Raw genomic sequence first — 57474 nt, forward strand, 5'->3', positions numbered from 1 at the left:
CCGCCCACCCCCGTACGCGGCCATGCGGCCAACGCCTTCGAGATCACCGGCGGCCGCCGCTACACCCACCTCCGCCTCTGTCAGCACCCCGACGGCGGCATAGCCCGCCTCCGCGTGCACGGCGAGGTCGTCCCGGACCCGGCCTGGATCGCGGCGCTCTCCACGGTCGACCTGATCTCGGTGCTCAACGGCGGTACGTACGAGGACGCCTCCGACCGCTTCTACTCCTCGCCCACCCAGATCATCCTGCCGGGCACCTCCCGCAAGATGGACGACGGCTGGGAGAACCGCCGCCGCCGGGTCCGCGACACCAACGACTGGGTCCGCTTCCGCCTCCCCGCCCAGGGCGCCGTCCGCGCGGTCGAGATCGACACCGCCTACCTCAAGGGCAACTCCGCCGGCTGGATCGCCCTCCAGGGCCGTAACGGCGACACCGGCGAGTGGTTCGAGATCGTCCCGCGCACCCGCCTCCAGCCCGACACCCCGCACCGCTTCGTGCTCCGCGCCCAGGCCGTCGTCACCCACGTCCGCCTGGACGCCTTCCCCGACGGCGGGGTGGCCCGGATGCGGCTGCACGGCAGCTTCACGGAGTCCGGCACGGCCGCGCTCGCCCGCCGCTACGAGGAGTCGGGCGCGTAACCCCCCGTAGCCCCCGTAAAGCACCGCCCCCCAGTTCCCGCCCGGCGGACGGCTGCGCTCCTGCGCCCGCCCGCCGGGCGGATTCCAACGGCCCCTCGGCTCAGGCGGCGTACGCGGAGAACCGCAGCGTCTGCGCCAGCACCCGCCAGGTCACCCAGGCGAACGCGCTGTTCACGGTGGTGCAGAACGCCTCGTCCGTGCAGTCGGTGGGCCGGTCCTGCCAGGCGCGGACGGTCAGGGTGTGGAATCCGAGGGTCCGCGAGAACGCGAAGCGGATGTGCATGCCCCGGCCCAGCTGGTGCCCCGGCAACGTGTTGATCTGGAAGAAGTCGTTCCCGATGTACTCGACCTCGACCGGGTTCCCGCCCAGCAGCTCGCAGCGCGCCCCGGCCCGGATCCGGCTCGGGCAGGCGCCGCTGACCGGGAAGAGCCAGAAGTGGTCCGTCAGCTGCTTCCGGACCGCGTGCGCGCCGGTGAACGGGTGCAGCCCGAGGCTGTATCCGTACGTATAGAGGCCGTAGCAGTCCGCCGGACCGGCCCGGCAGTCCGGCCGCCCGGCCTCCGGGGCGGCCGGACCCGCCAGCAGCCCCGCGCAGAGAGCCAGCGCGGCCGGCACAGCGGCGAAGCCGGGCATCGACCCTCCCGTGGCCTGCGACCGAAGCATCCTGCGACGACCCTTCGGACGCTAGGCCACGGGAGACCACCCCGCGCGGGGGCGTACGGCAAACGCGCGGGCGTAGGACAAACGCGGGCGTACGCCAAGGGGGCGCCCCCGCCGCCGCAGCGGAGAGGACGCCCCCGGGTGGTGCGTTACGCGGTGGCCGCCGCCGCGTCCGCCGCCTGGGCCTTCAGGGCGCGCTCCACGCCCGCCCGCGACTCCGACATCAGCCGGCGCAGAGCCGCGCTCGGCTCGGCCGAGTCCAGCCACGCGTCCGTGGCGTCCAGCGTCTCCTGGGAGACGTGGAACGTCGGGTACAGGCCCACGATGATCTGCTGGGCCATCTCGTGGCTGCGCGAGTCCGAGACGCCCTTCACCGAGGCGAAGTACTTCTCCACGTACGGCGCCAGCAGCTCACGCTGGTCGGGCTGGACGAAGCCGCTGATGACCGCTTCCTGGAGCGCGTTGGGCAGGTTGCCCGACTCCACTACCGAGGCCCACGCCTCCGCCTTGGCCTCCTCCGAGGGCTGCGCGGCCCGCGCGACGGCCGCGTGGCGCTCGCCCGCCGCCGTCCTGTCACGCTCGTACTCGGCGGCGATCTCCTCCTCGTCCAGCAGACCGACCGCGGCCAGCCGCTGCACGAACGTCCAGCGCAGCTCGGTGTCGACGGTCAGGCCCTCGATCGACTCCGTACCGTCCAGCAGCGACTGGAGCAGGTCCAGCTGCTGCGGGTTGCGGGCCGTCGCCGCGAAGGCGCGGGCCCACGCCAGCTGGTGGTCGCTGCCCGGCTCCGCCGCCCGCAGGTGCGCCAGCGTGGCGTCCGTCCACTGGTTGAGCGCGGCCTCACGGGTCTGCGGGGCCGCGTACAGGTCCAGGGCCAGCTTCAGCTGGCGGTGCAGCGACTGGACGACGCCGATGTCCGACTCCTTGCCGATGCCCGAGAGCACCAGCGACAGGTAGTCCCGGGTCGGCAGCTCGCCGTCGCGGGTCATGTCCCAGGCGGAGGCCCAGCACAGGGCGCGCGGCAGCGACTCGGTGAAGTCGCCCAGGTGCTCGGTGACGACCCGCAGCGACTCCTCGTCCAGGCGGACCTTCGCGTACGAGAGGTCGTCGTCGTTCAGGAGGATGACGGCCGGGCGGGCGGTGTTCTCCGGGAACGGCACGGTGGTGCGCTCGCCGTCGACGTCCAGCTCGATCCGGTCCGTCCGGACGAGCTTGCCGTCCGCGTTCAGGTCGTAGCAGCCGACCGCGATCCGGTGCGGGCGCAGCGTCGGCTCGCCCTTGGCGCCGGCGGGCAGCGCCGGGGCCTCCTGGAGGACGGTGAAGGAGGTGACGTGACCGTTCCCGTCGGTCTCGATCTCCGGGCGCAGGATGTTGATGCCGGCCGTCTCCAGCCACGCCTTCGACCAGGTCTTCAGGTCACGGCCGGAGGTCTTCTCCAGCGCGCCCAGCAGGTCGGAGAGGCGGGTGTTGCCGAAGGCGTGCGCCTTGAAGTACGCCTGCACGCCCTGGAAGAACGCGTCCTTGCCGACGTACGCCACGAGCTGCTTGAGCACCGAGGCGCCCTTCGCGTACGTGATCCCGTCGAAGTTGACGAGGACGTCCTCCAGGTCCCCGATGTCCGCCATGATCGGGTGCGTGGAGGGCAGCTGGTCCTGCCGGTACGCCCAGGTCTTCATGGAGTTGGCGAACGTGGTCCAGGAGTGCGGCCACTTCGAGCCCTCGGCGTCCGCCTGGCAGGCGATCGAGGTGTAGGTGGCGAACGACTCGTTCAGCCAGAGGTCGTTCCACCACTCCATCGTCACGAGGTCGCCGAACCACATGTGGGCCAGCTCGTGCAGAATCGTCTCGGCCCGCACCTCGTACGCCGCGTCCGTCACCTTGGAGCGGAAGACGTACTGGTCGCGGATGGTGACCGCGCCCGCGTTCTCCATCGCGCCCGCGTTGAACTCCGGGACGAAGAGCTGGTCGTACTTGGCGAACGGGTAAGCGTAGTCGAACTTCTCCTGGAACCACTCGAAGCCCTGCCGGGTGACGGCGAAGATGTCGTCCGAGTCCAGGTACTCCGCGAGCGAGGGGCGGCAGTAGATGCCGAGCGGGACGGACTGGCCGTCCTTCTCGTAGCTGCTGTGCACCGAGTGGTACGGGCCGACGATGAGGGCCGTGATGTACGTGGAGATGCGCGGCGTCGGCTCGAACGTCCAGACGTCGTCCTTCGGCTCCGGCGTCGGCGAGTTCGAGATGACCGTCCAGCCGGCGGGGGCCTGCACGGTGAACTGGAACGTGGCCTTCAGGTCCGGCTGCTCGAAGGAGGCGAAGACGCGGCGGGCGTCCGGCACCTCGAACTGGGTGTACAGATAGGCCTGCTCGTCGACCGGGTCGACGAACCGGTGCAGGCCCTCACCGGTGTTGGTGTACGCGCAGTCCGCGACGACCTTCAGCTCGTTCGCGCCCTCGCGCAGGCCGGCCAGGGCGATCCGGGAGTCACGGAACACGGCGGCGACGTCCAGCGCCTCACCGTTGAGCACGGCCTCGTGGACGGCCGGGGCGACCAGGTCGATGAAGGTCTCCGCACCGGCCTCCGCGGAGTCGAAGCGCACGGTGGTCACGGACCTGTAGGTGCCGCCCTCCTGCGCTCCGGAGAGGTCGAGATCGATCTCGTACGCGTCCACGGTCAGCAGGCGCGCCCGCTCCTGTGCCTCTTCGCGGGTCAGATTCGTGCCAGGCACGCGGTCATCTCCTAGGTGTGCGACTTGATATGCGGCGTTTCCGTCATCCTTCCACGTGCCGCGCTCTCAATGCGATGTCCGTTTTCCGCCGGACGCGGACGGCTCCGGGGAACAGGCTCGAACCATGACCGGATACGAGCCCCGCCCCATCGCCCTCGCCGCCCTCGCCGAACTCCGCGCCACCGACGACGCGGGCCGCCCCTGCGCCCCGTACACGGAGACGGGGACCGGCGCCCCCCTCCGCTGCTGCCTGCGCGGCAGCGAGCCGGGGGAGCGCATCGCCCTGGTCTCCTACGCCCCGCTGCGTCGCTGGGCGGCCGAGACGGGGGCGGCCCCGGGGGCGTACGACGAGCAGGGCCCTGTCTTCATCCACGCCGAGGAGTGCGCGGGCCCGGCCCCGGCGCACCAGGGCTACCCGTTCTCGCGCCCCGGCGCACTGCGCACGGTGCGCCGCTACGACGCGCGCGGGCACATCACCGGCGGCCGGCTGCTGGAGATCCCGGCCGAGGCGGAGAAGGGCTTCGACGCGGCGTTCGACGAGGCGTTCGCGGACCCGGAGGTGGCGTTGGTGCACGTACGGGCGGTGGAGTACGGCTGCTTCCACTTCGAGGTGCGGCGGCCCTGAGGCAGGCACGCGGAAGGGGCGGCCACCGGACTCCGGTGGCCGCCCCTTCCCGTACGCGTACAAGGGTCGCGCGTCAGCCCTTCAGCTCGGCCGCCACCAGCTCCGCGATCTGGACGGCGTTCAGCGCCGCGCCCTTGCGGAGGTTGTCGTTGGAGACGAAGAGCGCGAGGCCGTTGTCGACGGTCTCGTCGACCCGGATGCGGCCCACGAAGGAGGCGTCCTTGCCCGCCGCCTGGAGCGGGGTCGGGATCTCGGAGAGCTCGACGCCCTCGGCGTCCTTCAGCAGCTCGTAGGCGCGCTCGACGCCGATGGGGCGGGCGAAGCGGGCGTTGATCTGGAGCGAGTGGCCGGAGAAGACCGGGACCCGGACGCAGGTGCCGGAGACCTTCAGCCCGGGGATCTCAAGGATCTTGCGGGACTCGTTGCGGAGCTTCTGCTCCTCGTCCGTCTCGAACGAACCGTCGTCCACGATCGAGCCCGCCAGCGGCAGCACGTTGAAGGCGATGGGGCGCTTGTAGACGGCCGGCTCGGGGAAGTCCACGGCCTCGCCGTCGTGGGCCAGCTTCTCGGCCTCGGCGACGACCTTGGAGGCCTGGCCGTGCAGCTCGGCGACGCCGGCCACCCCGGAACCGGAGACGGCCTGGTAGGTGGCGACGGTCAGCGCTTCGAGACCGGCCTCGGCGTGCAGCGGGCGCAGCACGGGCATCGCGGCCATCGTGGTGCAGTTCGGGTTGGCGATGATCCCCTTGGGCCGGACGCGGGCCGCGTGCGGGTTGACCTCGGAGACGACGAGGGGGACCTCGGGGTCCTTGCGCCAGGCGGAGGAGTTGTCGATCACCACGGCGCCCTGGGCGGCGACCTTCTCGGCCAGCGCCTTCGAGGTCGCGCCGCCGGCGGAGAAGAGCACGATGTCCAGGCCGGTGTAGTCGGCCGCGGAGGCGTCCTCGACGGTGACGCCGGAGCCCTTCCAGTCGATCGTGGAGCCTGCGGACCGGGCGGAGGCGAACAGCCGCAGCTCGTCGACCGGGAAGTCCCGCTCGGCCAGGATCCTGAGCATGACTGTGCCGACCTGACCGGTGGCGCCGACGATTCCGACCTTCACTGGGACTCCTCTGTACGTGAGCTGTACGTGCGTGCGGCCCGTTTGCCGCTCCATGATGCGTATGGCCGGGCCCGGCTTGTCCAATCCATTGTCCGACCTGCGGACTCATCGCGCGAGGACCGCAGAATCTGCATCGGCCGTGCGTGCCAAGGAGAACATCTGCGGCGGCTCCGCACCGGGTGTGACGATGAACACGCACGGTGGACGCACGACAGCGGGGCGGGAGCTCGTGATGAGCGCCCGCCCCGCTGCCGGTCAGGATGGATCAGGACCGGTCATGGAGCAGGACCGGCCAGGGTCCCTCAGGAGCGATCCGTTACGGCGTGACCTTCTCGATCACGACGCTGCCGGTGCCCGCGGCGGTGCCGCGCGCGTTGACCAGCTGGACCTCACCGAAGAACTGCCGGCCCTCGGGAGCCGCACCGGCGACCACGACCTCGGCGCCGACCTGCGCCGAAGCGCCGTTCGCCAGGTTGTAGGACTTCGACGCGTCGACCTTCAGGGTGCCGAGCGAGGCCGAGTAGTACACGTCGCGGTAGTCGTAGGTGGTCGACCCGGACGGAACCGAGTAGCCGTCGACGATGACCGTGTACGTACCGGCGGCCGGGTTGACCAGGCTGACCTTCTCCTCGGAGCCGGCGGTGGTCCCGCTGCCGACCTGGGCCGCGCCCCGGAAGACGTACAGGTCGAGGTCGGCGTTGGCGTCCGACGTACCGCCGATGGCGAAGTCGAGCTTCTCGACGCCCGCACCGATGGTGACCGTGGTCTGCTGGGACTGGCCCGTGGAGATCGACGGCTTGGCCACCTTGGCCGAGCCGAGCGAGCCGCCCTTGAGCTTGCCCTCAAGAGCCGCCGCGCCGTTGGTGACCTTCCAGTTCACCGCGGCGGGGGTGCCGATCTTCGCCTCGGCGATGGTCTGCACCGCCGGGTCGAAGGTGGCACCGAGCAGCGAGACGTCCAGCTTGAACGGGTTGTCCAGCAGCGGCGACGTACGGCGCGACTCGACCTCGATCTCCCACACGCCGGGCTGCGGGTCCTTGTAGGACCGCGTGTCCGGGCGGCAGGTGTTGGCCGGGTTCTCGTAGTTCGGGTAGCAGTTGACCGTGGAGGTCGGGTCGACCGGCGTCCCGTACGGGTGCAGGGCAATGAACCGGGTCTGGCTGCCCGAGCGGAGCGCGCTGAGCGCGACCTCAAGGGTCTTGGCGCCCTCCGGCACGTTCACGAAGTACGAGGTGGTGCCGTTGCGCTGCACCGAACCCGACGACTTGAACGCGTAGGTGGGCTGGTTCAGCTGGTGCGCGACGACGACCGTGGAGAGGACCTGGTGGTCGATCCCCTTGGTCTTGCTGTCGTCCAGCTCCAGGATGGCGCTGTGCACGCCCGCGGTCTTGGCCTTCGCCGTGACCTTCAGCTTCACCGGGGTGTCGAGCGGCAGCGAGACGTACTCGGGGCTGCTCAGCTTGAAGGTCTTGTCGTTGTTCTTCCACGACAGCTTGTGCTGGACGCTGCGGTCCGGGCCCGTGGTGCGGGTGACGGTGATCTCGTAGACCTTCGTCTCGCCGACCTTGAGGCCGCCCTCACGGTCGTAGAGGCCGGTGCCGAAGCCCGGGTCCTTGAGCGCGAAGTCGATCGCGGTGTCGACCGGGGCCTTCACCTTGTACTCGTGCGCCGGGTTGCCCTTCTTGGTGATGAGCTTCCAGGCGCCGACGATGTCGATCAGACCGGAACCCTGGGCGTGCGCCGGCACGTCCTTGATGTGGGTCGCCGAGCTGGTGAGCGCGACCCGCAGGTCGGCCGGGGGCAGCTCCAGGTCCTTCTGCTTCGCGGCGGAGAGCAGCAGGGCCGCCGCACCGGCGGCCTGCGGCGAGGCCATCGAGGTGCCCTGCAGCATCGAGTAGCCGGGCGGCAGGGCGTAGCCCGCCTCCTTGACCGGACCGCCGTCGAACCAGGTCTGGGTGGTGTTGATCGCCGCACCCGGGGCCGAGATGGTCGGCGTGAAGCCGCCGTCCTCACGCGGACCGCGCGAGGAGAAGGGGAGCAGGTCGTACTTCTTGGTGACGCTGGAGCCGTAGTTCGCGGCCCACGTCTCCTTGGAGATCGACGCGCCCACCGAGATGACGTGGTCGGCCAGGGCCGGGTCACCGATGGTGTTGAGGCCCGGGCCGCTGTTGCCGGCCGAGATCACGAGCTGGACGCCGTAGATGTCGACGAGGCGCTTGTAGAGCTCGGCGCGGGCGTTGTTGCCGTCGTTCAGCGGCGGCAGGCCGCCGATCGACATGTTGACGATGTCGACACCACGGTTGACGACGAGGTCGATCATGCCCTCGGTCAGCGCGATGTTGGTGCAGCCGCCGGACCAGGTGCAGGCGCGCGAGGAGACGACCTTGGCGCCGGGCGCCGCGCCGTTCATCTTGCCGCCGAACAGGCCGTTGGCCGCGGTGATGCCCGCGACGTGCGTGCCGTGCGAGCCCTCGATCACGCCGATGTTGACGTAGTCGGCCTTGGCGCCCGCCGCGTTGTAGACCACGTTCTTACGGGTCTCGACGACGAACGGGATGCGCTCGACGATCTTGGTGGCCGGGTCGTCCTCACCGAAGTACGCGACCTGGAACTTGTCCTTGTACGGCTTGAGGGCCGTGTCGTCGGAGAAGTCCGCGTTCGCGTTCAGGTCCACCCGGATGGTGCCCTTGACCGCGTCGTACAGCACGCCCCAGACGTCGGTGGTGTCACCGTCGCGGTTGAGGTCGCCCGCCATGTCGCCGCCGGTGGTGGCCGACTCGGCGAAGGTGGCGAACTTGTAGCTGCCCGCCGGCGCCGAGTAGGTCTTGCCGCCGGACGTGAACGTCGGGCCGGTGACGGTCGCGGACATCTGCAGCCAGGTGCCGTCGCCGTCGTTCACCGGGTCGGTCGCGGTGACCCAGTCGACGATCTTGCGCTCGCCTGTGGTGGTCTTCTTCAGCGCCGGGTGGCCGAGGTCGACACCGGAGTCCAGGACACCGATGGTGATCCCGCGGCCGTCGGCCGTCGGGTTCTTCTCGACGAACTCGACCGCACCCGTCTCGAAGGAGGGGTTGTACGGGTTGGTGGCCGGGGTGTTCTTGCCCGGCGCCGGGTAACTGCCCGAGGCCTTCAGCTGCTTGGCCCCCGTGGCCCGGTCGCCCGAGGGCGTCGGGTCGTCCAGCTTGATCTCCTGCTTGAGATCGATGCCGAGGACGGACTTCAGCTTGGAGGCTGCCGCGATGGTGGTCTCGGCGGTGCTGGTCGGCACGGTCGCCCGTACGTAGCCGAGCTTGTCGTAGGTCTGGCCGAGCACGGAGCCCTTGACGGCGTCCAGCTGCTCGGTGACCTGCTCGGTCGCCCCCGGGGTGGTGGCGATCATCATCGTGACGTTCTTCTCGCCCTTGGCCTCGGCCTTGGCCAGAACCTCGGCGTCTGCCGTGCCGAGCTTGTCGCCGCGGTCGCTCGTGGCGGCCGGTTTGACGGGTGCCGGTGCCGGGTCGCCGGCGGCGAACACCGGCGAGGCGCTGGAGGCCGCGAGTGCGACCGCGAGGCCGGCAGCGGCCGCGATGCGAGCGGCGCGTCTCGCCCCGGGTATGGAGCTGGGGGATTCCTTGGTCATCAGCATCCCTGTAATTGAAAGAGAGAGTCCGGAATTCGGTACCGGATGACCGCTCAGCCTGTCGTAAATGACAGGGGTTTGTGGAGAGTTGACGGAGACGAGACAGGTGCATGGCATAGATCCGCCACTGGGGGCGATGCGTCATGAGGGATGAATGAGGCGAAAGCGTACGCCGGAGAGCCGGTCCAGAGCCTGTGGTCCGGACCAGTGGCACCAGCGGACGCTACGGCTCCGGCTCAGCGCGGCAGCACCACCAGATACGCGGCCGGCTCCCGGTCGTCCGCCGCCATCAGCGCAGTCCGCACCACCGTGGCCTGCTGGTCCATCGCCTCTCGCAGCTTCCTCGGGGTGAGGTGGACGACCGTGACCCCCAGCCGCTCCAGATGGTCCCGCTTGGCGGCGTACGCGGACCACTGCGGCTCCTCCGGGTGCGCCGGGGCCCGGTTCCCGTACCGCCGCCCCTCGTCCGGCGCACCGAACCGGGGCGCCCGGGTGTCCAGCTCGACGGCAACGGCCTGATCCGGCCAGTACGCGTCGACCCCGCCCAGCTCCGGTCCGCCCGGCAGCCGCAGGCCGACGTTCCACAGGGGCTCCGGCAGCCCGTGCTCGCGCACCATCGCGTACAGCCGCGCCTCCGCCACCGCCCGCCCCTCGGCCAGCAGCGCCTCCACCGCGCCCACCACCGAAGGCCGCCCCAGCAGCTTGGCCACGCTCAGCTCCCGCACCACGGCGGCCGGCTCGCTGTGCCCGGCCCGCACGGCCTCGGTCAGCAGCCGGCGCACGTCCTCCGGGTCGCCCAGCCCCGCCACCGCGTCCGCCAGCGCCCGTTCCACCGGGGCGACGGGCACCCCGGCCAGCCGCACCGGTGCGGGCGGCGCGGCGGCCCGCACCACCTCCACGAAGCGGGTCGAGCGCAGCCGCCGGGTGCGCGGCACCAGGACGTCGATGCGGTGCAGCGCCGCCAGGTCCGGCGCCGAGGCGAAGCCGTACAGGGCGAGCGCCGCCAGGCCGGTCACCATCGCCTCGCCGAACCCCGCGTCCGACGGCTCCGGGGGAGTGCGCCGGGAGGAGACCGGCGGGCGTCCCGCGTACAACAGCGCGCCGCGCAGCCGCTCCTGGTCGCTGGGGGGCTCCGGGTGCAGCAGATAGACCCCCGGCAGCAGGTGCTGCCAGGAGCCGCCGGGCAGGCACTGGGCGGACGTCTGCGCGGCGGAGACGCCCCGCGCCCGGAGCTGGGCGGCGGACAGGACGCGATGCGTCACGTCCTGGAGGTGATGCAGGGGGCGCGGGAACAGAGGAGACAGGGGGGAGAGCGGGGTGTTCTGGGTCATGGCCGATGATTTCCCGCCAACCGAGGGTCCCCTAACCCCTGTTACACGCCCGTCGACAATTCCGGACAACGCCGCCCTAAAGTACGGTTGTTCGAGGACCGAAAAGGGCTGTCGCGCGGGAATTGAGAAGGGGGCGCATCGGGCAGGTGTGCGAGCGCCGCTTTCGCGCCGCGCACACACCGAACCCGTGCGCCCCCTGGACCCGCCCGCCTACGCCCGCGGGCCTTCCGGGCCCGTCCGTCCACGCCCGCGAGCTATTCGGGTCCGTCCGTCTACGCCCGCGCGTCGCACTCCTGGCCGCGCAGCACCCGCGCCAGGTCGTCCCGGGCCTCGAGGACCAGCCGGCGCAGCGCCGGAGCGGCGTCCGCGTGGCCGTTCAGCCAGGCGTCGGTCGCCGCGAGCGTCTCCGGGCTGTCCTGGAGGGCGGGGAAGAGCCCCTTCACCACGTGCATGCCGATCTGGATGGACCGCTCCGCCCAGACCCGCTCGATCACCTCGAAGTAGCGGTCCGCGTACGGGGCCAGCAGCTCCCGCTGCGAGGGCTGCTCGAAGCCGGCGATCGTCGCCTCCACCAGGGCGTTGGACAGCTTGTCCGACTCCACGACCGCTGCCCACGCCTGCGCCTTGACCGCCTCCGAGGGGCGCGAGGCCAGGCACCGTACGTGGTGGCGCTTGCCGGACGCGGTGTCGTCGCGGGCCAGTTCGGCGTCGATCGCCGCCTCGTTCGCCGCACCGTGCGAGGCGAGCGGGGAGAGGAAGGCCCAGCGCAGCTCCTGGTCGACCGCCAGGCCGTCGACCCCGGCCGTGCCCTCCAACAGCCCGCCCAACAGCTGGAAGTCCGCCTCGGAGCCCGCGACGGCCGCGAAGAAGCGGGCCCACGTCAGCTGGTGCTGGCTGCCCGGCTCGGCCTGCCGCAGCTCGCGCAGCGCGCCCTCGGCCAGTGCCCGGCCGCCCTCCTCGCGCCAGGCGGGGGCGGCGTAGTTCACCAGCGCCGACTGCGCCCAGGCGTGCAGCATCTGCAGGACACCGATGTCGCTCTCGCGCCCGGCGTGCGCCAGCACCAGCGCGACGAAGTCGCGGGCGGGCAGAGCCGCGTCCCGGGTCAGGTTCCACAGGGCAGACCAGCACAGGGCACGGGCCAGCGGGTCGGTGATGGAGCCCAGGTGGTCGCGGAGGGTCGCCAGGGACCCCTCGTCGAAGCGGACCTTGCAGTACGTGAGGTCGTCGTCGTTGACCAGGACCAGGTCGGGCCGCTCCGCCCCGGCCAGCTCCTTCACCACCGTGCGCTCCCCGGCCACGTCCACCTCGGCACGGGCGTAACGCGTCAGCTCACCCTGGGGGGTGAGCCGGTACAGGCCGACCGCGACCCGGTGCGGGCGCAGCTCCGGGTGGGAGGCGGCGGCCTCCTGGACGACGGCCAGTTCGGTCAGGGTCCCGGCCTCGTCGTACGTCGCCACAGGGGTGAGCACGTTGACCCCGGCGGTCTGCAGCCAGGCGCGCGACCAGGCCGTCATATCGCGGCCGGAGGTCTCGGCGAGCACCGAAAGAAGGTCGCCCAGACGCGTGTTGCCGTACGCGTGGCTCTTGAAGTAGCGCCGCGCGCCCTCAAGGAAGGCGTCGCGTCCCACGTACGCCACCAGCTGCTTCAGTACGGACGCGCCCTTGGCGTACGTGATCCCGTCGAAGTTCAGCTTGGCGTCCTCCAGGTCACGGATGTCGGCCGTGATCGGGTGCGTGGAGGGCAGCTGGTCGGCGCGGTAGGCCCACGCCTTGCGGTTGTTGGCGAAGGTGATCCAGCCGTTGGTGAAGCGGGTCGCCTCGACCATCGAGAAGGAGCCCATGAAGTCCGCGAAGGACTCCTTCAGCCACAGGTCGTCCCACCACTCCATGGTGACCAGGTCGCCGAACCACATGTGCGCCATCTCGTGCAGGATGACGTTGGCGCGCCGCTCGTAGGCCGCCGAGGTGACCTTGCCGCGGAAGATGTACTCCTCGCGGAACGTGACCATGCCCGGGTTCTCCATCGCCCCGAGGTTGTACTCCGGCACGAACGCCTGGTCGTACTTCCCGAAGGGGTACGGATAGTCGAAGTTGTCGTGGAAGAAGTCCAGGCCCTGCTTGGTGACCAGGAAGACGTCGTCCGCGTCGAAGTGCTTGGCGAGCCCCTTGCGGCACATCGCGCCGAGCGGGATCTCCAGCGTCGAGCCGTCGTCCAGGGAGCGGCTGTAGTGGTCGGTCACATAGTGGTACGGACCGGCGACGACGGCCGTGATGTAGGTGGAGATCGGCTTGGTCTCCGCGAACCGCCACACCCCGCCCTCGTGCGACTCCTCGGCCCCGTTGGACCAGACCCGCCAGCCGTCGGGGGCGGTCACCTGGAAGCGGTAGGGGGCCTTCAGGTCCGGCTGTTCGAAGTTGGCGAAGACCCGGCGGGCGTCGGCCGGCTCGTACTGCGTGTACAGGTAGACCTCGCCGTCCTCCGGGTCGACGAAGCGGTGCATGCCCTCGCCGGTCCTGCTGTACGCGCACCGGGCGTCGACCACGAGGACGTTCTCGCCCTCCAGGAGCCCGTCCAGCGCCACCCGGACCCCGTCGAACACGACGGCCGGGTCGAGCGGGCTGCCGTTCAGCGTCACCGCGTCCACACCCGGCGCCACCAGGTCGGCGAAGGTCGAGGCGCCCGCGCGGGCGGAGCGGAACCGGATCGTGGTCAGCGACCGGAACGTCCGCGGACCGGCGTCCCCGTCGCCCCCGTCGGCCCCCTCGGGCTCGCCGACGGCGGAACGCAGGTCGAGCTCGACCTCGTAACCGTCGACGGTCAGCAGCTCGGCCCTCTTCTGGGCCTCGTCGCGGGACAGGTTTTCACCGGGCACGGGCACTCCTTCGTGACGCGCGTCATGTGTCGTGTTCGAACCCATTGATCCTTGCACGCGGTCGCGGGCGGTGGCAGGCGGGGAATGACAGACCCTCCGGCGGCGTTCTCGCCAACGGTTGGAACAGGCCCTTCTGAGGAGAGACATGCCCGAGAACACCCCGGCGAACGGCAAGACCCCGGCCGATTTCTGGTTCGACCCGCTCTGCCCGTGGGCGTGGATGACCTCCCGCTGGATCCTCGAGGTGGAGAAGGTCCGCGACATCGAGGTCCGCTGGCATGTGATGAGCCTCGCCGTCCTGAACGAGGACAAGCTGGACGACCTGCCCGAGGAGTACCGCGACCTGCTGGAGAACAAGGCGTGGGGCCCGGTCCGGGTCGTCATCGCCGCCCAGCAGCTCCACGGCGACGAGGTCGTCGGCCCCCTCTACACGGCGCTCGGCACCCGCTTCCACAACAACGGCGAGGGCCCCACCCGCGAGGCCGTCGCCGGTGCCCTGAAGGACGTCGGCCTGCCCGCCGAGCTCGCGGAGTACGCCGACAAGGACACGTATGACACCGAGCTGCGCGCCTCCCACAAGGAGGGCATCGACAAGGTCGGCCAGGAGGTCGGCACCCCGGTCATCGCGGTGCCCGGCGCGGACGGCGAGCAGGTCGCCTTCTTCGGCCCCGTCGTCACCCCCGCCCCCAAGGGCGAGGACGCGGCGAAGCTCTGGGACGGCACGCTGCTGGTCGCCTCCATCCCCGGCTTCTACGAGATCAAGCGGACGCGAACGCAGGGCCCTATCTTCGACTGACGCCTTTTCTTTTCGCCCTGCGGGCCGGGAGCACGCGCGTGCTCCCGGCCCGTTGTCAGTGCCGGGTCGTACGGTGATGGGCATGCGAATCTCACCGGAGATGATCACCATCGACTGCCCCGACCCCCAGACGCTGGCCGCCTGGTGGGCCACGGCGCTCGGAGTGGAAGGGACGCAGGACTACGGCGAGTTCGTCATCGTCCCCGCCACCCCCCTGGTCCTCGGCTTCCAGCGGGTGCCCGAGCCCAAGTCCGTCAAGAACCGGGTGCACATCGACTTCGCGTCCCCCGACCGCCCGGCGGACGTGGAGCGCCTGGTCGGCCTGGGGGCGACCGTGATCGGCGAGCACTCGATGCACGGTCTGTCCTGGAACGTCCTGCAGGACCCCCAGGGCAACGAGTTCTGCCTCGCCGACGAGGGCACCCAGTGACTCGCCGACGAGGGCAGCCACTGACTGGCTGACGAGGGCAGCCGCCGGCCGACACCACCCCGGCCCACCCCTTGCCGTGCGGTCGAACTCTCGTTCATGATCTGGCCCATGCCGACCGAGAGCCGCCGCGACAGCGGTACGGAGCGGAGTCCGGGCCCGCCCCTCCCGCGCCGGGTGCGGATCGGTTACGGCCTCGGCTCGCTCTGCACCGGCACCTTCGCCACCGTGCCCGGCCTGATCCTGCTGTACTACCTGACCAATGTGCTGGCCGTCTCCCCGGCCCTCGCCGGGGCGGCGGTCTTCCTGCCCAAGGCCTGGGATGTCCTGATCAACCCGCTCGTCGGCGCGCTCTCCGACCGCAGCCGGCTGCGCGGCGGTCCACGCCGGCCGTTCCTCCTCATCGGCGCCTGCACCCTGCCGCCCCTCTTCGCGCTGATCTTCGCCGCACCCCCTGTGCGCGGCACGGCGGCCGCCGCCTATGTCGCCGCCCTCTTCCTGCTCGCCGCGACCGCCTACGCGGTCTTCCAGGTCCCGTATGTGACGATGCCCGCCGAGATCACCGACGACCCGGCCGAACGCCGCCGGGTGCTGAGCTGGCGAGTGGCGTTCCTCGGGGCCGCGATCCTCCTCTCCGGCGCGCTCGCCCCGGCCATCGCCCATGCGGACGGTGGCACTCCGGCGAGCTACCGGCTGATGGGCGTCGCCGTCGCCGTCCTCCTCGCGGTGGGCATGTTCGGCGCCTGGTTCACCACCCGGTGGGCCCCCGCCGTGGCCCGCTCCACCGCCGAACCCTCCCTCCGCGCCCAACTGGCCGTGGCCCGCACGAACCGGCCCTTCCTCTTCCTGTCGGGGATGTGGTTCCTCCAGGCGCTGGCGGTCGGCGTGATGCTGGCGGGCGTCCAGTACTTCGCCACGTACACCCTCGGCTCCCCGGGCGCGGTCACCCCGCTCTTCGCCTGCCTGATCGGCCCGTTGGTCCTGGTCATGCCCCTGTGGACCCGGCTGGCCCGGCTGCGCGGCGCGAAGTACGCGCAGGGCTGCGCCACCGTCCTGTACGTCGCCGGGGCGGCGGCCCTCACCCTCACCGGCCAGGTCGGCAGCGCCCTCGGATACGCCGCCGTCGCGGTCATCGGCATCGCCTACGCGGGCCTCCAACTGCTGCCGCTCACCCTCCTCGCGGACACCCTGGCCGCCGACACCGCCCGCACCGGCAAGCGCCGCGCCGCCACGTTCACCGGCCTGTGGACGGCGGCCGAGACGCTGGCGTTCGCGCTGGGGGCGGGCGTCTTCGCGCTGGTCCTCACGGTGACCGGTTTCCGCTCCTCGGACGCCGACCACGAGGTCGCCCAGCCCGCCGCCGCGCTGACCGGCATCACGGCGGGTATGAGCCTGCTGCCCGCACTCCTCGCCGCCGCGAGCCTGTGGCTGCTCCACCGCTACCGCGAGGACCCCGCCGACGCCCCGAAGGACGCCACCCGTGCAGCCTGACCCCACCGCAAGCGCCCAAGAGCCCCCCGCGCTCCCCGCCGGCCGCCCGGCGGCCGAGATCCTCACCGAACTCAAGGCGCTGCGCACGGCCGACGCCCCCACCCGGGGCGGCCGGACCTTCGCCTACGTCTACGACGCCGGACGCGAGGGCCTGGACGAGCTGGCCGCCGAGGCCTATACCGCGTACGCCACCGTCAACGGGCTCGACCCCACGGTCTTCCCGAGCGTGGCGCGCCTGGAGAACGACCTGGTCGGCGCGGCGGCGGCCCTCCTCGGTGCCCCGCCCGGCGCCCAGGGCACCTTCACCAGCGGCGGCACCGAATCGATCCTGCTCGCGGTCAAGACGGCCCGGGACCACGCCCGTTCGACCCGTGGGGTGACCGACCCGCAGCTGGTGCTCCCCTCCACCGCGCACGCCGCGTTCCACAAGGCCGCCGCCTACCTGGGCCTGGAACCGGTCGTGGTCCCGGTGGACCCGGTGACGTACAAGGCCAACCCCACCGCGATGGCCGCCGCGATCACTCCCCGTACCGCCCTGGTCGTCGCCTCGGCCCCCTCGTACGCGCACGGGGTCATCGACCCGGTGGCGAGGATCGCGGAGGCGGCGGCCGAGCACGAGGTGCTGTGCCATGTGGACGCCTGCATCGGGGGCTGGCTGCTGCCGTACCTGCGCCGGGCGGGCCGCACGGTCGAACCGTTCGACTTCTCCCTCCCCGGCGTAACGTCCATCTCGGTGGACCTGCACAAGTACGGCTACGCGGACAAGGGCGCCTCCGTGGTCCTCTACCGGAACGCCGAACTCCGCCGCCACCAGTACTTCGCCCACGCGGGCTGGCCCGGCTACCCGGTGGTCAACCCGACGGTCCAGGGCACCAAGTCGGCGGGCCTGCTGGCCCAGGCGTGGGCGGTGCTCCAGCACATCGGCGAGGACGGCTACACAGCGCTGGCCGCACGCGTGGCGGAAGCCTCCGACCACCTCCTGGAGAGCCTGCGCACCACCCCGGACATCCACATCCTCGGCGAACCGGAGGCAGGCCTGGTCGCGTTCACGGTCCTCACCTCAGCCACACCGGACCGGCCCTCCGGCACACCAGACCTGAGCCTGCTGCTGCACCTGGCCGACGAGATGCGCGTACGCGGCTGGTACCTCCAGCCCCAGCTCTCCTTCGACGGCCTCCCGCCCAACCTCCACCTCACCCTGACCCCCGCCACGGTCGACCGCGTGGACGCCCTCCTCGCCGACCTGACGGCAGCCCTGACCACAGCCCGCACCCTCCCCCCGGTCACCGTCGACCCCGCCCTCACCGACCTGGCGGCGACCCTGGACCCCGACACCCTCACCCCGGAGGACGTGGCGGGCATCCTGGCCTTCGCGGGCCTGGGGGAGGGATCCGACGGGTCCGGAGGCCTCCCGGAGCGGATGGCCCCGGTGCTGTTCCTGCTGGACGCGCTGCCGCGCAGGCTGAAGGAGCGGCTGCTGACGGAGTTCGTGGGGTCGGTGTTCCGGCTGGGCTGAGGGGTACGGCGACCGGGCAGGAGTGGCTCAGGGGCGGTCGGGGTTGGGGGAGTCGCCCTCGGATATGTGCGGCTGAAGCCGTGGTGCCCCCAATGACCCAGCGGTAGTCTCGCGGCCCCAGCAAGCCTGTACGACCCGGAGGTCCGCATGGCTGATCAGCTGCTCAAGGCTCACTTCGTCGCCGATCCGATCGAGCTTCCCGACGGCCGCAGGGTCCGCGTCAGCGCCTACCCCGACGGCAGCATCCGGTTCCGGGTGGACGGGCTGCCGTACGTCCTCACCGAGGCGTACCTCAGCGGTAACCCCGAGAAGGACAAGGCGATCCTGAAGATCTCGCCCGGCAAGCAGGGGAGCAACGCCTCCCACAACTACGCCGAGTTGCTGGAGAGCAGGAACAAGGACAAGGGCTGAACGACCCCGAGCGCCCCCGGCTTCCCTCACGGAGGCCGGGGGCGCTTCGCGTATCAGTCCCGGGGAGCCGCCGCCTCCAGCTCCGCCACCGTGCCCGACATCACCGTACGGATGTGGTGCGTCAGGTGGTCCGCCGGCCAGTCCCACCAGGCCACCGCCAGCAGGCGCGCGATGTCCGCCTCCTCGTAGCGGGTGCGGATCAGGCGGGCCGGGTTGCCGCCGACGATGCCGTAATCCGGGACGTCCGAGACGACCACGGACCGGGAGCTGATGATCGCGCCGTGCCCGATGCGGACGCCCGGCATGATGACCGCCTCGTAGCCGATCCACACGTCGTTGCCGATCACCGTGTCGCCCCGGTTGGGCAGACCCGTCAGTAGGTCGAAGTGGTCGGCCCACGAGCCGCCGAGCGTCGGGAACGGGAACGTGGACGGGCCGTCCATACGGTGGTTGGAGCCGTTCATGAGGAACCGCACCCCCGTCCCCAGCGCGCAGAACTTGCCGATCACCAGGCGCTCCGGCCCGTAGTGGTAGAGCACGTTCCGGGTCTCGAACTCCGTGGCGTGCTCCGGGTCGTCGTAGTACGAGTACGCCCCCACCTCGATCAGCTCCGAGGTGACCAGCGGCTTCAGCTGCACCACGCGCGGCTGGCCCGGCATCGGGTGCAGGACGGTGGGGTCGGCCGGGACGGGCGTGGGGTCAGAGCTCATGGGGTCGCTTCCGGGGGAGGTGTACGGGCGGGTGCCATCGTGGCAGCCCTGCCCGGTGGTGCGCGGGGATTTTCTACGCCACCCCCGTCCCGCACCCCACCCGGAACGGCTCCCCCTGCGACCAGTCGGCCGCCACGCCCCGCATCACCAGCGCGCTGTCCAGCACCGCGCTGCCCGGCGGAAAGCGGTCCAGGTCCTCGAAGAACGAGGAGCGCACGGTACGGGGCCGGCCCGCCGTCACCTTCCAGGCGGCCGTGGACAGTTCGAGGACGTCCAGGTGGGTGCCCCCGGCGTTGGGGGAGAGGCCCCGGTTTCCGAGGCGGAAGAACTCCGACGCCTCCGCCAGGTCCGTGAACAGCCCGCTCCCGTGCAGCTCCTCGGCCGGCTCCACCGTCGCGTCGACCTCCACCTCGCCGTCCCGGGTCGCGAACGCCACCCGTACCGCGTCGGCCTCCTCCCGCACCGTGAAGTCCGCGCGGCCGTGCTCGCCCGGGTAGATCCGGCCGCCCGCGAAGGCGTTGAGGCGGGAGGCGGTGTCGCGGCGCGGGATGTAGACGCCGCACTCGACGCCGTCCGGGCCGTCCCACTCGACGGAGATCCGGTGCGCCGCGTTCTCGCTGGTCAGCCCGGTCGCCGCCGGGGCCCAGCCGGGGCGGACGCCGCCGATCCGGAGCAGGCAGATCCCCGCCACCGCCTGGCCGCGCACCAGTTGGGGCCGCAGCGGTGCGGGCAGCAGGGCCGCCGCCACATACGGGTCCACCCGGTAGTTCACCAGGAGACGGCGTTCGATGGTGCTGGAGAGCCGGGGCCGGATCATGAGGCGTCGCCTTCCGGGGCAGGGCGCCACTTCGTGTGGCGGAGCACGATCTGTTCGGGGCACACGGCGCTCAGGAAGCGGCCCACGCACATGGCGAGGCGCTCCTCGGCGAGCGAGTAGAGGATGCGGTTGGCGTCGCGGCGCTCGGTGACGAGCCCGGCCCCCTTGAGCACGCCCAGGTGGCGCGAGATGGACGGGGCGCTGATCGAGAACCGGCTCGCGATCTCCCCGGCGGCCAGCTCACCCCCGCGCAGATCCTCCAGGATCTGGCGGCGGGTGGGGTCGGCCAGCGCACGGAAGGCGCTCGCCTCGTCATCGGAATCAGAGGGCGAGGGAGAAGCGGTGGAGGGTGGTCCCATGCGCCATGTTTAGCATATGAGCTAAATAGCTAACAACCCAGTTCAGGGCATGGGAAAGCCCCCGCGAGTCATGTCCTCGCGAGGGCTCTCCGTTCATCCGCCTGCCGAAGTGAAGGTTGAGAAGACGATCACGAGGCAGGACGTGCTGTCCGCCGGAGCGGAATCAGGGGGCGAGCAGCAGTACGTCCGCGCGCTCCTTGGCGGCTGCGTAACGCTTGGCCACGTCCTGCCAGTTGACGACCTGCCACATCGCCTCGATGAAGTCCACCTTCTGGTTCTTGTACTGAAGGTAGAAGGCGTGCTCCCAGGCGTCGAAGACCAGGATCGGGACCGAGCCCTGACCGACGTTGCCCTGGTGGTCGTAGACCTGCTCGACGATCAGCTTGCCGCTGAGGGGCTCGTACGCGAGGACGCCCCAGCCGGAACCCTGGGTGGTGGCGGAGGCCTTCGTCAGCTGGGCCTTGAAGCCCGCGTAGGAGCCGAAGGACTCGGTGATCGCGTCGGCCAGGTCGCCCACGCCGTCCGCCGCGAGGGGTTCGCCGCCGCCGTCGCCGGTCATGTTGTGCCAGTAGATCGAGTGCAGGATGTGGCCGGAGAGGTGGAAAGCGAGGTTCTTCTGGAGGCCGTTGATCGCGCCCCAGGCCTCCTTGTCGCGGGCCTCTTCCAACTGCTCCAGGGTGTCGTTCGCACCCTTGACGTATGCGGCGTGGTGCTTGTCGTGGTGCAGCTCGACGATCTGCGGGTTGATGACCGGTTCGAGCGCCGCGTAGTCGTACGGGAGTTCCGGGAGCGTGTACGTGGCCATGATGCGAGCCCTCCGACTGCTGGGAATGCCGTCCAGTTGTTATTGCAATCTATATGCAAGAGCAGGCTAACAGCAGGAAGGTTCGCGAAGTGATCAGCCCTTGGGCCTAGGACCTGGGGCGCAGGGGGGGGCAGGGGGTGGCGGCGCGGGCGTGGCGTGACGGGGCGCGCAGGTGCGGCTGGCCCGTTCGATGGGGTGAACGGGCCCGCCGGGCGGGTCGGGGTGGATCAGTGGGTGGGGTCGCTGCCCTTCCGCTCCTGCGGGTCGACACCCGTATGGGCGGACGCGTCCTTCTTGCCGCTGGGGCGCCGGGACCTGCCCCGGCGGCCGGTCCCGTGCATGTCGGAGTCCCCGCCGCGGTCCTCCCCGCGGCTCGTCGAACTCTCCGTCGTGGTGCCTTCCAGGGAGGCGCGCTTCTCCTCCTCGGTCGGCTTCTTGCGGGGTCGGTCCGGCTCCGGGGCGTACGTGTCCGGGTTGAACGAGCGGTGCGCGCTGGGATTGGCCTTCTGTGTCGTTTCATCGACATCGGGGGCCCAGCCGTGCTGTCCCTCGCCCTCGAACCTGCTCGGCCCCTTGCCGTGCCGGGGTGGTTTCTTCGACATGGTGGGCCTCTCGCTCTCGTCGGGTGTCCTATTATCCTCCCTTTTCTTGTTATAAAGGCGGTCTGTCTTCTCGCCTGCCTCTCTTCCCGCGAGCACCCATGTTTGGGCGCCGCTTCCGGGGGGACCCGGCCAAGCAGCCGGGCGGCTCGGGGCCGGGGACCGCAGGTGCGCCGCTCGCCGCCCGCCCCACCGACCAGGAGGACTTGATGGCACCCCCCAACGCCCCCCAGGGATCCGGCGCCCACCCCCGCGACCCGAAGCTGGCCCTGCCGGTCGCGGACGCGGCGGGCTGGGGCCCGCTCGACGTCCGGGCCGTCGACACGGTCCGGCTGCTGGCCGCCGACGCGGTGCAGAAGGCGGGCCACGGCCACCCGGGCACCGCGATGAGCCTCGCGCCACTGGCGTACCTGCTCTTCCAGCAGGTCATGCGCCACGACCCGGCCGACGACCAGTGGCTCGGCCGCGACCGCTTCGTGCTCTCCTGCGGGCACTCCAGCCTCACCCTCTACATCCAGCTGTACCTGAGCGGTTACGGCATGGAGCTGTCCGACCTGGAGGCGCTGAGGACGTGGGGCTCCAGCACCCCCGGCCACCCGGAGTACCGCCACACCCGGGGCGTCGAGATCACCACCGGGCCGCTCGGGCAGGGGCTGGCCTCCGCCGTCGGCATGGCCATGGCGGCCCGCCGGGAGCGCGGCCTGCTCGACCCCGAGGCGGCGGCCGGCACCAGCCCCTTCGACCACCACGTGTACGTCGTCGCCTCCGACGGCGACCTGATGGAAGGCGTGACGTCCGAGGCCAGTTCACTGGCCGGACACCAGGAGCTCGGCAACCTCGTCGTCTTCTACGACTCCAACCACATCTCCATCGAGGACGACACCGACATCGCCTTCAGCGAGGACGTGACCGCCCGCTACGCCGCGTACGGCTGGCACGTCCAGACCGTCGACTTCACCCGCACCGACGACTACGTGGAGGACGTCGACGCCCTCCTCGCCGCCGTCGAAGCGGCGAAGAACGAGAGCGGCCGCCCCTCCCTGATCCTGCTGCGCACGATCATCGGCTGGCCCGCGCCAACCAAGCAGAACACCGGCAAGGCCCACGGCTCCGCGCTCGGCGACGACGAGGTCGCCGCCACCAAGAAGCTGCTCGGCTTCGACCCGCACGCCGACTTCACCGTCGAGGACGACGTACTGACCCACGCCCGTGCGGTCCGCGAGCGTGGGGCCGAGGCCCACCGCGCCTGGGAGCCCCGCTACCAGGAGTGGCGCTCCGCCCACCCCGAGCGCGCCGCACTCCTCGACCGGCTGCTGAAGCAGGAGTTCCCCGACGGCTGGACCGACAGCCTCCCCGTCTTCGACGCCGACCCCAAAGGCATCGCCACCCGCAAGGCCTCCGGCGATGTGCTGACCGCGCTGGCGCCGGTGCTGCCCGAGCTGTGGGGCGGCTCGGCAGACCTCGCGGGCAGCAACAACACCACCATGGAGGGCGAGCCGTCCTTCGTCCCGGCGTCCAAGCAGACCGGCGAGTTCCCGGGCAACCCCTACGGCCGTACGCTCCACTTCGGGATCCGCGAGCACGCCATGGGCGCGATCCTCAACGGCATCGCGCTCCAGAGCCTCACCCGCCCCTACGGCGGTACGTTCCTGATCTTCAGCGACTACATGCGCCCGGCCGTCCGCCTCGCCGCCCTGATGAAGCTGCCGGTCACCTACGTCTGGACCCACGACTCCATCGGCCTGGGCGAGGACGGCCCCACCCACCAGCCCGTCGAGCAGCTGGCCGCACTCCGCGCGATCCCCGGCCTCGACGTCGTACGGCCCGCCGACGCGAACGAGACCTCCGTCTGCTGGCGCACCGTGCTGCAGCACCACGACCGGCCCGCCGGCCTCGCCCTCACCCGGCAGCCGCTGCCCGTCCTGGAGCGGGGGGAGGGTGCGTACGCGCCCGCCTCGGGGGCCGCCCGGGGCGGCTACGTACTCGCCGACAGCCGGGGCGGCACCCCGGACGTGATCCTCGTCGGCACCGGGTCGGAGGTCCACATCGCCCTGGCGGCGCGCGAGCTCCTGGCCGCCGAGGGGCACGACGCGCGGGTGGTCTCCATGCCCTGCCGCGAGTGGTTCGCCGACCAGCCGTACGCGTACCAGGACGAGGTCCTGCCGCCCGGCGTACGGGCCAGGGTCAGCGTCGAGGCCGCCGTCGCCCAGGGCTGGCGGGACATCGTGGGCGACGCGGGCCGCATGGTCAGCCTGGAGCACTTCGGCGCCTCGGCCGACTACCAGCGCCTGTACGAGGAGTTCGGCATCACGCCCCGCGCGGTCGCCGACGCCGCCCTGGCGAGCATCCACGCGGCCGCCGCAGGCTCCGTCCGGCCCGGCGGCGAGCGCCCCGGCGCCACCCCGACCCAGGGCGGCACCGGCGACGCCGGTTAGACCTCCGCCTCCCGAAAAGCCACCACTGCCGACGTCTCTACGAAGAGGAGCCCCATGTCCCCCGCACGCACCCCCCGTTACACCGTCCCCGGCCTCGGCGTCGACGAGGGCCGCCAGGTCATCGACCTCCTGACCCTGCGTCTGCACGCGCTCAACGACCTCGCCCTGACCCTCAAGCACATCCACTGGAACGTGGTCGGACCGCACTTCATCGCCGTCCACGAGATGCTCGACCCGCAGACCGACGCCGTACGGGACATGGCCGACGCGGCCGCCGAACGCATCTCGGCCCTGGGCGGCGAGCCGCAGGGCACGCCGGGAATCCTGGTCAAGGAGCGCACCTGGGACGACTACAGCGTCGGCCGCGCCGACGCCATCGCCCACCTCGGCGCCCTGGACCTCGTCTACACCGGAATCATCGAGGCCCACCGCGAGGCGGTCGAGAAGGCGGGCGAGCTGGACCCGGTCACCGAGGACCTGCTCATCGAGCACCTCCGCGGCCTGGAGCAGTTCCAGTGGTTCGTGCGCGCGCACCTGGAGAGCGGCTCCGGCACCCTGTCGAACGCCGGTGCCGACACCGAGGAGGCCGCGGCCGCCGCCGCCGCGTCCCCGAAGCGGGCGACGGCCAAGCGCACCCCGGCGAAGAAGACGGCGCTGCCCGCCCCCGCCAAGAAGACGGCGGCACCGGCGGCCAAGAAGACGGCGAGCAAGCGCACCACCCGCTGAGGCCAGGAAGAAGACGGCGAGCGAGCGCCACCCGCTGAGAACCTGCGCCCGGGGCGGGTCCGGCCAAGACCCGCCCTAGCGCCGCAGTCCCTCCCGCGCCTGCACCGCGATGTCCGGGAAGTCCGTCACCACCGCGTCCACGCCCTGCCCGTAGTGGAAGGCGTACTCGGCGAACGCGTCGCCGAAGTCGTTCGGCGCGGTGGACCGGCGGTAGCCGGCCGGGAGGTACTGGTTCTCCGCGCGGAAGGTGTACGCACCGACCTTCAGGCCCGCCGCATGCGCGTCCGCGAGGAGCGTGTGCGGCGGGACGAGGGAGGACTTGTCCGGGCCGATCCACTGCGCGTACGAGGCGATCTCCCGCAGCCCGGCCGGGCTCATCATGTCCTTATAGGTGACCGCGTGACCATAAGGGGAGCCGCTCGTGCCCAGCGCCTGCCAGAGGGGCAGGCCGAGACGGGCGGCGGCGATCCGGTGCAGGCTGGACGGTTCGAAGGACTGGACGACGCACTCCCGGGCGGTCAGCCGGTTGCGGCGGATCACCCGGATCAGCTCCTCCTCCAGCGGCAGCCCGATCGAGCGGAAGTACGTCGGGTGCTTGGTCTCCGGGAAGACCGCGATCCGCCGGCCCGACTCCCCGGACAGCCGCCGGGCCAGGTCGATCACCTCCTGGAAGGTCATCACCCGCCCCCGTCCGTCGAAGACCGTGTTCCGGTTGCGGACCAGCGGCAGCCGCTCCACCGTGCGCAGCGTCCTCAGCTCGCGGAGCGTGAAGTCCTCGGTGAACCAGCCGGTCACCGCCCGGCCGTCCACCGTCCTCGTGGTGCGGCGGTCGGCGAACTCCGTCCGTCCGGCGACATCCGTCGTCCCGCCGATCTCGTTCTCGTGCCGCACGACCAGGACATGGTCCTTCGTCGGTACGAGGTCCGGCTCGATCCAGTCGGCCCCGGCCCGTACCGCGTAGGTGTACGCGTCGGCGGTGTGCTCGGGGCGCCAGCCCGCCGCCCCGCGGTGGCCGATGACCAGCGGGCCGGGAGCGCGGTGCCGGACCGGTGTGGCCGCGCCGGCCGGGGCGGTGGCGGCGGCCGTGACGGCCGCGGTGGCCAGGAGGACCGAACGACGCCTCGGTGCAGGGGACATGACAGCTCCTCGGGTGGCGGAGCCTCCACGGAAGCGAGGGCGGATGACATCCCGGCGTACGGCGCCCGACCCTGCCGTGTCCGGTGGCCCACGTGTTCGCGGGCCGCGCCGAGCACCCGTACCGGAACCGCGAACCCCGGGCCCCCGCCCCGTACCCGCACATCGCCGCTGGCCATAATGCGCTGGTGAACAGACCCCCCGTGCCGCTGCCCGCCGAACACATACCCCCCGGCACCGCCGACTGGCGGACCCCGGACGCCGCGCGCTGGCTCGCCGCGGTGCCCGCCCGGTGGGCACACCCGCTCTGGGCGGTGCTGGCGCTGGTCGCCACGGCGTTCTGGTACATGGACGGGGCTCCCCTCGCCCCCTGTACGTCCGCCGAGCCGTGCGGCACCGACTGGTCGGGCCTCGGGATGATGGCCGTGCTGGTGCTGACCCCGTACTGGGTGTGGCGGCAGCCCCGGCTCGCCCTCGCCGGGCTGGCGGTCGCCCTCGTGGGGTTCGCCGAGGACGGCGGGTTCACCGAGTCGTTCGGCGAACCGTACGCGCTCGGCTACCCCGTGGCCGCCGCCTTCACCACCGCCGGGATCGTCCACCGGCTGGCCCTCGCCGGCCGGCAGCGGACGCTGGCCCTGGAGGCGGCCGGGCCGGTCGCCCAGCCGCTGCCCGCCGCCGCGCGGACGTTCCGCCGGGGCCGGTTCTCCTTCGCCCTGGCCGCCCTGCTGCTCGCCGTCGCCGGGTTCGGCTCCTGGCAGGCCCAGCAGGTCGCCGACGCGTACGAGGAGCGGGCCGCGAGCGCCACACAGCTGTCCGGACGCGTCGCGGCCCTGGAGCAGGACGACGACGTCGACGTCCTGAAGGTGGAGGCCGACGAGCGGACCCATCGCTTCGAGACGGCCTTCCCCGAGGACTTCCCCGTGGACAGCCAGGTCGACATCGTGGTGGACGGCGACTGGGCGGCGCTGGTCGCGGAGCCGTACGACGCCTTCGGCTGGGAGCTGCTGGTGCTGGCCGGCTCCGTCGCGGCACTGGCGCTGTTCGCGAACGGAGTGGACGGACGGACACGTTCGGTACGGCTGAGGCGCGGGGCCCTGCCGGTGCTGAAAGTGCTGGTGCGCGAGGACCACGAGGACGGCCGCACCTGGGTGTTCGCGGCCGACGACCCGGAGACCTTCCGGCCGATCCTGCACTTCCACTCGTTGCACGCCTTCGAAGAGGAGGAGGACGAGGACGAGGGGGCGGCGGGCGGGGGAGAGGCCGACGACGACGAAGCGGAAGCCGTCGACCTCACCAAGGTCAGGGCGATCCTCACCGGCGACGACCCGCCCCCGCCGCTGCGCGAGGCACTCCTGTACGGCGCCCCCTACGCCGGCGCCGAAGTCGCCCTCGCCGCACGCCTCGACGCGGACGAGACCGAGGTGGTGGTCGAGTGCAGCGTCACCGCCGTGAAGCCGGCCGCCCCCGGGCTGGTGACGCGCGGACCGAAGCACCGCGAGCGGAACAGCGAGCAGCGGCCCGTCGAGGAGATCGCCGCCTCCATGACGCCCGCCACCGGCCTGCGGGTGTGGAAGGCGCACGGCTTCTCGCGCGCGGTGGGCCTCGGCCTGCTGGTGGTGCAGGGCGGCGGTATCTGGGCCATGGTCGACGACGGGCCGTCGTGGCACTGGCTGTGGCTGCCCCTCGCCCTGCCGTGGCTGGTATCGGCCGTGTCGACGGCCCTCACCTGGCGGATCACCGCCGACCGTGACGGGCTCTGGGTGACCGGGGCGTGGCGCGTGCGGCAGCTCCCGTGGGACGCGATCACCGCCGTACGCCACTCCGAGGACGGCATCCGCGTCGGCACGGGCAAGGGCCACCCCGACGTCGAGCTGTCCCCCACCGGCTGGGCGTGGCTGGAGCGCCGCCTGGGCCGCGAGCCGTACGCGGTGCTCGCAGCCGAGGAGGTACGGGCGCTGCTGCTCCGCCCGGAGCTGCGGCCGGCCGAGGAGGCGCCGACGGCACGGCAGGGCATGCCGGTCGGGCCGCCCCTGGTGGCCGTTTCGCTGCTGTGGGGCGCGGCGGTACTGCTCCTGCAGTGACAGGCCGGAGCAGGGAGACCGCCCCTGCGGTGACCGGCCGGAGCGGGTGTTCCCCGGCCGGTCACCGCAGAGGGCGCCCCGGCCGGTCACCGCGGAGGACGCCTACTTCCGCTGCGCGGGGATCCCGGCAGCGCCGTCGTTCCCCCGACGCCGCTGACGTACGACACCGATGCCGATCAGCACCGCCGTCAGCGCACCCGTGGCCAGCAGCTGGTCGCGGGTGTCCGGCTGGCGCAGCATCAGCAGGAAGATGCCCACCATGCCCGCCAGGGCGACGATCGTGAGGACCGGGAAGAGCCACATCCGTACGACGAGCTTCTCGGGCTCCTCGCGCTCGGTGCGCTTGCGCAGGATCAGCTGGGAGACGGCGATGAAGATCCACACCACCAGGATCACCGCGCCGATCATGTTCAGCAGCCACGGGAAGACGTCGTCCGGCCGCCAGTAGCTGAGCAGCACGCACAGGAAGCCGAACACCGAGGAGAACAGCACCGCGTTGCGCGGCACCCCGGAGGAGATCCTGCCGAGTACGGCCGGCCCCTGGCCCCGGGCGACCAGGGACCGGGCCATCCGCGAAGCGCCGTAGATGTTGGCGTTCATCGCGGAGAGCAGGGCGATGAGGATGACCACGTTCATGATCTGCGCGGCGCCGCCGATGCCGAGGTGGTCGAGCATCGCGTAGAAGGGGCCGACCTCGGCGACCTTCGGGTTGTCCCAGGGAACCAGGGTGACGATGACGGCCATCGAGCCGATGTAGAAGACCGCGATGCGCCACATCGCCGTACGGACCGCCTTCGCGACGCCCTGCACCGGGTTCTCGGACTCGGCCGCGGCGATGGTGACGGTCTCCAGACCGCCGTACGCGAAGACGGAGGCGAGGAGCCCGATGATGAAGCCGTCCATGCCCTTCGGCAGGAATCCCCCGTCGCCGGTGAGGTTGGTCAGGCCGGGCGCGTCCGTGTCCGGGAGCACGCCGAGGATCGCCAGCAGGCCGAGCACCAGGAACAAGGTGATCGCGATGACCTTCAGGGCGGCGAACCAGAACTCGAACTCGCCGAAGTTCTTCACGGCGGCCAGGTTCGTCCCCAGGAAGATCACCATGAACAGGGCGACCCAGGCCCACTCCGGCGTCCCGGGCAGCCAGCCGCTGACGATCTGGGCCGCGCCGATGCCCTCCAGGCCGACGGCGACGCAGAGCAGGAACCAGAAGGACCAGCCCGCGGTGAATCCGGCCCAGGGACCGATCGCCCGTTCGGCGTGCACGGAGAAGGAGCCGGAGGCCGGGTTGGCGGCGGACATCTCGCCGAGCATGCGCATCACCATCATGACGAGCAGCCCGGAGATCGCGTACGCGACGACGATCGAGGGCCCGGCGGCGGCGATCCCGGCCCCGGAGCCCACGAAGAGCCCGGCGCCGATCACCCCGCCGAGGGCGATCATCGAGAGGTGGCGCTGTTTGAGACCGTGGGTGAGCGCGGAGTCGGCCGTCGCCGTCGCGGGAGTCGCGGGGGCTGCGGAGTCAGCGGTGGGGGGAGACGCGGAGGTCCGATCCATGGACGAGCTCTGTTCGGTAGGTGAGACGGGGGACGAACCCACAGTCTGAGCATCTTCACCGCTCACACGGAACAGGTGTCCGCTATACGGGCACGAGGCTCACACAAGGTGCACACGCGCCTACCGGTCGGTAGGAGCCGGGTTCCCGCGCTCCCGCCACTGACGTCCCACCGCCACCAGCAGCACCAGCGCGGTCGCCCCCGCCGACCACAGGACCTGCGGCCGCGCCGCGTCGTCGGTCAGCATCAGCACCAGCACCCCGAACAGTCCGGCCAGCGTCAGCCAGGTCAGATACGGGAAGCACCACATCCGCAGCGCGAGCGCCCCCGGCGCCTCCTGCTCCAGCCGGGCGCGCAGCCGCAGTTGGGAGGCGGCGATCAGCGCCCAGACGAACAGGAGCACCGCGCCGACCGAGTTGAGCATGTAGAGGAACACGGTGTCCGGCCAGACCAGGTTGAGCAGTACGGAGACGAATCCGAAGGCCACCGAGGCCAGCACCGCTCGCCGGGGGACCCCGCCCGCCTTCCCTTCAGAGCCGCCCGACACCTTCAGCAGCCCCCGGGGCGCCTCCCCGCGCTCCGCCAGCGAGAACACCATCCGCGACGATCCGTACAGATTGGCGTTGAGCGCCGAGAGCAGCGCCACGAACACCACGATGTTCATGATCTGCGCGGCGGACGGCACCCCGATCGTGTCCAGCACCTTCACATACGGGCTCAGCCCGGCCTGCTGGGCGGTCCACGGCAGCACGGTCACGATGACCAGCATCGAGCCGACGTAGAAGAAGAGGATCCGCACCACCGCGCTGCGCACCGCACGCCCCACCGCGCGGGCCGGGTCGTCGGTCTCGGCGGCGGCGATGGTGACGACCTCCAGCCCGCCGAAGGCGAAGACCACCGTCAGGACGCCGGAGACGACCCCGCCCCAGCCGTTCGGCAGGAAGCCCCCCTGCCCGGTCAGGTTGGTCATCCCGACCGGGTCGGTGTCCGGGAGCCACCCGAGGACGGCCAGCACCCCGAGCCCCAGGAAGACGACGATCGCGCCGACCTTCAAGGAGGCGAACCAGAACTCGAACTCGCCGAAGTTCTTCACCGCCGTCAGGTTGGCCGCGGTGAACACCACCATGAACAGCAGCACCCACACCCACGGTTCGACCGCCGGCACCCACCCGTGGGCGATCTGCGCGGCGGCCGTCGCCTCCACGGCCAGGACCACCACCAGCAGGAACCAGTACAGCCAGCCGACGCTGAACCCGGCCCACCGCCCCAGCGCCCGCTCCGCGTGCACGGAGAAGGAGCCGGACGCGGGCATCGCGGCGGACATCTCGCCGAGCATCCGCATCACCAGCATCGCGAGGGTCCCCGCGATCAGATACGAGACGACGATGGCGGGCCCCGCCACCGCGATCCCGGCGCCCGAGCCGACGAACAGCCCGGCCCCGATCACCCCGCCGAGCCCGAGCATCGTGAGATGACGCTGCTTCAGCCCGTGTTCGAGGGGCTCTGCGGGGGTCGTGGGAGCCCCGGACGGGGTGGGGGGAGCCTCGTGCATGGTGTGCGGGTCACTCTCGGATCATTTATGGGGAACCTACAGTCTGCGGCTGCGGTCCCCCTCCCGCCAAAACGGACCACCTGCCGCCCCACCTCCGTGACGAGCATCACGCCCAGCGGAGATTGCGAGGCGACCTTTGTGCGAACCCCACCAACCTGTCAACCGCCGCTTTGTGGGCGGCTGATGGTGATCGGTCGTTCACTGCTGGGCTAACGTCGGCAGCAGTCCCACCCCACCTGCCTGGCGGAGCCGTCCCAGCCTGCCTGCCCTCACCCGCGGAGTCCCGATGAGCACTGCTGCCGCCCCCGTCCCTTCCGGAGCGGTCCTCGCCGACCTGCTGCCCGCAGCCCGGCACCGCTACGCCGTCGACGCGGCCCTCGTGCTGGGCGGCGCCGCCCTCACCGGCATCGCGGCCCAGATCTCCGTACCGGTCCCCGGCTCCCCGGTCCCCGTCACCGGCCAGACCTTCGCCGCGCTCCTCATCGGCACCGCGCTCGGCGCCCGCCGCGGCTTCCTCGCCCTCGCGCTGTACGCGGTCGTCGGCATGGCCGGCATGCCGTGGTTCGCGGAGGGCACCTCGGGCTACGCGATGCCGTCCCTCGGCTACATCCTCGGGATGCTGCTCGCCGCCACCGTCGTCGGCGCCCTCGCGCGCCGCGGCGGCGACCGCTCGGTGCTCCGCACGGCGGGCACGATGGTCATCGGCTCCGCGATCATCTACGCCGTCGGCGTGCCCTACCTGGCGCTCGCCACCGGCATGTCCCTGAGCGCCGCCGTCGCGGCCGGGCTCACCCCGTTCCTGATCGGCGACGCCCTGAAGGCGGCCCTGGCGATGGGCGCCCTGCCCGCCTCCTGGAAGCTCCTCGGCCGCCGCGGCTGACCGGCCCCGAAGAGCCACGAAGAGCCACGAAGAGGGCCCCGCCGGACCGTCACGGTCCGGCGGGGCCCCTCTTCGTGCGGCCTTGAGGCGTCAGCGGCTGCGGATCACTTCGCGACGGCCTTGCGGCCGCGCGCCTCGCGGAACAGCGAGATCCCCACCACCAGCGCCGCGACCAGCAGCGACAGCACGACCTGCTCGCGGGCGGTGTCGTCGGTCAGCATGTAGACCAGGACGAAGGAGATCATCGCGATCGTCGCCCAGGTCAGATACGGGAAGAGCCACATCCGTACAACCAGCTTGCCCGGGGTCTCACGCAGGATGATCCCGCGCATCCGCAGCTGGGTGAAGCAGATGACCAGCCAGACGAAGAGCGCCACCGCGCCCGAGGAGTTCAGCAGGAACTGGAACACCGTGTCGGGCCACTGGTAGTTGAAGAACACCGCCACGAAGCCGAAGACGACCGAGGACAGGATCGCCGCCTGCGGCACACCACGCTTGTTGACCTTGGCGAAGGACTTCGGGGCGTCGCCCCGCTCACCGAGCGAGAACGCCATCCGGGAAGCGGTGTAGAGGCCGGAGTTGAGACAGGACAGCACGGCCGTCAGCACGATGAAGTCCATGACCTGGCCGGCGTGAGGGATCCCGATCACATCGAGGGCGGCGACGTAGCTGCCCTTCTCGATGATCGACGGGTCGTTCCACGGCAGCAGCGTCAGCACGACGAAGATCGATCCGAGGTAGAAGACGGCGATACGCCAGATCACGCTGTTGGTGGCCTTCGACACGGCCCGCTGCGGGTCCGACGACTCACCGGCCGCCAGGGTCACGATCTCGCTGCCCATGAACGAGAAGACCACCATCAGCACACCGGTGAGGATGGCCCCCGGCCCTTCGGGGAAGAACCCGCCGGAGTCCGTCAGATGCGCGAGACCGGAGCCGCCGTTGTCCGAACCGGGCAGGAACCCGAACACGGCGAGCATGCCGACGATCACGAACGCGGCGATCGCCACGACCTTGATCCCGGCGAACCAGAACTCGAACTCGCCGTAACTGCCCACCGAGACCAGGTTGGTGGCGGTCAGCACGACCATCACGATCAGAGCCCAGGCCCACTGCGGGACACCGGGGATCCAGCTCTCCAGGATCTTGGCGCCGGCCGTGGCCTCGACGGCGAGTACGACGACCCAGAAGAACCAGTAGAGCCAGCCGATGGAGAAACCGGCCCAACGGCCCAGCGCCTGGTCGGCGTAGGCGGAGAAGGAGCCGGAGCTGGGGCGGGCGGCGGCCATCTCGCCGAGCATCCGCATCACGAGGACGACCATCAGGCCGACCATCGCGTACGACAGCAGAATCGCCGGACCCGCGGCCGCGATGCCTGCGCTCGATCCCACGAAGAGCCCGGCGCCGATCACGCCGCCGATCGCGATCATCGAGAGGTGGCGGTTCTTCAGGCCTGCCTGAAGCCCGCCCGACGAGTCCGGCCGGTCCGGCTCACCGGGCTCCTGGCCCGGCTTCGCCAGCGTCGTCTGCGACGTCATGGGGGGATTCCTTACCTTTTCGAGCATGAGGGTGTGCCCTGCTCCGCCGTGGGTCGTGCCCGTGGGGTGTGCGAAGACAAGGCCACGCATTCAAGCCCGATACAAGGCGGAAGGGGAACCCCCTCTTTCGGATCGTTTGCCGGATCGTTGCCCGAGTGGTGTTCGCCACACGAAATCGGGCTCGAACCTGCGAATCATCGAATGAGGACGTGTGACCCCGCTGACGGCTACCCCGCGAAGTTCGTGCCACACTTCGCACCATGCGCGTGTACCTCGGATCCGACCATGCCGGTTACGAACTCAAGAACCACCTCGTCGAGTGGCTCGGTGCCCACGGCCACGAGGCCGTCGACTGCGGCCCCCACATCTACGACGCCCAGGACGACTATCCGCCGTTCTGCCTGCGTGCCGCCGAGAAGACGGCCGCGGACCCGGACAGCCTTGGCATCGTGATCGGCGGCTCCGGCAACGGCGAGCAGATCGCCGCCAACAAGGTCAAGGGCGTCCGCGCCGCACTGGCCTGGAGCGAGCAGACCGCCGCCCTCGGCCGCGAGCACAACAACGCCAACGTCGTCGCGATCGGCGGCCGGATGCACACGGTTGAGGAGTCCACGAAGTTCGTCGAGATCTTCCTCTCCACGCCGTACTCGGGCGAGGAGCGCCACACGCGCCGCATCGAGATGCTCTCGGCGTACGAGAACACCGGCGAGCTCCCCCCGATCCCGGCCCACCACCCCCAGCAGGGCTGACCCCGCTCCCACCCCTTGCGTGCCGCCCCCCCCCCCCCCCCCCCCCCGGCGGCCCCCCCCCCCCCCCCCCGGGGGCGGCGGGGCGCCCCCCCCCCCCCCCCCCACGGCCATGCCCACCCCCGTACCCCCGCAGGGAGCAGCCCGCCGTGCCCGAGGGACACACGATCCACCGCCTCGCCCAGGACCACGCCGAACGGTTCGCGGGTGCCCCGGTGCGGGTGAGCAGCCCGCAGGGCAAGTTCTCCGACAGCGCGGCCCTGCTCGACGGGCACACCCTCACCACCACCGACGCCCACGGCAAGCACCTCTTCCTCGGCTTCGGTGACACCGGCTGGGTCCACATCCACCTCGGCCTCTTCGGCAAGCTCGGCTTCGGCACGGCCCCGCCCCCGCCGCCCACCGACACCGTCCGCCTCCGCCTGGTCAACGCGGACCACCACGCCGATCTCCGCGGGCCCACGACCTGCGCCCTGATCACCGACCCCGAGAAGCGCGCGATACACGAGCGCCTAGGCCCGGACCCGCTCCGCGGTGACGAGGACGGGGAGCGCGCCTGGCAGCGGATCTCCCGCAGCCGGACCACGGTCGCCGCCCTCCTGATGGACCAGAAGGTCATCGCGGGCGTCGGCAACGTCTACCGGGCCGAGGTCCTCTTCCGCCACGGCATCGACCCGTACCGCGCGGGCAAGGACCTCACCCACGCCGAGTGGGACGCGATCTGGGCGGACCTCGTGGAGCTGATGCGTGAGGGCGTCCGGCACAACCGGATCGACACCGTCCGCCCCGAACACCTCCCCGAGGCCATGGGCCGCCCGCCCCGGGTGGACGACCACGGCGGCGAGGTCTACGTCTACCGCCGGGCCAACCTGCCCTGCCACATCTGCGCGAGCGAGATCCGGACGGCGGACCTCGCCGCCCGCAACCTCTTCTGGTGCCCGCGCTGCCAGAACCCGGGTCCGGCACCCGGCACCTGACACCTCACCGGCACCCCGTACCCGGTCGTCTCAGAAGCCGTGCGGCAGCCACGGCTCCACATGCCACGAGAACGCCGACGAGACCTCCGCCACCGCTCCCGGCCGCACCTCCCGCACCCGCCCCGCCGCCGCGAGCGAGGTGAACGACACCCCGCCCAGATAGGCGGCGCCCAACTCCCGCACCGACAGCTCCAGATCCGGCGCGCGATCCGGCGCACGCCTGCACGAGGCGCCGCCCTTCGCGTCCGCCACCAGATGCCAGCGCCCCGCGTTCCACGGGCAGAAGGCGTCCTCCACCTCCAGCACCACATCCACCGGCGTGCGGTACGCCCGCGCCTCCAGCGCCGCCCCCACCTCCACCAGCCGTACGTAGAGCGAGTCCTGCACCCGCGCCTGGCACCGCCGCACATCCGAGACCAGATGCATCAGCGGCTCGTCCACCGGCCGCCCGCCCGCCTCCACGGTCGACGTCAGGTCGATGCCGAACAGGAACCGCCACAGCGCCGCGTACGACGCCGCGTCCAGCGCCCCGAGGTCCCGCAGTGCCACCGTCCCCTTCGGCCCCGCCCGGTCCCAGTCGGGCCGCACCCGGAACGTGGCGTACCCCAGCACCTCCCCGTCCCGCTCGGCCAGCACGCACTGCAACGGCGAGGCGCCCGCCCGGTCCTTCTCCGTGTCGATCACCGCGGCCTGCTCCCACTTCGGCTGCCGCACCGGCGTGCCCGGACGCTCCGCGGCGAGCCGCCCGTACACCTCCTCGCAGGCGGGCAGGGCCGCCACCGGATCCGTGTACCGCACCCGCACCTCGTCGGTGCCCGGCGGCAGTTCGAGCTGTACGCGGGCGGTGTCGACGTCCAGGCTCATGGCCCGGGTCGCGGCCCCGTACCCGAAGCGGCCGTAGATGGCCGGCTCCGACGCCGTCAGCACGGCGAGCGGCTCGCCCCAGGAACGTACGTCGTCCAACTGGCGCCGCATCATCGTCCGCAGCAGCCCGCGCCGCCGGTGCGTACCGGCCACGCTCACCGCCGTCACCCCCGCCGCCGGCACCACCGCACCGCCGGGCACCGTCAGCCGGAAGCTGTACGCCCCCGCCGTACCGACGCACGCCTCCCCGTCCCAGAGGCCGATGTTCCGGTCGTACTCGGTCAGCTCATGCCAGAGCGCAAGCGACTCCGGAGCGCTCAGCGCACCCCCGAACGCACGCTCCAGACAGGCGAACCAGGGGTTCCATTCGGCAGGTCGCAGCACACGGAGTTCTGAAGTCATACGCCATCCCTACCAGGGCGGGCCGAAGCGGACGACCCGATTTCGCGCGCATTGTCACGGGGCCCCCTGCACCGGAGGCGTCCGGGTGGATAGGGTCCCGGCAATGGCCCGTCGCGGAGGAGTGGACGACTTCTGGGCCCGGTGGCGCAGATCGATGCACCGGGCCCGCATCGGGCTGCGCAAATCCGGGGTGGACTACTTCCGGGGCGACGGCTCCGACTGGATCGCGCTGGCCGGTCTGCTGCTGACGATTCCGGCCATCACGTTCGCCACCATCACCAGCCCGGTCTGGATCGACCCGGCCGCCCTCGCCCTCCCCATCGTCGCGGGCGGCCTCCTGCTGCGCCCCGCCAGCCTGCTGGGCCTGTACGCCACGGCGGCCGGCGCCCTGATCGTGGAGGCGCTCACCCTCGGCCCGTACCTGGACGGCCCCGCCCGGGTCACCCCGGGCACCGTGCTCGTGGTCGCCGCCTGCGGGTTCTTCGGGCTGATCCTCGCCCAGTTCCGGGCCCGGGTCGGCGTGCCCTGGCGGCGCGGCGGCACCATGCTCTTCGACCTGCGCGAACGTATCCGGGTCCAGAGCGCCCTGCCCCGGCTGCCCCAGGGCTGGCACCGGGAGATGGCCCTGCGCCCGGCCGGCGGCCAGTCCTTCTCCGGGGACTTCGTCGTCGCGGCCCGCACCAACGGCGGCCGGACCCTGGAGGCCGTGCTCACCGACGTCTCCGGCAAGGGCATGGACGCCGGATCCCGCGCCCTGCTGCTCTCCGGGGCCTTCGGCGGGCTGCTCGGCTCGCTGCCGCCGCACGGCTTCCTCGCCGCCGCCAACGGCTATCTGCTGCGGCAGGACTGGGACGAGGGGTTCGCGACCTCGATCCACCTGGTGCTGGACCTGGACTCCGGCGACTACGAGATCTTCTCGGCCGGCCATCCGCCCGCCCTCCAGCTCCACGCGGGCAGCGGACACTGGGAGGAGAAGTCCGGGGAAGGCCCGCTGCTCGGCGTCTACGACGGAGCAGAGTTCGACGCGGTCAAGGGATCGCTTGCGCCGGGGGACGTGCTGATGCTCTTCACGGACGGCCTGGTGGAGGCGTCCGACCGGGACATCGCCGAGGGCATCGACCGGCTGACGGGTGAGGCCGACCGCTATGTCTCCACCGGCTTCGAGGGCGCGGCCTGGCATCTGATCGAGGCCTGCGCCAAGGACGTCAACGACGACCGGGCGCTCCTGCTGCTCTCGCGCAGGCACTGAGAAACCCGGTCACCGGATCTTTCCCACGGCCTCTCGTCAACGGAGAGGCGCCCGTCACCCACGAGTGATCATGTGGTGATCGTCACTCGCGGGTGCGGCCCGAGGGCACTTCTCCGCTTCCGTCCGGACCGGCCCCGGCTCCGTCCCCGCCGGCACCGGGTTCCGTTCAGACCGACACCGGGATCTGTTCCTGATCCTTGTCGCTGTCCTTGCCGCGTCCTCCGGGGAGGATCTTGGCGAGCCAGTGCGAGCGTCCGGCAGCCAGGGGTGCGAGGACGGCGAGCAGCAGCACATAGCCGGCGATGAAGGGCGAGAGCCGCTTGTCCAGTCCGGCGCCCGCCGCCATCGTGGCCAGGATGAGCGCGAACTCGCCCCGGGCCACCAGCGTGGTGGCGATGTTGGCCGTGGCCTGCGCGCCGAAGCTGTAGACCTTGGCGGCCGCGAGGCCGGCGGCCACGTTCATGGCGAGCGTCACGACGACGGCCGCCAGCACCGGCCAGAAGACGCTCAGGAGGTCGCCCGGGTCTATGGAGAGACCGAAGGCGAAGAAGAAGATCGCGCCGAACGCGTCCCGCAGCGGGTGGACCAGCTTGAGGATGCGCTCGCCGGACGTGGTCGAGCCGAGCATCAGACCGACCATGAAGGCACCGATCGCGTCGGCGACACCGAACATCTCGGAGACTCCGGCGACGAAGACCGCGGCACCGAGGAAGGAGATGACGAGGAGCTCGTCGTCCTTGGTGTTCATCAGCTTGCCGATGACCTTCGTCCCGAACCGGGCGGCCAGGGCGAGCAGCAGCAGGAAGCCGAAGGCCTTGCCGCCGTCGATGAGCATCGCCGTGAGGCTGTCCGCACCGGAGAGGATGGGCTGCAGCGCGGCGAGGTAGAGGGCGAGGAAGACGTCCTCGACGACGATGATACCGAGGATCGGCCGGGTCTCCGGGTTACCGATGCGCCCCAGGTCCACCAGGATCTTGGTGACGATGGCGGACGAGGATATGCCGAGCACACCGGCGAGGACCAGCGCCTCCGATGTGCCCCAGCCCAGCGCGAATCCGAAGCCGAGACCGGCGCCCACGTTCAGGACCAGATAGGTCCCGCCCGCGATGGCCATCTTCCGGCCGCCCGTCTTGAGGTCGTCCATGTGGAACTCGAGCCCCAGGTAGAAGAGCAGGAGGACGAGTCCCAGCGCGGAGAGCATCTCCAGGTCGTGCGGGTTGGAGAGAAGCGTGTAACCGGGGGTGTGGGGGCCGAGGAGGATCCCGGCCAGGATGAACAGGGGGATCGTCGGCAGCCCGATGCGGCCGCCGAGGCGGGCGAGGACGGCAGCGGCCAGGAAGGCGCCGCCCATGGCGAGGAGGGTGTCTGCGTGTCCGATGAGCCTGTTCCTTCGGGTAGGTCAAGAGGGCGTCAAGAGAGTGTCAACAAACCATCAGTAATTAGTTTACCGAACGATTGACTCTGCAACTGTGAATCCGTCAGATTGTCAGCTTTTGTCTGTTTGGGAAACGGGACTCGTTTCCGTCAACACGCCAGGTGCGGAAGGGTGTTGACCAGCGGCAATAGAGTCGGTCCATGACCGGCAACCATCTGAACCTGACCCAGGTCGAGGCCTTTGCCCGCCAGGCCCATGCGACACAGACCGACAAGGCGGGCCGCCCGTACACGGAGCACCTGGCGGCGGTGGCCGAGGGCGTACGGGTGCGTGGCGGCAGTGACCGGCAGATCGCCGCGGCCTGGCTGCACGACGCGATCGAGGACGACGCGCTCTCCGTGCGATGGCTGGCGGAGGCCGCACTGCCGCAGGAGGTCAAGGACATGGTCCTCGCCGTCACCAAACGGCCGGGCGAGGAGCTGTCCGCGTACGCCGCGCGGATCCTCGCCACCCCGGGCGCGCTGCTCATCAAGGAGGCGGATCTGGCACACAACGCGGATCCGGCGCGCCTCGCGGTCCTGGACGAACCGACGCGTACCCGGCTGACCGCGAAGTATGCGCAGGTGCGGGCGCTGTTGGGGCTGGCCGGTGGGGAATCACCCGCTGACCGAAAGGATTCGGCCAACCCGTGAACGCACTGATCCACCCGAGACGCTCGTCACGGGTGGATCGGGGGAGCCGCGCGGAGGCGGCTTCAGCGCTTCGCGGGATCCTTCCGGAACGCCCACTTCATGTCCGGCTCGGTGGCGAACTTCAGGGCCCGGCCCACCGGCGGGGAGCACATCAGCGTCACCGCGGCCGCGGCCACGACCGAGACGACGACCAGTCCGACGGGGCCGGAGAGCCAGGTGTGCCGGTCGAACAGGCCCGTGTACACGGCCCCCTTGATCAGGAAGCCGTGGAGCAGATAGCCGCAGATCGTCCCGGCGCCCAGTGCCGTGAACCACATGTTCCTGCGCGGCACCCAGGCCAGGAAGCCGATGGTCAGTGCCAGGGCGCAGCCGAACATGGCCAGCGACATCACGGCGCCGGACCACCACGGAGCGTCCATCTCCTGGGCGCTGTTGGCGCGGTAGAGCCAGCCGAGCTGCATGCGCGGGGCGATCCAGTAGGCGAACAGCAGGGCGCCCACGAACAGCGGCAGCGAGAGCAGCCGCACCTCGCGGCGCCGGACCAGCTGGAAGTGCTCGGGCTTCATCAGCAGGCCGAGGACGAAGAACGGCAGGAACTGGAAGACCCGCTGGAGATCCAGGTCGTCGCCGATGTCCGGGGATACCGAGGCCAGCATGGCTATGGCGAGGGCCACCGGCAGCGGATGACGCAGCGTGCGCCAGATCGGCGTGGTGACCCGCCAGATGAACAGGGCGATCAGGAACCACGTCAGGAACAGCGGATCGACCAGGCTGATCGAGGTGTCCGTCGCATCGTCCACGTACCGCTTGAAGAGCGAATAGGCCGTCTCGAACAGCACGTACGGCACGGCGACGCCGGTGATCAGGCGCTTCACCTTCGGCGCGGACATGTCGAACGTGCGGGAGAAATAGCCGGAGATGAGGATGAAGGCCGGCATGTGGAACGTGTACACGATCATGTAGAGCGCCCGGGTGGACCGGCTGCCGTCCATCACCGGTTCCCAGGCGTGCGCCACCGCGACCAGGACGATCGCCAGATACTTCACGTTGTCGAAGTAGGGATCGCGCTTCTTCGCCGCCGAGGGGGCCGGGGCACCGGCCGTGCGGGCACCGCGCTCCGGGGCGGGGCGCGTGGCGGTGAGCGTCTGCTCGCGTCTGGGCTCCGACTCCCGGGTCGCCGGGGGGAGCGGGGCCCTTGTGAATACGCTCGGGGCTTGGAACATCTAAGGCACCTTAGACGCGTCGATTGCTTCGCGTAAAACCGCGACGAAATATCGCGTGTTCCCCTCTATTCGAATGTGAAACCGCCGAACACCGTCCTATATGACACCATTGATCCCGCTTAAACGGGGCATATCGGTGGGGTGTTGGGTGAGTGAATTACGTCGCATCGCGCGGCTTCAATTACCTGTGAAGCACCTGTGGGGATATGGAAACGATCACTGCGGCACGGGTCGGCGAATATGAGGCCGAACAGATTCCCCGACAGAAGCACGGGGTGTCCTGCGTGGAGCCCCCCTGGGCTGGGCAGGATGGCGGGATCCGGTCAGTGTGATCCGTCACCCGGCAGCAGACACCGGGGAGTTGGTGGCACGATGGACGCGACGGGGCGCGCGGTGGTGCACGCTTCCGGGCCGGCAAGGCGGACCGACCGAGGGTGTGATCAGACGTGGCTATTTCACTGTCTATGGTGCTGCTGTTCGCGGTCGTCCTGGTGGTGCTGATCCGCGGGGGCTCCATCAAGCCGGGGCCCGCGCTCGTCGCCGTGCTCTTCGGCTTCTTCCTGGCATCGACCGGCATGGCGCCGTCGATCAACAGGTTCATGAACTCGATAGCGGACACGATCAACCAGATCAGCTTCTGAGCGCGGCCGCGTCCGCCGCGCGGCCCGCCGTACCCGAGAAGGCCCGTACGCAAGAGGCCCGGTCCGACAGAGATGTCGGACCGGGCCCAGGCGTGGAGCGGGCGACGGGAATCGAACCCGCGTAGCTAGTTTGGAAGACTAGGGCTCTACCATTGAGCTACGCCCGCGAGCGGTGCACCGCAGGTCCGGGGACCGCGGCACGGAAAGCATCGTAGCGGGTCGGCGGCGCTCTCCGCACACCGGTTGACGCCGGCCGCCGGACCACCGCTCGGGGACCGCCCCGTAAAGCGGCCGACGTACGGCTCCGGTGCATGTACCCTACGTGTCGCACCGACGGGGTGTGGCGCAGCTTGGTAGCGCGTCCGCTTTGGGAGCGGAAGGTCGTCGGTTCGAATCCGGCCACCCCGACCACCAGCAAGATCGCATTGTGGGAGTCCTCCCCCTTGCCGTTACTATGCAAATTGCGTGCCCGTGTGTCTGATGTACCGGGCTCGGTCCGCGAAGCCGCCAATCGGCGGCCCAGCAGAACCCCAAGAAGTCAGCCACCAAGGAGACCGAACCGTGAAGAGCGCCGTGGAGACCCTGAACCCGACTCGGGTTCGGCTCAGCATCGAGGTGCCCTTCGAGGAGCTCAAGGACAGCCTCGACGCGGCGTACAAGAAGATCAACCAGCAGGTCACGGTGAAGGGCTTCCGCAAGGGCAAGATCCCCGCCCGGGTCATCGACCAGCGGTTCGGCCGCGGTGCAGTGCTGGAGGAGGCCGTCAACGACGCCCTCCCGAAGTTCTACACCGAGGCTGTCAACGAGGGTGAGCTCAACGTCCTCGGTCAGCCCGAGGTCGACATCACCGAGCTGAAGGACGGCGAGCTGCTGGCCTTCACCGCCGAGGTTGACGTACGCCCCGAGATCGAGATCCCGGACTATTCCGGCATCGAGGTCACCGTCGACGCCCTCGAGGTCACCGACGAAGAGGTCGAGAAGGCCGTGGAGCAGCTGCGCGAGCGCTTCGCCTCCACCAACCCGGTCGAGCGCGCTGCCGTCGACGGCGACGTCGTCACGATCGACCTGGAGGCCAAGGTCGACGGTGAGATCCTGGAGGACGGCGTCGCCGCGGGTGTCTCGTACACCATCGGTTCCGGCGAGCTCCTCGACGGCATCGACGAGGCCGTGACCGGCCTGGAGGCCGGTGGCGAGGCCACCTTCACCTCCGAGCTGAAGGGCGGCTCCGCCGAGGGCAAGGCCGCGGAGGTCACCGTCAAGGTCACCGCCGTCGCCTCCCGCGAGCTCCCCGAGCTGGACGACGACTTCGCCCAGATGGCCAGCGAGTTCGACACGCTGGAGGAGCTGAAGGCCGACAGCCGCAAGCGCCTGGAGACCACCAAGCAGTACGACCAGGCCACCCAGGCCCAGGAGCGCGTCCTGGAGGAGCTGCTGAAGCTCGCCGAGGTCCCGATCCCGGAGAAGCTGCTCGCGGACGAGGTCCAGACCCGCAAGCACAACCTGGAGCACCACCAGCTCGGTCAGATGGGTCTCGACCTCGAGAAGTACCTCGAGATCCAGGGCAAGACCCTGGAGGAGTTCGAGAACGAGACCTCCGAGCAGGCCATCAAGGGCATCAAGACCCAGTTCATCCTTGACGAGCTCGTCAACAAGGAGAAGCTGAACGTCAACCAGGAGGAGCTCACCGAGCACCTCATGCGGCGCGCTGCCTCCTCCGGCATGAGCCCCGACCAGTTCGCCCAGGCCGTCGTCGAGGGTGGCCAGGTGCCGATGCTCGTCGGCGAGGTCGCCCGCGGCAAGGCGCTCGCCGTCGTCGTCGAGGCCGCCAAGGTCGTCGACACCAACGGTGAGGTCGTCGACCTGGAGGACGACGAGGAAGAGACCACGGAGGCGGCTGCCGAGGCCACCACCGAGGAGAAGGCGGCCGACAAGGCCGAGGAGAAGAACGAGGCCTGAGCCTCGCCCTGATCCGCACGACAGCCTCACGCTGATCGGCACGGCGGGCCCCGGACGCTTCACGCGTCCGGGGCCCGCCGCCGTATTCCGTCGCATCGCTGTGCGGCGCCGGAACCCCTGTGCCCACTGCGGAGCTTGCGCTCCCAGCGAACAGTTGCGGAACCGGGATGGCGTTGTCCCACCTGCGCGTTAGGGTCCATGAAGAGGAAGGGTGGGGGATTCCCTCACCCGCCCGGTACGAAGACGCTGAGACGGCCGGAGCCGTCAGAGACGAGCAGGTGGATACGTGACGAATCTGATGCCCTACGCCGCCGGAGAGCCGTCCCTCGGTGGAGGCCTCGGTGACCAGGTCTACAGCCGACTGCTCGGCGAGCGCATCATCTTCCTCGGTCAGCAGGTCGACGATGACATCGCCAACAAGATCACCGCACAGCTCCTGCTCCTTGCCGCCGACCCGGACAAGGACATCTACCTCTACATCAACAGCCCCGGTGGTTCGGTGACGGCCGGCATGGCGGTCTACGACACCATGCAGTACATCCCGAACGACGTGGTCACCATCGGCATGGGCATGGCGGCCTCGATGGGTCAGTTCCTGCTCACCGGCGGTGCCGCGGGCAAGCGCTTCGCGCTCCCGAACACCGACATCCTCATGCACCAGGGTTCCGCCGGTATCGGCGGAACGGCCTCGGACATCAAGATCCAGGCCCAGTACCTGCTCCGCACCAAGACGCGCATGGCCGAGATCACCGCCCGGCACTCCGGCCAGACCGTCGAGACGATCATCCGCGACGGCGACCGCGACCGCTGGTACACGGCGGAGGAGGCCAAGGACTACGGCCTCATCGACGAGATCATCACGGTCGCGTCGGGCATCCCGGGCGGCGGCGGCACGGGTGCCTGATCCGGTTCCCACCGGACCGGCAGCACCTTCCACACACCTCTCGTACGCCGAGACCCCCAGCCCACAGAACGCCACCAGGATGGTGAACACCCACATGAACAACTTCCCCGGCGCCTCCGCGAGCGGCCTCTACACCGGCCCGCAGGTGGACAACCGCTATGTCGTCCCGCGCTTCGTGGAGCGCACCTCGCAGGGTGTGCGTGAGTACGACCCGTACGCGAAGCTCTTCGAGGAGCGCGTGATCTTCCTGGGCGTCCAGATCGACGATGCCTCGGCCAACGACGTCATGGCGCAGCTGCTCTGCCTGGAGTCGATGGACCCGGACCGCGACATCTCGATCTACATCAACAGCCCCGGCGGCTCGTTCACCGCGCTCACCGCGATCTACGACACGATGCAGTTCGTGAAGCCGGACATCCAGACGGTCTGCATGGGCCAGGCCGCCTCCGCCGCCGCCGTCCTGCTCGCCGCGGGCACGCCGGGCAAGCGCATGGCGCTCCCGCACGCCCGGGTGCTCATCCACCAGCCGTCCTCGCAGACGGGCCGCGAGCAGCTCTCCGACCTGGAGATCGCGGCCAACGAGATCCTCCGCATGCGTACGCAGCTGGAGCAGATGCTGGCCCGGCACTCGACCACCCCGCTGGAGAAGATCAGCGAGGACATCGAGCGCGACAAGATCCTCACGGCCGAGGACGCCCTGGCATACGGGCTCGTCGACCAGATCGTGTCCACCCGCAAGACCACCGCGGGCGCATCGCTCTGACGTCGGTCTTTCCCCTTGGCACATTCCGTTTGCACGGTCTCGGCCGTGTGAACCGTGCCAAGGGGGGCCCGAACGGGGGCCCAGGCAAGGTACCGTCGGATAGAGGCACCAGGAGCCGCTGAACCAGGCGGCCTCCCAGGCGAAGGGGAAGCACCTCGTGGCACGCATCGGTGATGGCGGCGACCTGCTCAAGTGCTCGTTCTGTGGCAAGAGCCAGAAGCAGGTGAAGAAGCTCATCGCGGGACCCGGTGTGTACATCTGCGACGAGTGCATCGATCTCTGCAACGAGATCATCGAGGAGGAGCTCGCGGAGACGAGCGAGGTGCGCTGGGAAGAGCTTCCCAAGCCTCGCGAGATCTACGAGTTCCTGGAGGGGTACGTCGTCGGGCAGGAGCCCGCGAAGAAGGCCCTCTCGGTCGCGGTGTACAACCACTACAAGCGGGTCCAGGCCGGAGAGAACGGCGGCGGCGCCAATCGTGAGGACGCGATCGAGCTCGCCAAGTCGAACATCCTGCTGCTGGGCCCCACGGGTTCCGGCAAGACGCTCCTCGCTCAGACGCTGGCCCGGATGCTCAACGTCCCGTTCGCCATCGCCGACGCGACGGCGCTGACGGAGGCCGGCTATGTCGGCGAGGACGTCGAGAACATCCTGCTCAAGCTGATCCAGGCGGCCGACTACGACGTCAAGAAGGCCGAGACCGGGATCATCTACATCGACGAGATCGACAAGGTCGCCCGCAAGAGCGAGAACCCGTCGATCACCCGCGATGTCTCCGGCGAGGGCGTCCAGCAGGCCCTGCTGAAGATCCTGGAGGGCACCACCGCCTCCGTGCCGCCGCAGGGCGGACGCAAGCACCCGCACCAGGAGTTCATCCAGATCGACACGACGAACGTCCTGTTCATCGTGGGCGGCGCCTTCTCCGGCCTGGAGAAGATCATCGAGTCCCGGGCCGGCGCCAAGGGCATCGGGTTCGGCGCCACGATCCGCTCCAAGCTGGAGATCCAGGCGAGCGACCAGTTCCAGGAGGTCATGCCGGAGGACCTGGTGAAGTTCGGGATGATCCCCGAGTTCATCGGCCGTCTCCCCGTCCTGACCTCCGTCCACAACCTGGACCGCGAGGCGCTGCTCCAGATCCTCATCGAGCCGCGCAACGCCCTGGTCAAGCAGTACCAGCGGCTGTTCGAACTCGACGGTGTGGAGCTGGAGTTCGAGCGCGAGTCGCTGGAGGCCATCGCCGACCAGGCGATCCTGCGCCAGACCGGCGCACGCGGCCTCCGCGCCATCATGGAGGAAGTCCTCCAGTCCGTGATGTACGAGGTCCCGTCCCGCAAGGACGTCGCCCGCGTCGTCATCACGCCGGACGTCGTCCGCAACCACGTCAACCCGACGCTGGTTCCGCGCGAGCCGCGCACGATCGGCAAGAACGACGGCGGCGGCCGCCACGAGAAGTCCGCGTAGCGGCAGCACAGTTACGTACGCCGAAGGGGCGCCCACCGGTCAACCGGCGGGCGCCCCTTCGGGGTTGAGGCGTCAGATCTTGGTGCGCGAGGTGTTGTAGAGCTTGGCGGCGAGGGCGGCCACGTCCTCCTGCGGGATGCCCTTGCCGGTCAGGGCGCCGCCGACGTCCACGGCGACGACCATTCCGACGGTGCTGTAGTCGGCCCAGATGCAGACCGGGGTGATGACCTCTGTCGGTCCCTTCGCGAGGGTGCCGTCGGCCTTCTCGTTGATCGTCTTGATGTCCTGGCACCGCATCAGGGCGCCGTCGAACCCGGTCGGCTTGACGTCCTTGGGGCTGCCGACGAGCGAGACCTTGTTGCCGTTGCTGCTCTCTCTCATCTTCGTCTCGGCGTCGTTGAAGGAGTTGTTGATGACCTTGGCCGGGTCCTCGACCTCGCCCCAGTACCCCTGGAGGAGGAGCATCTTCTGCGTGAGCGGGTTGTCCTTCGAACCGCTCTGGTAATCGGCGCCGGCCTGCTGCGGGTCCTTGACGCCCGCGGCCTCGGCGTCGGACTTCGACTTCCCCGTCAGCGGACCGGACCGGGCCGGCTTGGACGGGTCCTGCTTGTAGTCGTCCACCGCGGCGGCAGGCGTCAGCTTGTAGCCCTTGGTGGAGTCGGCCACATCACTGTTGCTCGCGCCGCCCGCCGCGAAGTACCAGACCCCGGCTCCGATGACCGCGAGCGCCAGCACGGACGCCCCCACGATCAGCCCGGTCTTCTTCTTCGGCTGCTGCGGCGGCTGGGTCCCGTACACCGGCTGGCCGCCGTACGGAGGAGCCGGCGGCTGCTGCCCGTACGGGCCCGGCTGCTGGGGCTGCGGGTAGCCGTAGCCGGGCTGGCCGGGGGGAGGGGTGCCGTAGCCGGGCTGGCCCTGGGGCGGCGCGCCGTACGGGCCCGGCTGCTGCGGCGGGACGCCCGGAGGGGCCTGCTGGGGGTAGCCGTAGCCGGGCTGGCCCTGCGGGGGGCCCTGCGGCGGCGGGCCGCCGTACGGCCCGGGCTGCTGGCCGTACGGTCCGGGCTGGCCCTGCGGCGGCTGCCCACCGTACGGGCCCGGCTGGTTGTAGCTCATTGCGGTGTCCCCTCCAGAATTCTTATGCGTTGCGAACATCCTGACGGAAGCCGCCCTGACATGGGCCATCGGCCCGGACACCGTTACTGAACCAATCCGTTTCAGTGCAGACCTGTGACGGCCCTAAACTGTCCCCCGTGACCGAGAACTCATCGCAGCAGCCAGCCAGCAACCCCGAACTGCCGACCCAGTACGCGCCGGCCGATGTAGAGGGGAAGCTGTACGAGCGCTGGGTAGAGCGTGGTTACTTCGAAGCCGACGAGCACAGCGACAAGCCGCCCTACAGCATCGTCATCCCGCCGCCGAACGTCACCGGCTCCCTCCACCTGGGCCACGCCTTCGAGCACACCCTGATCGACGCCCTCGTCCGCCGGAAGCGGATGCAGGGGTTCGAGGCGCTCTACCAGCCGGGCATGGACCACGCCGGCATCGCCACCCAGAACGTCGTCGAGCGCGAGCTCGGCAAGGAGGGCAAGTCCCGCCACGACCTGGGCCGCGAGGCCTTCGTCGAGCGCGTCTGGCAGTGGAAGGACGAGTCCGGCGGCCAGATCTCCGGCCAGATGCGCCGCCTCGGCGAGGGCGTCGACTGGTCCCGTGAGCGCTTCACCATGGACGAGGGCCTCTCCAAGGCCGTCCAGACCGTCTTCAAGCAGATGTTCGACGACGGGCTGATCTACCGCGCCGAGCGCATCATCAACTGGTGCCCGCGCTGTCTCACCGCGATCTCCGACATCGAGGTCGAGTACCAGGAGGACGACGGCGAGCTCGTCTCCATGACGTACGGGGAGGGTGACGAGACCATCGTCGTCGCCACCACCCGCGCCGAGACGATGCTCGGTGACACCGCCGTCGCCGTCCACCCCGACGACGAGCGCTACCAGCACCTGATCGGCAAGCAGATCAAGCTGCCGCTGACCGACCGTACGATCCCCGTCGTCGCCGACCACCACGTCGACCCCGAGTTCGGCACCGGCGCGGTCAAGGTGACCCCCGCGCACGACCCGAACGACTTCGAGATCGGCAACCGACACGACCTGCCGTTCATCACCGTCCTGGACGAGCGCGCGGTCATCACCGTCCCCGGCCCCTTCGAGGGCCTGGACCGTCTGGAGGCCCGCTCCGCCATCGTCGCCGCCCTGCGCGCCGAGGGCCGGATCGTCGCCGAGAAGCGCCCGTACGTCCACTCCGTCGGCCACTGTTCGCGCTGCAAGACCACCATCGAGCCGCGCCTCTCCCTCCAGTGGTGGGTCAAGGTCGCCCCGCTCGCCGAGGCCGCGGGTGACGCGGTCCGCGACGGCAAGGTCAAGATCCACCCGCAGGAGATGGAGAAGCGGTACTTCGACTGGGTCGACAACCTCCACGACTGGTGCATCTCGCGCCAGCTCTGGTGGGGCCACCGCATCCCCGTCTGGTACGGCCCGAACGGCGAAGTCGTCTGCGTCGGACCGGACGACGAGGCGCCCACCGGAGAGGGCTGGACCCAGGACAGCGATGTCCTGGACACCTGGTTCTCCTCGGGCCTGTGGCCCTTCTCCACCCTCGGCTGGCCCGAACGGACCGACAGCCTCGCGAAGTTCTACCCGAACTCCGTCCTGGTCACGGGTTACGACATCCTCTTCTTCTGGGTCGCCCGGATGATGATGTTCGGCCTGTACGTCAACGACGGCGTCCCGCCGTTCGGCACCATCGTCCTGCACGGCATGGTCCGCGACGAGCACGGCAAGAAGATGTCGAAGTCCTTCGGCAACGTGGTCAACCCGCTGGACTGGATGGACAAGTACGGCTCCGACGCCCTGCGCTTCACCCTCGCGCGCGGCGCCAACCCGGGCACCGACGTCCCGATCGGCGAGGACTGGGTCCAGGGCTCGGCGAAGTTCTCCAACAAGATCTGGAACGCCACCCGCTTCGCCCTGATGAACGGCGCCACGATCGAGGGCGACCTGCCCCCGGTCGAGGAGATGTCGGTCACCGACCGCTGGATCCTGTCCCGGCTCAACCAGACGGTCGCGGACGTCGACGCGTTCTACGACGACTTCCAGTTCGCCAAGATCAGCGAGGCGCTGCGCCACTTCGCCTGGGACGAGGTCTTCGACTGGTACGTCGAGCTCTCCAAGACCACGTTCTTCGCGGGCGGCCGCCCGGCCGAGGTCTCGGGCCGGGTCCTCGGCGAGGTCCTCGACGTGATGCTGCGGCTGCTGCACCCGATCGTCCCGTTCGTCACGGAGGCGCTGTGGACCGCGCTCACCGGGCGTGAGTCGATCGTCATCGCCGAGTGGCCGGGCGACTCCGGCTTCCGCGACGACGCGGCCGAGAAGGAGATCGAGCTCGTCCAGCAGGTCGTCACCGAGGTCCGCCGCTTCCGCAACGACCAGGGCCTCCAGCCCGGCCAGAAGGTCCCGGCGGAGCTGACCCTGACCGGCACGGCGCTCGCCCCGCACGAGGCGGCCATCCGCCAGCTGCTGCGGCTCCAGCCCGCAGGCGACGGCTTCCACGCCACCGCGTCCCTCCCGGTCGCCGGGGCCACCGTCGCGCTGGACCTGTCCGGCACGATCGACGTCCCGGCCGAGCGCAAGCGGCTGACCAAGGACCTGGAGGCGGCGCAGAAGGAGAAGGCGCAGGCCACCGGGAAGCTCGGCAACGAGGCGTTCCTGGCCAAGGCCCCGGACAACGTGGTCGACAAGATCCGCGGTCGCCTCTCCAAGGCCGAGGCCGACATCGAGCGGATCTCCGCCCAGCTGGCGGCCCTCCCCGCGAGCTGATCAGCTGTACGGCGAAGCCCCCGCACCCCCGACCGACCGGGGGAGTGGGGGCTTCGCCGTACCGTCTGCGGGCAGTCTGCCGGGCGCTGCGCGCGATGTCGGTGCCCATCCGTAGACTGGCCCCGTGAGTGAGCCCCGCCCTTCAGACCGGCACGACGCGTCCCAGCCCGACGACACCTTCGAGGAGATCGTCGGCGAAGAGACCCAGCGCGACCCCGACCTGGCGGTGATCGAAGCCGGGAGCCGCACCCTGCGCACCTACGCGGGATCACCCCAGGGCGAAGCGGTCCCCGCCCGACCCACCGACCCCGAGACCGACAAGGCGCTGCGCGCGGTGGAGCAGGAGCTCGCCGGACGCTGGGGCGAGACCAAGCTCGAGCCCTCCGTCACACGCATCGCCGCCCTGATGGACGTGCTCGGCGAGCCGCAGCGCGCCTACCCCTCGATCCACATCACGGGGACCAACGGCAAGACCTCCACGGCCCGCATGATCGAAGCCCTGCTCAACGCGTTCGAGCTGCGCACCGGCCGCTACACCTCGCCGCACGTCCAGTCGATCACCGAGCGGATCAGCCTCGACGGCTCCCCGATCGAGCCCGAGCGCTTCATCGAGACGTACGAGGACATCAAGCCGTACGTCGAGATGGTCGACGCCCAGCAGCCCTACCGGCTCTCCTTCTTCGAGGTGCTCACCGGCATGGCGTACGCGGCCTTCGCCGACGCGCCCGTCGATGTGGCGGTCGTCGAGGTCGGCATGGGCGGCACCTGGGACGCCACCAACGTCATCGACTCCACCGTCGCGGTCGTCACCCCGATCTCGCTGGACCACACCGACCGCCTCGGCACCACACCGGCCGAGATCGCCGGGGAGAAGGCCGGAGTCATCAAGCAGGGCGCCACGGTCATCCTGGCGCAGCAGCCGGTGGACGCCGCGCAGGTGATGCTGAAGAAGGCCGTCGAGGTGGACGCCACCGTGGCCCGCGAGGGCATGGAGTTCGGCATCGTCTCCCGGGAGGTCGCGGTGGGCGGGCAGCTGCTGACGCTGCGCGGCCTGGGCGGCGCGGCCACCGAGTACACCGACATCTTCCTCCCGCTTTACGGGGCCCACCAGGCGCACAACGCCGCGGTGGCGCTCGCCGCCGTCGAGGCGTTCTTCGGTATCGGCGCCGAGCAGGCCCGCTCGCTCGACATCGACGCGATCCGCAAGGCGTTCGCCGCGGTCCTCTCGCCCGGCCGTCTGGAGGTCGTGCGCTCCAGCCCGACCGTCGTCCTGGACGCCGCCCACAACCCGGCGGGCGCCAAGGCCGCGGCGGACGGCATCTCCGAGGCGTTCAGCTTCTCCCGGCTGATCGGCGTGGTCGGCACCAGCGGCGACAAGGACGTGCGCGGGCTCCTGGAAGCCTTTGAGCCGATCTTCGCCGAGGTCGTCGTCACACAGAACTCCACCGAACGCGCGATGGACGCGGACGAGCTGGCCGCCATCGCCGTCGAGGTCTTCGGCGACGACCGGGTCCAGGTCGAACCGCGACTCGACGACGCGCTGGAGGCGGCGATCACGCTGGCCGAGGAGGACGACGAGTACGCGGGCGCCGGAGTCCTGGTGACCGGATCGGTGATCACGGTCGGCGAGGCCCGGCTGCTGTTGGGAAGGGGCTGAGAAGAAGGATGCGTACGCTCTGCGCCTCGACGCTGCTCGGTGAGTTCTTCGTGATCGGCTTCGCCGGACTCGTCGCGATGAAGCTGGACGACGTCTCCATGGCAGCGGTCTGGACGGTCTGCGGCGCCGGGATGGTGCTCTCCCTGCTGCTCTGCGGGATGCTCGGCCGCCCCGGCGGCATCCAGCTCGGCTGGGCGCTCCAGGTCGCGCTGGTCCTCAGCGGCTTCGTGGTCCCGATGATGTTCATCCTCGGCCTGGTCTTCGGCGGGCTGTGGTGGGCCTCGATCCACTACGGCCGCAAGATCGACGAGGCCAAGGCCCGCTGGGCGGCCCAGCAGGAGGCCGGCCAAGCCGCGGCCTGACACTGTTCCCGGCGGCCGAGGCCCAAGGGTGACTCTGGGTGAACCCGGGCGTCGGCCCGTCTCCGTACCCCTGTAATCTCGCCCTCACCGCACCCGTATGCCTGCAAGGAGCCGCACATGACTCAGCGCACCCTCGTCCTGCTCAAGCCCGACGCGGTCCGCCGCGGCCTGATCGGCGAGATCGTCGGCCGGATCGAGCGCAAGGCGGGCTGGCGGATCACCGCGCTGGAGCTGCGCACCCTGGACCAGGACACGCTGGAGCAGCACTACGGGGAGCACAAGGGCCGCCCGTTCTACGAGCCGCTCGTCGAGTTCATGGCCTCCGGCCCGGTCGTCGCCCTGGTGGCCGAAGGCGAGCGGGTGATCGAGGGCGTCCGTGCCCTGGCCGGCCCCACCGACCCGATCGCCGCCGCGCCCGGGTCGATCCGTGGTGACTTCGGCACGATCACCCGGGAGAACCTCATCCACGCCTCGGACTCGCAGGAGTCCGCAGAGCGAGAACTGAAGCTTTTCTTTCCGGGACTTTCCTGACCCGATCGGCCAAACAGCGCTGCCTGCCTGGGGCGACCGAAGTAATTCGGTCGCCCTTCGGCATAGGGTTTGGGATCGCGGGAACGCATCCCTCCGACGTAACGTCACCATGGGTAGGACGGGCACCCGTTCCGCTCACAATGGCGAAGGACCCTCGCGCTGTGTCCGTGCATACGGCACTACGATGGAAGCTTCCACGCCCGCAGCGCCAACCTCGCCTACCAGAACAAGCCATCTTCGCTACCTGGGAAGGCCCGACGCATCCTCATGGGGAACAAGGGGAACTCAATGTCGTTCATCGGCCGTGACATGGCTATCGACCTAGGGACTGCCAACACGCTGGTGTACGTCAGGGGGCGCGGCATCGTTCTGAACGAGCCGTCCGTCGTGGCCATCAACACCAACACCGGCGGGATTCTGGCGGTCGGCTCCGAGGCCAAGAAAATGATCGGCCGCACGCCGGGCAACATCGTCGCCGTGCGGCCCCTGAAGGACGGCGTGATCGCCGACTTCGAGATCACGGAGCGGATGCTCCGCTACTTCATCCTCAAGATCCACAAGCGCCGCTACCTGGCCCGCCCCCGGGTCGTCGTCTGCGTGCCCTCCGGTATCACGGGGGTCGAGCGCCGCGCCGTCATCGAGGCGTCGACGCAGGCCGGCGCGCGCCAGGTGCACATCATCGAGGAGCCCATGGCCGCGGCCATCGGTTCCGGCCTGCCGGTCCACGAGGCCACGGGCAACATGGTCGTCGACATCGGTGGCGGCACCACCGAGGTCGCGGTGATCTCGCTCGGCGGAATCGTCACTGCCCAGTCGATCCGGACCGCCGGTGACGAGCTGGACAACGCGATCATCCAGCACATCAAGAAGGAGTACTCGCTCCTCCTCGGTGAGCGGACCGCCGAACAGATCAAGATCACGATCGGTTCCGCGTTCGACCTGGAGAAGGACGAGCACACCGAGATCCGTGGCCGGGACCTGGTCTCCGGGCTGCCCAAGACGGTCGTCATCTCGGCCGCCGAGGTTCGCAAGGCCATCGAGGAGCCGGTCAACGCGATCGTCGACGCCGTGAAGACGACGCTCGACAAGTGCCCGCCCGAGCTCTCCGGCGACATCATGGACCGCGGCATCGTCCTCACCGGCGGCGGCGCGCTGCTGCGCGGTCTGGACGAGCGGCTGCGCCACGAGACGGGCATGCCGATCCACATCGCCGAGGACCCTCTGGACTCCGTGGCGCTCGGCTCCGGCAAGTGCGTCGAGGAGTTCGAGGCGCTCCAGCAGGTGCTGGACGCCCAGCCCCGCCGGTAGGACGGACGGAACATCACCCGATCCGGCGCGCGGACGCTGCGGCTCCGCCCGCCGGATCGTTGATATAGATCGTTGCTGTACACGTACTGACGCAGAGACGGACACTGACGTAGATACACGTACAGACACGTACACACAGGCACGAACATTCCGACGAGGAAGGCACGGCCGCCGCACGTGAGGGACACACGAGAGAGCCGGCTGCTCCTGGTGCTGCTGATCGCCATCGCATTCGCCCTGATCACGGTGGATATCCGAGGCGGCGAGGAGTCACCGGTGGACGGTGCCCGGCAGGCCGCCGCCACGGTCTTCGGACCGGTGGAGAACGGCGTCGCGGCAGCGGTCGACCCGGTGGGCAACGCCATAGGGGCGGTACGGGACTCCGGCAACCGGCACGACCGGATCTCCGCCCTGGAGCAGGAGAACGCCGCGCTGAAGGCCAAGCTCGGCAGCGACGACCGCACCAACAGCCGCGTCCGCCAGCTCGACGCCATGCTGAAGAACGCGGGCGCCGGACAGTACGGCATCAAGGGCGCCGAGGTCATCGCCATAGGAGCGGCCCAGGGCTTCTCCTGGACGGTCACCATCGACGCCGGCGCCGACGACGGCATCCGCCGCGACATGACCGTACTCAACGGTGAGGGGCTGGTCGGGCGGGTCACCACCGTCGGCCCGAACACCGCGACGGTCCTGCTGGCCAACGACCCGGACTTCACCGTCGGCACCCGGATGGAGAAGACCGACGAGCTCGGCTTCGCCACCGGCCAGGGCTCGCGCCCGCTCTCGGTCCAGTTCCTCAACGGCAAGGCCAAGGTGAAGGCGGGCGACCGGCTCGTCACCTTCGGCTCCAGCAAGGACAAGCCCTTCGTGCCCGGCGTCCCGGTCGGCGAGGTCGTCCGCGTGGACCCCTCGGGCGGCGCACTGACCCGGACCGTCTACGTGAAGCCCTACGTCGGGTTCACCAAGCTCGACATCGTCGGCGTCGTCGTCCAGGCCCCGCGCTCGGACCCGCGCGACACGGTCCTGCCGAAGCAGCCCGTCAAGACCAAGCCCAAGCCCACCCCCACGGTCACCGTCACCGTCCAGCCCAACGGCGACCTCGTCGACGGCTCGGGCAAGGTCGTCGGCAACATCAACGAGAAGCCGGGCGACGGCGAAGCGGCCGGTGACGCGGCAGGCAATCAGCAGGGCAACGCCCAGCAACCGGGCAACCAGCAACCCGACAACACGGCAAACGACCAGGAGTAGGGCTGATCCCCATGCGCATCAACCGGACTCTGCTCTCCATCGCCCTGGTCGTCGTCGCCCTCGTCGTCCAGGTATCCGTCCTCGCCCGTCTCCAGCTCCCCGGCGCCGTCCCGGACCTGCTGCTCCTCACCGTCCTCGGACTCGCCTTCGTGTACGGGCCCGTCAGCGGCTCGCTCATCGGCTTCGGGGCGGGCCTCCTCGCGGACCTCGCACCCCCCGCCGACCACGCCGCCGGGCGCTACGCCCTGGTGCTCTGTGTCATCGGCTACCTCGCGGGCCTGGCCCGGCCGGAGAACGGGCAGCTCAAGTCGGCCTTCGCCCCGATGGCCGTGGTGGTCGCCGCCGCGCTCGGCTCGACCCTGCTCTACGCGGGCGTCGGCGCCCTCGTCGGCGACACGGCCGCCCGCCATGTGGGCCTCGGCAGCCTGCTGTTCACCGCTCTGGTCTACGACCTGCTGCTGGCACCCTTCACCGTGCCGCTGATCATGGCGCTGGCCAGACGCACCGAGAACGACCCGCTCTCCGAGGCATCCTCCGGCGGGAACGACGTGGCCGCGGGCTGGCTGGCCTCGGGCACCGGGCTGCGCATCGGCAGCCAGCGCGGCGGACTGCGCGTCAAGGCCGCCCGCAACCGCGCCGCCCGCGCGGGACGCATCAAGGGGGTCAAGCGACTGTGAAGCCGTACGCGACAGAGGGCACCGGGGGAACCGCGTGAGCAACATTCCCGAGACCGGGCGGACCCAGCGGGTCCAGATCCGTCTCATCGTCATCCAGGTCCTGGTCTTCTCCCTGCTCCTCACCCTCGGCGGACGCCTGTGGTACCTCCAGATCCGCAACGGTGACGAGTACACGGCCGAAGCCGCGGGCAACGGCGTACAACAGGTCGTCCAGCCCGCCGTGCGCGGCTCGATCCTCGACGCGCGGGGTGTCCCGCTCGCCGACAACGAGACGCGGCTCGTCGTCTCCGCGAGCCGCACCGAGCTGCTGAAGATGAAGGACGACGGCGTCGGCGTCCTCACCCGGCTCGCCGACGTCCTGGACATGAAGGCCCAGGACGTCCGCGACAAGGTCCGCCTCTGCGACTCCAAGACCCCGCAGCCCTGCTGGAACGGCTCGCCCTACCAGCCGATCCCGGTCACCGACGAAGCCACCACCCAGCAGGCCCTCCAGATCCGCGAGCGCGCCGAGGACTTCCCCGGCATCACCGCCGAACCCACCGCCGTACGCCGCTACGCCGCACCCGGCAAGGCGCGGACCGCGCAGGTCCTCGGCTACCTCTCGCCCGTCACCGACGAGGAGATCCAGCAGGCGCAGGACGGCCCGTCGCCCTACCTGCGCTCCGACCAGGTCGGCCGCTCGGGCATCGAGCGCACCTACGACAAGGAGCTGCGCGGCAAGGCGGGCGTCACCCGCTACGAGGTCGACAACCTCGGCCGCGTCATGGGCGAGGCGGAGAACGACCCGGCGGTGTCCGGCTCCACCCTCGTCACCAGCCTCGACGCCCGGGTCCAGGCCGTGGCCGAGTACGAGCTCGCCCAGGCGATGAAGAAGGTCCGGGACGAGACCGACAAGATCACCGGCCGCAAGTACGAGGCCGACTCCGGCGCCGTCGTCGTCATGGAGTCGAAGACGGGCCGCGTCATCTCGATGGCCTCCCAGCCCGACTACGACCCCAACGACTGGGTCGGCGGCATCTCCGGCAAGCAGTACGCCAAGCTCACGAGCAAGAAGTCCAACTACCCGCTGCTCAACCGGGGCATCCAGGGCCAGGCGCCCGCCGGCTCCATCTTCAAGGTGGTCTCCGCGAGCGCGGCCGTGCGGGGCGGCCACTCCTTCGAC

General features: G+C 70.4%; 47 protein-coding genes and 2 tRNA genes (2 of these 49 only partly in view). 29 read left to right on the top strand and 20 right to left on the bottom strand.

Annotated features, from left to right (window positions below; translation table 11 throughout):
- On the top strand, nucleotides 1-639 hold the 3' portion of the coding sequence (gene alc, locus ACK8N7_RS24760; RefSeq protein WP_500444179.1) for an allantoicase. It extends 516 nt beyond the left edge of the window; the window shows 639 of its 1155 coding nt (coding positions 517-1155); the start codon falls outside the window, past its left edge; the stop codon is at nucleotides 637-639.
- Nucleotides 640-739: 100 nt separating this feature from the next.
- Here alc and ACK8N7_RS24765 read toward each other — a convergent pair whose 3' ends face one another.
- Together ACK8N7_RS24765 and pepN (ACK8N7_RS24770) are read right to left on the bottom strand one after the other, a co-directional pair.
- Entirely contained in the window at nucleotides 740-1273 is a 534-nt protein-coding gene (locus ACK8N7_RS24765; RefSeq protein ID WP_403208019.1) for a hypothetical protein, read from the bottom strand.
- Nucleotides 1274-1449: 176 nt separating this feature from the next.
- The gene (gene pepN, locus ACK8N7_RS24770; protein ID WP_500444180.1) at nucleotides 1450-4026 is read right to left on the bottom strand and encodes an aminopeptidase N; all 2577 of its coding nucleotides are present in this window, start codon (nucleotides 4024-4026) and stop codon (nucleotides 1450-1452) included.
- Nucleotides 4027-4150: 124 nt separating this feature from the next.
- Between pepN (ACK8N7_RS24770) and ACK8N7_RS24775 the strand changes: the two genes are divergently transcribed.
- Nucleotides 4151-4651, top strand: a complete 501-nt coding sequence (locus ACK8N7_RS24775) for a DUF1203 domain-containing protein (protein ID WP_500444181.1) — start codon at nucleotides 4151-4153, stop codon at nucleotides 4649-4651.
- A 73-nt stretch (nucleotides 4652-4724) separates the two neighbouring features.
- Here the strand turns inward: ACK8N7_RS24775 and ACK8N7_RS24780 are convergent, their stop codons facing one another.
- From ACK8N7_RS24780 to pepN (ACK8N7_RS24795), 4 genes are all read right to left on the bottom strand, one after another.
- Nucleotides 4725-5753, bottom strand: coding sequence for an aspartate-semialdehyde dehydrogenase (locus tag ACK8N7_RS24780; protein WP_403208025.1), 1029 nt, complete (start codon nucleotides 5751-5753; stop codon nucleotides 4725-4727).
- A 316-nt stretch (nucleotides 5754-6069) separates the two neighbouring features.
- Nucleotides 6070-9378, bottom strand: coding sequence for a S8 family serine peptidase (locus ACK8N7_RS24785; protein ID WP_500444182.1), 3309 nt, complete (start codon nucleotides 9376-9378; stop codon nucleotides 6070-6072).
- A gap of 230 nt (nucleotides 9379-9608) precedes the next feature.
- Complete coding sequence (locus ACK8N7_RS24790; protein WP_500444183.1) at nucleotides 9609-10703, bottom strand: hypothetical protein; 1095 nt, start codon at nucleotides 10701-10703, stop codon at nucleotides 9609-9611.
- 272 nt (nucleotides 10704-10975) lie between these two features.
- A complete protein-coding gene (gene pepN / locus ACK8N7_RS24795; protein ID WP_403208031.1) occupies nucleotides 10976-13576 on the bottom strand; it encodes an aminopeptidase N in 2601 nt (866 codons plus the stop codon).
- Nucleotides 13577-13721: 145 nt separating this feature from the next.
- Here pepN (ACK8N7_RS24795) and ACK8N7_RS24800 point away from each other — a divergent pair, with 145 nt between their 5' ends.
- The 5 genes from ACK8N7_RS24800 (at nucleotide 13722) to ACK8N7_RS24820 (ending at nucleotide 18217) form a co-directional block, all read left to right on the top strand.
- Nucleotides 13722-14372, top strand: coding sequence for a mycothiol-dependent nitroreductase Rv2466c family protein (locus ACK8N7_RS24800; RefSeq protein WP_403208034.1), 651 nt, complete (start codon nucleotides 13722-13724; stop codon nucleotides 14370-14372).
- 82 nt (nucleotides 14373-14454) lie between these two features.
- A complete protein-coding gene (locus tag ACK8N7_RS24805; protein ID WP_031122740.1) occupies nucleotides 14455-14802 on the top strand; it encodes a VOC family protein in 348 nt (115 codons plus the stop codon).
- A 108-nt stretch (nucleotides 14803-14910) separates the two neighbouring features.
- Entirely contained in the window at nucleotides 14911-16290 is a 1380-nt protein-coding gene (locus tag ACK8N7_RS24810; RefSeq protein WP_500444184.1) for an MFS transporter, read from the top strand.
- Nucleotides 16280-17806 carry a pyridoxal phosphate-dependent decarboxylase family protein gene (locus ACK8N7_RS24815; protein WP_500444185.1) on the top strand — a complete coding sequence of 509 codons (1527 nt, stop codon included), beginning with the start codon at nucleotides 16280-16282 and terminating at the stop codon, nucleotides 17804-17806. Before ACK8N7_RS24810 ends, ACK8N7_RS24815 begins: the two co-directional genes overlap by 11 nt.
- Nucleotides 17807-17953: 147 nt before the next feature.
- The gene (locus ACK8N7_RS24820; RefSeq protein WP_403208040.1) at nucleotides 17954-18217 is read left to right on the top strand and encodes a hypothetical protein; all 264 of its coding nucleotides are present in this window, start codon (nucleotides 17954-17956) and stop codon (nucleotides 18215-18217) included.
- Nucleotides 18218-18270: 53 nt separating this feature from the next.
- Here ACK8N7_RS24820 and ACK8N7_RS24825 read toward each other — a convergent pair whose 3' ends face one another.
- The 5 genes from ACK8N7_RS24825 to ACK8N7_RS24845 form a co-directional block, all read right to left on the bottom strand.
- Entirely contained in the window at nucleotides 18271-18927 is a 657-nt protein-coding gene (locus ACK8N7_RS24825; protein ID WP_500444186.1) for a CatB-related O-acetyltransferase, read from the bottom strand.
- Nucleotides 18928-19000: 73 nt separating this feature from the next.
- Nucleotides 19001-19744, bottom strand: a complete 744-nt coding sequence (locus ACK8N7_RS24830) for a DUF2071 domain-containing protein (RefSeq protein ID WP_403208044.1) — start codon at nucleotides 19742-19744, stop codon at nucleotides 19001-19003.
- Nucleotides 19741-20103 carry a metalloregulator ArsR/SmtB family transcription factor gene (locus tag ACK8N7_RS24835; protein ID WP_319341394.1) on the bottom strand — a complete coding sequence of 121 codons (363 nt, stop codon included), beginning with the start codon at nucleotides 20101-20103 and terminating at the stop codon, nucleotides 19741-19743. Before ACK8N7_RS24835 ends, ACK8N7_RS24830 begins: the two co-directional genes overlap by 4 nt.
- 163 nt (nucleotides 20104-20266) lie before the next feature.
- Nucleotides 20267-20908 (bottom strand): superoxide dismutase, encoded by a 642-nt coding sequence (locus ACK8N7_RS24840; RefSeq protein ID WP_015608530.1) that lies wholly within the window; start codon nucleotides 20906-20908, stop codon nucleotides 20267-20269.
- Nucleotides 20909-21135: 227 nt separating this feature from the next.
- Entirely contained in the window at nucleotides 21136-21510 is a 375-nt protein-coding gene (locus tag ACK8N7_RS24845; RefSeq protein WP_500444187.1) for a hypothetical protein, read from the bottom strand.
- A gap of 206 nt (nucleotides 21511-21716) precedes the next feature.
- Here ACK8N7_RS24845 and tkt point away from each other — a divergent pair, with 206 nt between their 5' ends.
- Together tkt and ACK8N7_RS24855 are read left to right on the top strand one after the other, a co-directional pair.
- A complete protein-coding gene (gene tkt, locus ACK8N7_RS24850; RefSeq protein ID WP_500444188.1) occupies nucleotides 21717-23942 on the top strand; it encodes a transketolase in 2226 nt (741 codons plus the stop codon).
- A 54-nt stretch (nucleotides 23943-23996) separates the two neighbouring features.
- Nucleotides 23997-24668: a Dps family protein gene (locus ACK8N7_RS24855; RefSeq protein WP_500444189.1), complete on the top strand. Its 672-nt coding sequence runs from the start codon at nucleotides 23997-23999 to the stop codon at nucleotides 24666-24668.
- A 75-nt stretch (nucleotides 24669-24743) separates the two neighbouring features.
- On the opposite strand, the gene ACK8N7_RS24860 is transcribed toward ACK8N7_RS24855, so the two are convergent.
- Nucleotides 24744-25805, bottom strand: coding sequence for a glycerophosphodiester phosphodiesterase family protein (locus ACK8N7_RS24860; protein ID WP_500444190.1), 1062 nt, complete (start codon nucleotides 25803-25805; stop codon nucleotides 24744-24746).
- Between the two features lie 185 nt (nucleotides 25806-25990).
- Between ACK8N7_RS24860 and ACK8N7_RS24865 the strand changes: the two genes are divergently transcribed.
- The gene (locus tag ACK8N7_RS24865; RefSeq protein ID WP_500444191.1) at nucleotides 25991-27883 is read left to right on the top strand and encodes a hypothetical protein; all 1893 of its coding nucleotides are present in this window, start codon (nucleotides 25991-25993) and stop codon (nucleotides 27881-27883) included.
- Nucleotides 27884-27985: 102 nt separating this feature from the next.
- On the opposite strand, the gene ACK8N7_RS24870 is transcribed toward ACK8N7_RS24865, so the two are convergent.
- Both ACK8N7_RS24870 and ACK8N7_RS24875 read right to left on the bottom strand, forming a co-directional pair.
- Nucleotides 27986-29437 (bottom strand): amino acid permease, encoded by a 1452-nt coding sequence (locus tag ACK8N7_RS24870; protein ID WP_403208058.1) that lies wholly within the window; start codon nucleotides 29435-29437, stop codon nucleotides 27986-27988.
- Nucleotides 29438-29557: 120 nt separating this feature from the next.
- On the bottom strand, nucleotides 29558-30988 hold the full coding sequence (locus ACK8N7_RS24875; RefSeq protein ID WP_403208060.1) for an amino acid permease: 1431 nt from the start codon (nucleotides 30986-30988) through the stop codon (nucleotides 29558-29560).
- Nucleotides 30989-31274: 286 nt separating this feature from the next.
- On the opposite strand from ACK8N7_RS24875, the gene ACK8N7_RS24880 reads away from it, so the two are divergent.
- On the top strand, nucleotides 31275-31868 hold the full coding sequence (locus ACK8N7_RS24880) for a biotin transporter BioY (RefSeq protein WP_500444192.1): 594 nt from the start codon (nucleotides 31275-31277) through the stop codon (nucleotides 31866-31868).
- Between the two features lie 104 nt (nucleotides 31869-31972).
- Here the strand turns inward: ACK8N7_RS24880 and ACK8N7_RS24885 are convergent, their stop codons facing one another.
- Complete coding sequence (locus tag ACK8N7_RS24885; RefSeq protein WP_403208062.1) at nucleotides 31973-33406, bottom strand: amino acid permease; 1434 nt, start codon at nucleotides 33404-33406, stop codon at nucleotides 31973-31975.
- A gap of 260 nt (nucleotides 33407-33666) precedes the next feature.
- On the opposite strand from ACK8N7_RS24885, the gene ACK8N7_RS24890 reads away from it, so the two are divergent.
- The gene (locus ACK8N7_RS24890) at nucleotides 33667-34155 is read left to right on the top strand and encodes a ribose-5-phosphate isomerase (RefSeq protein ID WP_398821391.1); all 489 of its coding nucleotides are present in this window, start codon (nucleotides 33667-33669) and stop codon (nucleotides 34153-34155) included.
- A gap of 146 nt (nucleotides 34156-34301) precedes the next feature.
- Nucleotides 34302-35129 (top strand): Fpg/Nei family DNA glycosylase, encoded by an 828-nt coding sequence (locus ACK8N7_RS24895; protein WP_500444193.1) that lies wholly within the window; start codon nucleotides 34302-34304, stop codon nucleotides 35127-35129.
- A gap of 30 nt (nucleotides 35130-35159) precedes the next feature.
- Here the strand turns inward: ACK8N7_RS24895 and ACK8N7_RS24900 are convergent, their stop codons facing one another.
- Nucleotides 35160-36395 carry a GNAT family N-acetyltransferase gene (locus ACK8N7_RS24900; RefSeq protein WP_500444194.1) on the bottom strand — a complete coding sequence of 412 codons (1236 nt, stop codon included), beginning with the start codon at nucleotides 36393-36395 and terminating at the stop codon, nucleotides 35160-35162.
- A 103-nt stretch (nucleotides 36396-36498) separates the two neighbouring features.
- On the opposite strand from ACK8N7_RS24900, the gene ACK8N7_RS24905 reads away from it, so the two are divergent.
- Nucleotides 36499-37644, top strand: a complete 1146-nt coding sequence (locus ACK8N7_RS24905) for a SpoIIE family protein phosphatase (RefSeq protein ID WP_403208069.1) — start codon at nucleotides 36499-36501, stop codon at nucleotides 37642-37644.
- Nucleotides 37645-37810: 166 nt separating this feature from the next.
- Here the strand turns inward: ACK8N7_RS24905 and ACK8N7_RS24910 are convergent, their stop codons facing one another.
- Nucleotides 37811-38995, bottom strand: a complete 1185-nt coding sequence (locus tag ACK8N7_RS24910; RefSeq protein WP_403208071.1) for a cation:proton antiporter — start codon at nucleotides 38993-38995, stop codon at nucleotides 37811-37813.
- A gap of 224 nt (nucleotides 38996-39219) precedes the next feature.
- On the opposite strand from ACK8N7_RS24910, the gene ACK8N7_RS24915 reads away from it, so the two are divergent.
- Nucleotides 39220-39711: an HD domain-containing protein gene (locus ACK8N7_RS24915; protein ID WP_500444195.1), complete on the top strand. Its 492-nt coding sequence runs from the start codon at nucleotides 39220-39222 to the stop codon at nucleotides 39709-39711.
- A gap of 62 nt (nucleotides 39712-39773) precedes the next feature.
- On the opposite strand, the gene ACK8N7_RS24920 is transcribed toward ACK8N7_RS24915, so the two are convergent.
- A complete protein-coding gene (locus tag ACK8N7_RS24920; RefSeq protein WP_403208075.1) occupies nucleotides 39774-40934 on the bottom strand; it encodes an acyltransferase family protein in 1161 nt (386 codons plus the stop codon).
- A 446-nt stretch (nucleotides 40935-41380) separates the two neighbouring features.
- On the opposite strand from ACK8N7_RS24920, the gene ACK8N7_RS24925 reads away from it, so the two are divergent.
- Nucleotides 41381-41575, top strand: coding sequence for a hypothetical protein (locus tag ACK8N7_RS24925; RefSeq protein WP_015608513.1), 195 nt, complete (start codon nucleotides 41381-41383; stop codon nucleotides 41573-41575).
- Nucleotides 41576-41668: 93 nt separating this feature from the next.
- On the opposite strand, the gene ACK8N7_RS24930 is transcribed toward ACK8N7_RS24925, so the two are convergent.
- Nucleotides 41669-41742 (bottom strand) — tRNA-Gly (locus ACK8N7_RS24930).
- Between the two features lie 167 nt (nucleotides 41743-41909).
- On the opposite strand from ACK8N7_RS24930, the gene ACK8N7_RS24935 reads away from it, so the two are divergent.
- The 5 genes from ACK8N7_RS24935 (at nucleotide 41910) to clpX (ending at nucleotide 46657) form a co-directional block, all read left to right on the top strand.
- Nucleotides 41910-41986 (top strand) — tRNA-Pro (locus ACK8N7_RS24935).
- A 150-nt stretch (nucleotides 41987-42136) separates the two neighbouring features.
- Nucleotides 42137-43531, top strand: a complete 1395-nt coding sequence (gene tig, locus ACK8N7_RS24940) for a trigger factor (protein WP_500444196.1) — start codon at nucleotides 42137-42139, stop codon at nucleotides 43529-43531.
- 298 nt (nucleotides 43532-43829) lie between these two features.
- Nucleotides 43830-44435: an ATP-dependent Clp protease proteolytic subunit gene (locus ACK8N7_RS24945; protein WP_030563671.1), complete on the top strand. Its 606-nt coding sequence runs from the start codon at nucleotides 43830-43832 to the stop codon at nucleotides 44433-44435.
- A 79-nt stretch (nucleotides 44436-44514) separates the two neighbouring features.
- Nucleotides 44515-45198: an ATP-dependent Clp protease proteolytic subunit gene (locus ACK8N7_RS24950; RefSeq protein WP_032753278.1), complete on the top strand. Its 684-nt coding sequence runs from the start codon at nucleotides 44515-44517 to the stop codon at nucleotides 45196-45198.
- 157 nt (nucleotides 45199-45355) lie between these two features.
- A complete protein-coding gene (gene clpX / locus ACK8N7_RS24955) occupies nucleotides 45356-46657 on the top strand; it encodes an ATP-dependent Clp protease ATP-binding subunit ClpX (protein WP_015608509.1) in 1302 nt (433 codons plus the stop codon).
- A 72-nt stretch (nucleotides 46658-46729) separates the two neighbouring features.
- Here clpX and ACK8N7_RS24960 read toward each other — a convergent pair whose 3' ends face one another.
- On the bottom strand, nucleotides 46730-47770 hold the full coding sequence (locus tag ACK8N7_RS24960) for a hypothetical protein (protein WP_403208079.1): 1041 nt from the start codon (nucleotides 47768-47770) through the stop codon (nucleotides 46730-46732).
- Between the two features lie 137 nt (nucleotides 47771-47907).
- On the opposite strand from ACK8N7_RS24960, the gene ACK8N7_RS24965 reads away from it, so the two are divergent.
- The 8 genes from ACK8N7_RS24965 to mrdA all read left to right on the top strand — a co-directional run.
- Nucleotides 47908-50529 carry a valine--tRNA ligase gene (locus tag ACK8N7_RS24965; protein ID WP_403208081.1) on the top strand — a complete coding sequence of 874 codons (2622 nt, stop codon included), beginning with the start codon at nucleotides 47908-47910 and terminating at the stop codon, nucleotides 50527-50529.
- Between the two features lie 124 nt (nucleotides 50530-50653).
- The gene (gene folC / locus ACK8N7_RS24970; RefSeq protein WP_500444197.1) at nucleotides 50654-52186 is read left to right on the top strand and encodes a bifunctional tetrahydrofolate synthase/dihydrofolate synthase; all 1533 of its coding nucleotides are present in this window, start codon (nucleotides 50654-50656) and stop codon (nucleotides 52184-52186) included.
- A gap of 8 nt (nucleotides 52187-52194) precedes the next feature.
- A complete protein-coding gene (locus tag ACK8N7_RS24975; RefSeq protein ID WP_403208085.1) occupies nucleotides 52195-52548 on the top strand; it encodes a DUF4233 domain-containing protein in 354 nt (117 codons plus the stop codon).
- 117 nt (nucleotides 52549-52665) lie between these two features.
- Nucleotides 52666-53079 (top strand): nucleoside-diphosphate kinase, encoded by a 414-nt coding sequence (ndk, locus tag ACK8N7_RS24980; protein ID WP_032753273.1) that lies wholly within the window; start codon nucleotides 52666-52668, stop codon nucleotides 53077-53079.
- A gap of 288 nt (nucleotides 53080-53367) precedes the next feature.
- Entirely contained in the window at nucleotides 53368-54387 is a 1020-nt protein-coding gene (locus ACK8N7_RS24985) for a rod shape-determining protein (protein WP_015608503.1), read from the top strand.
- 177 nt (nucleotides 54388-54564) lie between these two features.
- A complete protein-coding gene (mreC, locus tag ACK8N7_RS24990) occupies nucleotides 54565-55635 on the top strand; it encodes a rod shape-determining protein MreC (RefSeq protein ID WP_099129364.1) in 1071 nt (356 codons plus the stop codon).
- An 11-nt stretch (nucleotides 55636-55646) separates the two neighbouring features.
- Nucleotides 55647-56312: a rod shape-determining protein MreD gene (gene mreD / locus ACK8N7_RS24995; RefSeq protein WP_403208089.1), complete on the top strand. Its 666-nt coding sequence runs from the start codon at nucleotides 55647-55649 to the stop codon at nucleotides 56310-56312.
- A gap of 34 nt (nucleotides 56313-56346) precedes the next feature.
- Nucleotides 56347-57474, top strand: the 5' portion of a protein-coding gene (mrdA, locus tag ACK8N7_RS25000; RefSeq protein ID WP_500444198.1) for a penicillin-binding protein 2. Its footprint extends 1089 nt past the window's final position; only the first 1128 of its 2217 coding nucleotides appear in the window; it begins with the start codon at nucleotides 56347-56349; its stop codon lies beyond the right edge, outside the window.

Source organism: Streptomyces griseobrunneus (genome assembly GCF_046713465.1).
Lineage (GTDB): Bacteria > Actinomycetota > Actinomycetes > Streptomycetales > Streptomycetaceae > Streptomyces > Streptomyces microflavus.

Bases quoted from the DNA above. Each gene is read 5' to 3' on its own strand.
- ACK8N7_RS24765 (WP_403208019.1), bottom strand. From the start codon at position 1,273: ATGCCCGGCTTCGCCGCTGTGCCGGCCGCGCTGGCTCTCTGCGCGGGG.
- ACK8N7_RS24775 (WP_500444181.1), top strand. From the start codon at position 4,151: ATGACCGGATACGAGCCCCGCCCCATCGCCCTCGCCGCCCTCGCCGAA.
- ACK8N7_RS24785 (WP_500444182.1), bottom strand. From the start codon at position 9,378: ATGCTGATGACCAAGGAATCCCCCAGCTCCATACCCGGGGCGAGACGC.
- ACK8N7_RS24790 (WP_500444183.1), bottom strand. From the start codon at position 10,703: ATGACCCAGAACACCCCGCTCTCCCCCCTGTCTCCTCTGTTCCCGCGC.
- ACK8N7_RS24800 (WP_403208034.1), top strand. From the start codon at position 13,722: ATGCCCGAGAACACCCCGGCGAACGGCAAGACCCCGGCCGATTTCTGG.
- ACK8N7_RS24805 (WP_031122740.1), top strand. From the start codon at position 14,455: ATGCGAATCTCACCGGAGATGATCACCATCGACTGCCCCGACCCCCAG.
- ACK8N7_RS24810 (WP_500444184.1), top strand. From the start codon at position 14,911: ATGCCGACCGAGAGCCGCCGCGACAGCGGTACGGAGCGGAGTCCGGGC.
- ACK8N7_RS24820 (WP_403208040.1), top strand. From the start codon at position 17,954: ATGGCTGATCAGCTGCTCAAGGCTCACTTCGTCGCCGATCCGATCGAG.
- ACK8N7_RS24825 (WP_500444186.1), bottom strand. From the start codon at position 18,927: ATGAGCTCTGACCCCACGCCCGTCCCGGCCGACCCCACCGTCCTGCAC.
- ACK8N7_RS24830 (WP_403208044.1), bottom strand. From the start codon at position 19,744: ATGATCCGGCCCCGGCTCTCCAGCACCATCGAACGCCGTCTCCTGGTG.
- ACK8N7_RS24835 (WP_319341394.1), bottom strand. From the start codon at position 20,103: ATGGGACCACCCTCCACCGCTTCTCCCTCGCCCTCTGATTCCGATGAC.
- ACK8N7_RS24840 (WP_015608530.1), bottom strand. From the start codon at position 20,908: ATGGCCACGTACACGCTCCCGGAACTCCCGTACGACTACGCGGCGCTC.
- ACK8N7_RS24845 (WP_500444187.1), bottom strand. From the start codon at position 21,510: ATGTCGAAGAAACCACCCCGGCACGGCAAGGGGCCGAGCAGGTTCGAG.
- tkt (WP_500444188.1), top strand. From the start codon at position 21,717: ATGGCACCCCCCAACGCCCCCCAGGGATCCGGCGCCCACCCCCGCGAC.
- ACK8N7_RS24855 (WP_500444189.1), top strand. From the start codon at position 23,997: ATGTCCCCCGCACGCACCCCCCGTTACACCGTCCCCGGCCTCGGCGTC.
- ACK8N7_RS24860 (WP_500444190.1), bottom strand. From the start codon at position 25,805: ATGTCCCCTGCACCGAGGCGTCGTTCGGTCCTCCTGGCCACCGCGGCC.
- ACK8N7_RS24870 (WP_403208058.1), bottom strand. From the start codon at position 29,437: ATGGATCGGACCTCCGCGTCTCCCCCCACCGCTGACTCCGCAGCCCCC.
- ACK8N7_RS24875 (WP_403208060.1), bottom strand. From the start codon at position 30,988: ATGCACGAGGCTCCCCCCACCCCGTCCGGGGCTCCCACGACCCCCGCA.
- ACK8N7_RS24880 (WP_500444192.1), top strand. From the start codon at position 31,275: ATGAGCACTGCTGCCGCCCCCGTCCCTTCCGGAGCGGTCCTCGCCGAC.
- ACK8N7_RS24885 (WP_403208062.1), bottom strand. From the start codon at position 33,406: ATGACGTCGCAGACGACGCTGGCGAAGCCGGGCCAGGAGCCCGGTGAG.
- ACK8N7_RS24890 (WP_398821391.1), top strand. From the start codon at position 33,667: ATGCGCGTGTACCTCGGATCCGACCATGCCGGTTACGAACTCAAGAAC.
- ACK8N7_RS24900 (WP_500444194.1), bottom strand. From the start codon at position 36,395: ATGACTTCAGAACTCCGTGTGCTGCGACCTGCCGAATGGAACCCCTGG.
- ACK8N7_RS24905 (WP_403208069.1), top strand. From the start codon at position 36,499: ATGGCCCGTCGCGGAGGAGTGGACGACTTCTGGGCCCGGTGGCGCAGA.
- ACK8N7_RS24910 (WP_403208071.1), bottom strand. From the start codon at position 38,995: ATGGGCGGCGCCTTCCTGGCCGCTGCCGTCCTCGCCCGCCTCGGCGGC.
- ACK8N7_RS24915 (WP_500444195.1), top strand. From the start codon at position 39,220: ATGACCGGCAACCATCTGAACCTGACCCAGGTCGAGGCCTTTGCCCGC.
- ACK8N7_RS24920 (WP_403208075.1), bottom strand. From the start codon at position 40,934: ATGTTCCAAGCCCCGAGCGTATTCACAAGGGCCCCGCTCCCCCCGGCG.
- ACK8N7_RS24945 (WP_030563671.1), top strand. From the start codon at position 43,830: ATGCCCTACGCCGCCGGAGAGCCGTCCCTCGGTGGAGGCCTCGGTGAC.
- ACK8N7_RS24950 (WP_032753278.1), top strand. From the start codon at position 44,515: ATGGTGAACACCCACATGAACAACTTCCCCGGCGCCTCCGCGAGCGGC.
- ACK8N7_RS24960 (WP_403208079.1), bottom strand. From the start codon at position 47,770: ATGAGCTACAACCAGCCGGGCCCGTACGGTGGGCAGCCGCCGCAGGGC.
- ACK8N7_RS24975 (WP_403208085.1), top strand. From the start codon at position 52,195: ATGCGTACGCTCTGCGCCTCGACGCTGCTCGGTGAGTTCTTCGTGATC.
- ndk (WP_032753273.1), top strand. From the start codon at position 52,666: ATGACTCAGCGCACCCTCGTCCTGCTCAAGCCCGACGCGGTCCGCCGC.
- ACK8N7_RS24985 (WP_015608503.1), top strand. From the start codon at position 53,368: ATGTCGTTCATCGGCCGTGACATGGCTATCGACCTAGGGACTGCCAAC.
- mreD (WP_403208089.1), top strand. From the start codon at position 55,647: ATGCGCATCAACCGGACTCTGCTCTCCATCGCCCTGGTCGTCGTCGCC.